The following is a 57,671-nucleotide window of genomic DNA, read 5'->3' as shown; positions in this document are numbered from 1 at the left end:
CGGGGCGGTCCAGGAGGGCGTGGGGCCGGAGGGCGCCGGACGGGGCGCTTTCGGTACCCGGCCGGTCCGCGCGCGTCAGTCGGCGAACAGCCCGCGCGCCGCGGCCTTGGTGTCGAACTCCTCCAGCCGGGCCTGGGCGTCCGGGAGCGCGTCGCACATCGCCTCCAGCAGCACCCGGCCGAGCAGCATGGGCGCGCAGGCGGTGTCGAAGGCCAGGCCGGTGCCGACCGCGGCCGGCAGCAGCAGGTCGCTGTGCCGGGCCACCGGGGCGAAGGCGCTGTCGGCCACGGTGACCACCGTCAGCCCCGCTCCCCGCGCGTACTCCAGGGCCTCGACGACCTCGCGCGGGTGGCGCGGCAGCGCGAAGCACAGCAGCGCGGTGGCGCCCGCGCGGACCGCGGCGTCGATGCGGTCCGCGAGCATGGTGCCGCCCTCGTCGAGCAGCCGGACGTCCGGGTGGACCTTGCGGGCGAAGTAAGCGAAGCCGCGGGCCTGGGCGGACGCCGCGCGCAGCCCGAGCACCGGCAGCGGGCGGGAGGCGGCGAGCAGCCGGCCGGCCCGGTCCACCGGCGTGGGGTCGGCCAGCAGCGAGGCCAGGTGGCGCAGGTTGTCGATCTCCGACTGCACCGCCTGCTGGTACTCGTTGTACGAGTCCGAGCCGCCCGGCTCCACCCCGGCGGGGGCGACCTCACGCAAGTACTTGCGCAGCGCCGGGTAGCCGTCGAAGCCCAGCGCGACCGCGAACCGGGTCACCGAGGGCTGGCTCACCCCGGCCAGCTCGGCCAGCTCCACGCTGGAGAGGAAGGGCGCGTCGGCCGCCCGGCGCACCATGCAGTGCGCGATGCGGCGCTGCGTCGGCGTCAGCCGGTGCCCCTCGAACAACTTCTGCAGCCGGGCCGCCCCCGCCTCCGGGCCCCCGTCCAGCTCACTGCCCATCCGGTCCTCCCGACCCCACCTATTCACGCCCCTTACGCCTTGCATAACTATATGCGGGCGGCGCCCCCGGCCCGGGCGGAGCCGCTTCAGTCCGAGCGGCCGTACGCCTCCCCCACCAGCAGGACCGCCGTGGACAGGCCCAGCTGGGGCTCGGCCTTGCGCAGCGCGCGGACGGCGGTGACCTGGTCGGTGTGGTCGTCCACGCCGGAGCCCGCCAGCGCGCGGCGGACCCAACGGACCCTCAGCTCCGCGTCGCTCAGGGCCCTCTGCTCGGCGATCAGCGCGACGGCGCGCTCCAGACCGGGCCGTTCGGCATCGTCCGCGGTCGCCAGCGCCTGCCGCAAGGTGGCGTCCAGTTCCTCCCCGTCACGCAGCACCAGCACGTTGAGGCCCGCGTTGCTGAAGCCGAACATGCCACTCCTTCACACCTTCACACGTCCCACACCATCCCGTGATACGCACCGTATGCCGCCGCAAGCGGCCGGACATCAGTCGCCAGACCGTTTTCGATACCCCACCCATCGGCGGGGTACCGGCCCGACGGAGCCCCCACGCGACGCGAGGCATACCGGATCGCTACGCAGCGTGGCCGCACCGAGCCGCACACCGGGGTCCCGGCGCGGTCCTCGCCAGGGAGGCGCTACGCAGGGTCGCCCCCGGTGTGCCGCGCGGGGACGCGCGGGCCGGGTGCCGCGCGGGGCGTTACAGCGGGGGCAGCAGCTTCTTCTGCGGCTTGCCCATCGCGTTGCGCGGCAGCGCCTCCAGGAAGCGCACCTTGCGGGGCCGCTTGTGAACCGAGAGCCGCTCGGCCACGAAGTCGATGAGCTCCCGCTCCCCCACCCCGTCGGCGACCACGTACGCGACGATCTCCTGCCCCAGGTCCTCGTGCGGGGCGCCGACGACCGCTGCCTCCCGCACCGCCGGGTGGTCCAGCAGCGCGTTCTCCACCTCGCCCGCCCCGATCCGGTAGCCACCGGACTTGATCATGTCCGTCGAGGCCCGCCCGACGATCCGGTGCGCCCCGTCCTCCTCGATGGCCGCGATGTCGCCGGTGCGGAACCAGCCGTCCTCGGTGAACGATCCCGAGGTCGCCTCGGGGCGGTTCAGATAGCCGTCGAAGAGCGTCGGTCCGGAGATCTGGAGCTCGCCGATGTCGGCGCCCGGCTCGGCCACCACCCGGGTGGCGATGCCCGCCAGCGGGGTCCCCACATAACCGGGGCGCCGCTCGCCGTCCGCCCGCGCGGAGACCGTGATGAGGGTCTCCGTCATGCCGTAGCGCTCGACGGGGCGCTGCCCGGTGAGCCGCTCCATGGCGTGGAAGACCGGCGCGGGCAGCGGGGCGCTGCCGGAGACCAGCAGCCTGGCCCCGCTCAGCGCGCGGGCGGCGGACTCCTCCCGCACCACTCGGCCCCACACCGTCGGCACGCCGAAGTACAGGCTGCCGCCGGCCGCCGCGTACGCCTCCGGGGTGGGCCGCCCGGTGTGCACCAGCCGGCTGCCCACCCGCAGCGCGCCCAGCACGCCCAGCACCAGCCCGTGCACGTGGAACAGCGGCAGCCCGTGCACCAGCGTGTCCTCCGGCGTCCACGCCCACGCCTCCGCGAGCGCGTCCAGGTCGGCGGCGACCGCGCGGCGCGAGATGAGCGCGCCCTTGGGGGCGCCGGTGGTACCCGAGGTGTAGAGGATGAACGCCGTGGAGTCCGGCTCGGCCTCCGGCTCGGACCACGCCACGCGCTCCCGCACGTCCACCGGGACCGTCTCCACGCCCGACCCGCCCGGCCCCTCACCAGCGGCCTCGTCCTCGCCTGCGCCGGTGAGCAGCAGCGCGGCGCCCGAGTCGCGCAGGATGTGGTCCCGTTCGGCCGGCCCGGAGTCCGGCGGCACCGGCACCACCGGCACCCCGGCGAGCAGCGCGCCCGTCACCGCCGTGACCGTCTCCAGCGAGGCGGTGGCGCGGACCGCGACCACCGGCGCCCCGGCGATCCGGGCGGCCACCGCGCCGGCGGCGCCCAGCAGGTCCTCGCGCGAACAGGGCCGGCCCGCGACCGCGAGCGCGTCCGGACGGTCGCCGCCGGGCTCGGTGAGGGACGACAGCAGAGGTGCGGCCACGGGCTGCTCCTTCGGCAGGGGGGCTGCCCCCCGGACGATTTCGGGGGGCTAGCCCTACTTACAACGGCACTCCCTGACCGTACCGTCGACAGCATGGACGCCCGCGACCCCGAGCTGACGCGAGAACTCGACGCCACCTTGCAGACCCGCAAGGAACTGGGCGCCGAATACGAGAAAGAGCTGGTGGACTCCTTCATGGAGAAGGTCGAGCAGCGCTTCGACGCCGCCGCCGACCGACATGTGCGACGGCACATGGCCGAGCAGCAGATGGCCGCCGCGCGCGGCCCCCGCCCGCAGTTGATCGGCGGTCAGTCGGGCCAGCCGCCCGCGCCGGGCGAGGGCCTCGGCATCGGCGAGCGCTTCGGCTTCGTCGCCGTCTCGCTGGTGCTCGCGATCCCGCTGTCCGCGATCGCCGTGGTCAACGCCGGGCTGTCGGGCCTGCTCATCTGCTGGGGCGGCATCGTCGGTGTCAACGCGGTCCACGCTGCCGGCGCCCTCGACCTCTTCCGCCGCCGGCGCGGCGACCACGGCCCCGACCGCCGCGACTGACCCCTGAGGGCTCCGGTAGCCCGCTGGGGGCCTCCCCACGCCCGCTGGGTGTCCCCAAGCCCGCTGGGGGTGGGAGCGCCCGGAGGCCGGCGACCGCGGAGAGAGACTGAGCGGGGGCCGCCGCACCCCGGTGTGAGCACCGAGGGCGGGACGACGGCGGTCCCCCGCGGGGACGCGCGACTCCGGTTCAGGTCCGTGCCGTCGCGTCCGGGCGACCTGGGAGGTCCGGGAGCCGCTCCGGAGGTCCGTGTCGCCGCACTTCGGGTGTCGGCGCGTCCTTGCCGACGTCCTCCAATGTGCCCGACGCGTGTTAAATGCGTGCTGCGCCCGCGTGACGCATACGTACCGTTTACGCGAAGTCGCGTTCAGCGGACCTATCCTGACGGCTCCTTGACGGCGGCGACGGGCGGGTGCCACCCCGAACGGCGGGCGAGTGCCGCCCCCGAACGGCGGGCGGGTGTCACCCGCGAACGGCCGTGGGTGCCACCCCCGAACGGCCGGTGGGGCGTCGCGGGACCGTACGGTCCCGCGACGCCCCACCTCTCGGGTCGGCGGCCGCGGACTCAGTGCGCCTTGGCCGCGGTCTTCGCCAGGTAGGCGAGCAGGTCCTGCCGGCTCACCACACCCTTGGGCTTGCCCTCCACCAGCACTATGGCGGCGTCGGCCGTGCCCAGGGCGGCCATCAGGTCCTCGACCGGCTCGCCCGAGCCGACCTGCGGCAGCGGCGGGCTCATGTGCTTCTCCAGCGGGTCGGTGAGCGAGGCCCGCTGCGCGAAGAGCGCGTCCAGCAGCTCGCGCTCCACCACCGAGCCGACGACCTCGGCGGCCATCACGTCGGGGTGGCCGGCGCCCGGCTTGACGATCGGCATCTGCGAGACGCCGTACTCCCGCAGCACCTCGATGGCCTCGCCGACCGTCTCCTCCGGGTGCATGTGGACCAGCGAGGGCAGACCGCCCTCCTTGCCCTCCAGCACGTCGCCGACGCGGACGGCCGGGCCGGCCTCCTCCAGGAAGCCGTAGTCGGCCATCCAGTCGTCGTTGAAGATCTTCGAGAGGTAGCCGCGGCCGCTGTCCGGCAGCAGCACGACCACGACGTCGTCCGGGCCGAGCCCCTCGGCGACGCGCAGCGCGGCGACGACCGCCATGCCGCAGGAGCCGCCCACCAGCAGCCCCTCCTCCTTGGCGAGGCGGCGGGTCATCTGGAAGGCGTCCTTGTCGGAGACCGCGACGATCTCGTCCGCGACGGTGCGGTCGTAGGCGGTCGGCCAGAAGTCCTCGCCGACGCCCTCGATCAGGTACGGGCGGCCGGAGCCGCCGCTGTAGACGGAGCCCTCCGGGTCGGCGCCGATGACCTTGACCTTGCCGTCACTGGCGTCCTTCAGGTAGCGGCCGGTGCCGCTGATGGTGCCGCCGGTGCCGACGCCCGCGACGAAGTGGGTGATCTTCCCCTCCGTCTGCTCCCACAGCTCCGGGCCGGTGCTCTCGTAGTGGGACCGCGGGTTGTTCGGGTTGCTGTACTGGTCGGGCTTCCAGGCGCCGGGGGTCTCGCGCACCAGGCGGTCCGAGACGTTGTAGTACGAATCGGGGTGCTCGGGGTCGACGGCGGTGGGGCAGACGACGACCTCGGCGCCGTAGGCCCGCAGCACGTTGATCTTGTCGGTGGACACCTTGTCCGGGCAGACGAAGATGCACTTGTAGCCCTTGCGCTGGGCGACCATGGCCAGGCCCACACCGGTGTTGCCGGAGGTCGGCTCCACGATGGTGCCGCCCGGCTTGAGCTCTCCGGAGCGCTCCGCGGCCTCGATCATCCGTACGGCGATGCGGTCCTTCACCGAGCCGCCGGGGTTGAAGTACTCAACCTTGGCCAGGACCGTCGCCTGGATGCCTTCCGTGACGTTGTTGAGCTTGACCAGCGGCGTATTGCCTACCAGCTCAATCATCGATTCGTAGTACTGCACGCCCTACTCCTGGTTAAGCGGGATCGTTGAGCGGGATCTCCGCGGGTCGAGGGGGTGGCCGCCGTCGCGGTCCCGTGATGTCAGCTTATTGCGCGATCGGTGGAGTGCTCACGCGTTGCGTGAGAGCCCTGGCAGGGCACCTAGGTGTTAGCAAGGAGTACCGAGCAGTACGAAGCGGGTGTCTGGCTGGAAACACGACCGGGAGGTGGACGGTCCCATGTCGATGTCGAGGGCGAGGGTCGCCCGGCGGATCGCCGCCGCGGCGGCCTACGGCGGTGGTGGGATCGGGGTCCTGGGCGGGGTCGTCGTCGGCCTGGTGCTGACCGAGGTCTCGCTGGCCAGGAAGGTGGTCGGCGGGTCGGACGCGGTGAAGCCGGCCGCGGACGGGCGGTACGGCTTCGCCTTCGCGCTGCGCAACGGGCAGCAGCCGCTGCGGCTGGCCTTCCTCGGCGACTCCACCGCCGCCGGCCAGGGCGTCCACCGGCCGAGCCAGACTCCGGGCGCGCTGCTGGCCTCCGGGCTCGCCGCGGTGGCCGAGCGCCCGGTGGACCTGCGGAACGTGGCCAGCTGCGGGGCACAGTCCACCGACCTGGAGCGGCAGGTCTCGCTGCTGCTGGCGGATCCGCGGATGCGGCCCGACGTGTGCGTGATCATGATCGGCGCGAACGATGTGACGCATCGCATGCCGCCCGCGGAGTCGGTGCGGCTGTTGTCGGACGCGGTGCGGCGGCTGCGCGAGAGCGGCTGCGCGGTGGTCGTCGGCACCTGCCCGGACCTGGGCACCATCGAGCCCGTCTACCAGCCGCTGCGCTGGATCGCGCGCCGGCTGAGCCGACAGCTGGCGGCGGCGCAGACCATCGCGGTGGTCGAGCAGGGCGGGCGCACGGTCTCGCTGGGCGATCTGCTGGGGCCGGAGTTCGAGGCCCGGCCGCGGGAGCTGTTCGGCCCGGACAACTACCACCCCTCGGCGGAGGGGTACGCGACGGCCGCCATGGCCGTCCTGCCGACGCTGTGCGCGGCGCTGGGGCTGTGGCCGGAGGAGGACCGCCCGGAGGCGGCCCGCCAGGAGGGGTACCTGCCGGTGGCGCGGGCGGCCGCCGAGGCCGCGGCGGAAGGCGGTACGGAGGTCACGGCCGCCCGAGGCCCCTGGGCCCTGCTGCTCCGCCGCCGCCGTCGCCTCCCGGAATCCCAGCCCCCCACCCCCATCCCGACCCCGGAGACCTGATGCCGCGGTGCGCGGTGACGGTGCGGGTGTGGGTGCGCGGGGGTGGGTGCGGGTGCGTGGTGGTGGCGCGGGTGCGGGTGCGTGGTGGATGGTGCGGGTGCGCGGGTGCGGGTGCTGGTGCGGGTTTCGCGTGGCGGGGGGGGGGGGGGGGGGGGGCCGGGGGGTCGGGGTCTCCGGGGCCGGGGACCTGGACCGCATATTTACGGCGAGAACCCACCCCCGCCCGGCCACCCCCGCCTCACGCCACAAATATGCGACAGCGTCCAGCCCCCCACCCCTGCGACCCCGCCCCCTCCCCCGCACCTCAAACACCCGCCGCCCCAGCCCCCGCAGGCATCCGACCACGCGTTGGGATACCGGGGATGGGCGGGGAAACGACCCCGGCCCGGCAGCGCCGGTCGAGAGGCACGCCGAGCACGGCCACGTGGCGGGACCACCCCGAGACACCCGGATGGCCGGGGTAACGGCCCCCACGCGCGGCAGCGCCGGTGAAGGAGCAACGCGGAGCACGACCGCGCGACGGGCCCACCCCGGCCGCCCCCAAGCACCAAGCCCCACCCCCGTGGAACGGAAGCCGCGTGGGCCCCGCCTCAACCCGCGCGTTGGGGTGCCGGGCGGGTGGGCGGGGAAACGACCCCGGCGCGGTAGCGCCGGTCAAGGGGCACGCGGAGCACAGCGCGTGGCGGGGCCACCCCGGCAGGCCCGCAATGACCAAGCCCCCGTGGAACGGAAGCCGCGCAGCCCCCGGCCCACCCCACGGGTTGGGGTGCCGGGCGGGTGGGCGGGGAAAAGAGCCCGGCGCCGGAGGCGTCGGGAGGGGGCGAGGGGGCAACCCCTCCTCGACGGGCCCTCCCCGGGAGGGGGTGACGCGCGGCACAGCAAGCAACCCGTGACCCCCGCCGTACGTGCGGGTAACTTCCCAGAGAGTCCAGCCCTCTCCCCCTCAGGAGCCGTGATGCCCGAAGCCGTGATCGTCTCTGCCGCCCGTTCCCCGATCGGGCGCGCCTTCAAGGGCTCGCTGAAGGACGTGCGGCCGGACGACCTGACCGCCGAGATCATCAAGACCGCGCTGGCGAAGGTCCCCGAGCTCGACCCGCGCGACATCGACGACCTGATGCTGGGCTGCGGTCTCCCCGGCGGCGAGCAGGGCCACAACCTGGGGCGGATCGTCGCCGTACAGCTGGGCATGGACCACCTGCCGGGCTGCACCATCACCCGGTACTGCGCCTCCTCGCTGCAGACCTCCCGGATGGCCCTGCACGCGATCAAGGCGGGCGAGGGCGACGTGTTCATCTCGGCGGGCGTCGAGACGGTCTCGCGCAGCGTCAACGGCTCCTCGGACGGCATGCCGGGCACCCACAACCCGCTCTTCGCGGAGGCGGAGGCCCGCTCCGCGCACCGCGCCGAGCACGGCGGCGAGGGCTGGCAGGACCCGCGCGAGGACGGCCTGCTGCCGGACGCGTACATCGCCATGGGACAGACCGCGGAGAACCTGGCCCGACTCAAGGGCATCACCCGCGAGGAGATGGACGAGTTCGGCGTCCGGTCCCAGAACCTGGCCGAGGAGGCCCTCAAGAAGGGCTTCTGGCAGCGCGAGATCACCCCGATCACCACGCCCGACGGCACCGTGGTCTCCCAGGACGACGGCCCGCGCGCGGGCACCACGCTGGAGGGCGTCCAGGGCCTCAAGCCCGTCTTCCGCCCCGACGGCCTGGTGACGGCGGGCAACTGCTGCCCGCTCAACGACGGCGCCGCCGCCCTGGTGATCATGTCCGACACCAAGGCGCGTGAGCTCGGCCTGACCCCGCTGGCCCGGATCGTCTCCACCGGCGTCTCCGGCCTCTCCCCGGAGATCATGGGCTACGGCCCGGTGGAGGCCAGCCGGCAGGCGCTCGCCCGCGCGGGGCTGACCATCGACGACATCGACCTGGTCGAGATCAACGAGGCGTTCGCCGCCCAGGTGATCCCGTCCTACCGGGACCTCGGCATCGACATCGACAAGCTGAACGTCAACGGCGGCGCGATCGCCGTCGGCCACCCGTTCGGCATGACCGGCGCCCGCATCACCACCACGCTGATCAACTCGCTCCAGTTCCACGACAAGCAGTTCGGTCTGGAGACCATGTGCGTCGGCGGCGGCCAGGGTATGGCTATGGTGATCGAGCGGCTCAGCTAGTCGCCCCATCTCAGCTGTGACCGAATCTCCCCCAGGATGTGACCTATGTCCTGGGGGAGCGGCGTCTGCGCAGGTCAGTGTGGTGCGCGCGGGACGTCTGGGACTAAATACCTGTCCGTTTACTGACGTTATGCACTAACAGGGACCTGCGCCGCGGGCCAAGCTGAGGTAGGAATTCGGGGGATCCACAGCAATCGGGAGTATGTCAGTGAGCGCCATGACTCTTGTCGTCCTGTTGGCCGCGGCCGCCGCCACGGGCGTGGGCGTCGCCGCCCTGTACACCACTCGCGACCTGCGCCGGCAGATCGTCGCCCTGCGCGCCGAGTTGGCGCTGAGCGCCGCAGCGCGCCAGGAGGCCGCCGTGCCCCCCGCCCGTTCCGTTCCCGCCGCCGAGATACGCGCGGCCGTCGCGGACGCGCTGGCCGAGGAGCGCGAGCGCGAGCTGGCCGAGGCCCGCGCGTTCTGGGCCGCGCAGGAGGCCCGCGATGTGACCGGCAGCTCCCCCGCCGGCGAGGCGTCCACGCTCCTGGGCGAGCTGGCCGGGCTCGCCGACGACCCCGCCCTGGACGCGCAGCTCGACGCCCGACTGGACGCCGCCGTCGACGCCCAGCCCGAGACCCAGCTCTACGTCCCCCGGCAGGCCGACTTCGCCGGTCTTGAGCCCATGTTCGGCCCCGAGGTGCTGGACCCCTCCGGCGAGGTGGAGCTGGAGGCCGACGTGGTGGAGTCCGCCGAGCTGGCCGCCGCGCGCCGCCGCCACCCCTCGCACCCGGACTTCACCCCCGCGCCCGGCGTCACCGACCACGAGCGCACCGTCGCCCGGCTGGCGGAGCTGACCGAGGCCGCCACGCCGTTGGCCGACGTCCGGCCCGGCCCGCTGGGCACCCTGGACGTCTACGTCTTCGCCGACGGCACCACGATGTGCATGACCCCCGGTCACCGGGAGACCGCCGAGCGGCTCGCCGGCGCGCTGCGCGAGGGCACCTCCCCGGTGCTGCTGGGCAGCTCGGGAGTGGCCGGGGCGTACGCCCTGACCTTCCGCTGCGGCGACGAGAACGTCTACGTGCTCGCCGACCGCGTCATCGCCTCGCTGTAGCGAAGCAGCCGGCGCACGGCCCCGCAAGGGCTCCGGCGCGCCCGCCCCACTCCCCCGCGTGCGCCCGGCGCACCGACTCGGCGCGCTCCCCCCGGCACCCCCGGTGCGCCCGCGCGGCCTACCTGGCACGCGCCGCTCGATCCACGGCACGCACCGCTCGGCGAACGGCAGGCGCCGTTCGGCGCGTCCGCTCAGCGCACCCGCTCGGCGGTGGCCGCCACCCGTTCCAGCGCCTCCGCCAGCGGCGCCGCCACGGCCTCGGAGGGCGCCGCCCGAAGCGCCTCCACCAGATCGTGGCCCGCCACCGCCAGTTGGTCGCCGACCGCGAACAGCCCGGTGTCAGGCATCATTCTCGGCTCTTTTCCGGGCTCCTCCATCGCCTGCGCCCGCGCCGCCAACTCCCGCGCGAGCTCCCGCCCTTCCGCCGCGGCGCCCCTGGTCAGGGCGGACTGGGGCAGGGTGCGAAGCCGGTCGGCGAGCCGGTCGACCGCATTCAGTAGGGACGTCACGTCGTTCACATCGCGAGCCTATGCGCCGCCAACGGGCTGTTGCCAACGCGCCCCCGCTCAGGCACCGTGAGCTGAAGACCAACCTGGGCCACGACGTGGAACAGCGATCGGACATGCCGGAGGCGCCGAATGTCCCCAGTCTTCTCCGAAGAGACCCACCGCAACCTGCTCTCCCGAATCCCCGCCTGCACCGGCCGTGAAGTCTCCGACTGGATGCGCACGGTAGACGAAGGACCCGCCCTCCTCCGCTTCGAGGAAAAGGTGAGCTGGCTGCGCGGCGAGCACCAGCTCGCCTACGGGCACGCAAAGGCGATCATCCACGAGCACGACCTGCGCCGGGCGGCGCGCAAGCTGCTGTAGCCGGGTTCGCCACGACGACGCGACCGACATGACAGGCATGGCATGACACGCATGGCAGGCATGGCAGACACGGCGAAGGGCCCGCGGGGGCGTTGCCTCCGCGGGCCCTTCTTCGCCTCGGTGGGATCACCTCGGCCGGGTCACAACTCCCTGATGATGGCGATCAGCCGCAGCATCTCCAGGTAGATCCACACCAGCGAGAGGGTCAGGCCGAACGCGGCCAGCCACGACTCCTCGCGCGGCGCGCCGTACCGCACGCCGTCCTCGATCTGCTTGAAGTCCAGCGCCAGGAACGCCGCACCGAGCAGCACGCCCACGATGCCGAAGACGATGCCGAGGCCGCCGCTGCGGAAGCCGAGGCCGTCACCGCCGCCGAACGCGGCGAACAGCAGGTTCACCGACATCAGCAGCACGAAGCCGATCGCGGCGGCGAGCACGAAGCGCATGAAGCGCTGGTCGACCCGGATCAACCGGGTCTTGTACGCGGCCAGCACACCGACCGAGACGGCCATGGTGCCGAGCACGGCCTGCATCGGGATGCCGGACCAGCGCTCGTTGTAGATCTGGCTGATGACGCCGAGGAAGATGCCCTCGAACGCCGCGTACGCCAGGATCAGCGCCGGGACGGCCTTGCGCTTGAACGACTGGACGAAGCCCAGCACCATCGCGACCAGCGCGGCGCCGAAGCCGGCCGCGGCCGGCAGCTCCGCGATCCAGGCGACCGCGGCGGCCACGATGACCGTGCCGAGCGTCATGCCGGTGCGCATGACGACGTCGTCCATCGTCATCCGGCCGGTCTGCAGCGGGCCCGCCGGCGGCGCGCCGTACATCTGCTGCAGTTGGTCGGGCGTCAGCTGGTGCTGGCCGCCCATCGCGTACGGGTTCGTCGGGGCCTGCGGCTGGGCGTACGGGTTGCCCTGCGCGTACGGGTTGCCCTGAGTTGCGGTGGGGCCCCCGGCCTGCGGCGCAGCGCCGAAGCCCGCAGAGCCGGCGTCGCGGCTGAACCGCGAGAAGACCGGGTTGCTGCTCCTCATCCTCACTCCTCCATGGCCGCCGTGCGCGACCTTGGCTCAAGAGTAATGGGTGAGCAAAAGAGACGCTCTAGTGCTTGGGCAGGATCTTTCGCGGAAGTCTCCGTTCCGAGCGACGCCGCGCGAGGCGACCGGAAGGAATGCTTCCGGACCGTCGGCGACCGAACCCGCACGGAGCGTGTGCGGGTATGGCCATGGCTGTGCCCGGAGCCGGACTTGAACCGGCACGGCCCGAAGGCCAGCGAGGTTTAAGCTCGCCGTGTCTGCATTCCACCATCCGGGCAGGACTCTCCGGCCGTATCGCGGTGCATACGGCGCTTCGAGCAGAGCGAGTCGAGCCTATCCGGGGAGATGCCCCCGAACAGCGGAACGTCGAACCGAGGTTGTCTTATTTTATTGGCAACTTGAGGGTTCATCAGCAGGGGGCCAAGGCCCCTGGCATATGCCATTGGCCTACAGAGCCTGGTCACTGGACGCGCTCCCATCGTGACAGGGAATGACGAAATCTCGCCGCCCGGCGCGGCCCCGGGCCCGGGCGCGACATCGTCCGAAAGCCCTCGAAAAGAGCCCCGGGAGAGAGCCGGGAAGAGAGCCCGGGGAGAGCGCTCGGGGAGAGAGCCCGGTGAGGGTCCTGCGCGGACTCCGTGAGGGTAGGGGGCGGGCCCGGTGAGCGTCCGGCGCGGATGCCGTGCTCCCCGCCTACGCCCTCCTTCTCGGGGCTCGGGGGTCTCCTCCTCCCCAGGGAGGAGAGAGGCCCTCCGACGTACCTCCTGGGTCTGCCCCCGGAACCGGAGCACGGGCTGATCCGCCGGGCCGATCCGGCTTGGACGATGGAGGAACGTTCACGACCCCACACCGACAGGAGCTGTCCACCGTGACCACCTTCCCCTCCGGCGTCCAGACCGCCGCCCGCCCCACCGCGGCGGCGGCCCGCGCCACGGACCTGACCAAGGTCTACGGCCAGGGCGAGACCCAGGTGGTCGCCCTGGACGCGGTCTCCGTCGAGTTCCGGCAGGCCGAGTTCACCGCGATCATGGGCCCCTCGGGCTCCGGCAAGTCGACCCTGATGCACTGCATGGCCGGGCTCGACACGATCTCCAGCGGTTCGGCCCGCATCGGCGACACCGAGCTGACCTCGCTGAAGGACAAGAAGCTCACCCAGCTGCGCCGCGACAAGATCGGCTTCATCTTCCAGGCGTTCAACCTGCTGCCGACGCTGAACGCGCTGGAGAACATCACCCTCCCGATGGACATCGCCGGCCGCAAGCCGGACAAGGCGTGGCTGGACCAGGTGGTCGCCACCGTCGGTCTCTCCGGGCGGCTCAAGCACCGCCCCAACCAGCTCTCCGGCGGTCAGCAGCAGCGCGTCGCCGTGGCCCGCGCGCTGGCCGGCAAGCCCGAGATCATCTTCGCCGACGAGCCCACCGGAAACCTGGACTCCCGCTCCGGCGCCGAGGTCCTCGGCTTCCTGCGCAACTCGGTGCGCGAGCTGGGCCAGACGGTGGTCATGGTGACCCACGACCCGGTCGCCGCCTCCTACGCGGACCGCGTGGTCTTCCTGGCCGACGGCCGCATCGTCGACGAGCTGCACACCCCGAGCGCCGAGGCCGTCCTCGACCGCATGAAGCGCTTCGACGCCAAGGGCCGCGTGAGCTGAGCCCCCGACCCGACCGCCGGCCCCCACCCCAGGACTGACCACTCCCATGTTCCGTACCGCCTTGCGCAACGTGCTCGCGCACAAGGCCAGGCTGCTGATGACCGTGCTCGCCGTGCTCCTCGGCGTGGCCTTCGTCTCCGGCACCCTGGTCTTCACCAACACCATCTCCGACGCCTACCAGAAGAGCTCCGAGAAGGGGTTCGTGGGCGTCGACGTCGCCATCACCCCCGACAACGACAACGACGACGCGAACAAGCCGGGCGACGCCCCCAAGCTCAGCCAGCGACTGCTGGACCGCGCCGGCACCGTGCCGGGCGCCGCCTCCGCGACCGGAATCGTCTCCGGCTACACCGCCATCTCCGACAAGGACGGCGACCTCCTCGGCGGCGGCTTCAACAACGCGGGTGGCAACTACCACCCGGCGAAGGACGGCAAGGACGCCCGCTACCCGATGCGGGACGGCCGCGCCCCGCAGCGCGCGGGCGAGATAGCCCTCGACGCCAAGAGCGCCGACAGCGGTGACTACAAGGTCGGCGACACGGTCCGGGTCTCGGTCGACGGCCCCGTCCTGAAGCAGAAGCTGACCGGCATCTTCACCACCGACGACGGCAACGTCGCGGCGGGCGGCACGCTCACCCTCTTCGACACCGCCACCGCCCAGAAGCACTTCGCCAAGCCCGGCCAGTTCAGCGAGATCGACGTGAAGGCCGCCGCCGGCACCTCGCAGGCCGCGCTGAAGGCCGAGATCGACAAGATCCTGCCGAAGGGCAAGGCCAAGGCCGAGACCGGCCAGGAGGTCGCCGACGACCAGGCCGAGGCGATCAAGAGCAGCATGAGCGGGATGCGCACCGGCATGCTGGTCTTCGCCGGCATCGCGCTCTTCGTCGGCATCTTCCTGATCGCCAACACCTTCACCATGCTGGTCTCCCAGCGCACCAAGGAGCTGGCCCTGATGCGCGCGGTCGGCGCCAGCCGCCGCCAGGTCACCCGCTCGGTGCTGATCGAGGCCACCGTCGTCGGCACCATCGCCGCCGTCACCGGCCTGCTCGCCGGCGTCGGGATCGGCGCCGGGCTGCGCTCGCTGCTGAACTCCACCGGCGCCACCGTGCCGGACGGCCCGCTGATCGTCTCCCCCTCCACCGTCGTCACCGCGCTGGTCACCGGCATCGTGGTGACCGTGCTCGCCGCCTGGCTGCCCGGCCGCCGCGCCGCGAAGATCCCGCCGGTCGCCGCCATGAGCAGCGTCCACGCGGTCGCCACCACCCGCAGCCTGGTCGTCCGCAACACCATCGGCGCGATCTTCGCCGGCGTCGGTGTGGCGATGGTGCTGGCCGCCACCGGCATGTCCGACGGCAAGGCCGTCATGGGCATGGGCGCGGTCGTCCTGCTGATCGGCGTGTTCGTGCTGACCCCGCTGCTGTCCCGGCCGATCATCGCGGCCGCCGGCCCGCTGCTGCGCGTCTTCGGCATCTCGGGCAAGCTCGCCCGGCAGAACGCGGTCCGCAACCCACGCCGCACCGCCGCCACCGCCTCCGCGCTGATGGTCGGCCTCACCCTGATCACCGGCCTGACCGTCATCGCGGGCAGCGTCCAGAAGTCCATCGACAAGATGGCCACCGACGCGCTCAAGGCCGACTACGTGGTCTCCATGGGCAGCTTCGACGGCGGCATCCCGCTCTCCCCGGACGTGGCGAAGAAGCTCGCGTCGCTGCCGGAGACCACCGCTTCCAGCCCGCTGCGGCTCTCCGAGTCCCGGATCAACGGCAACGCGGAGACCCTGGTCGGCGTCGACGGCAAGGCCATGGGCAAGCTGCTCGACCTCGAGTTCCACCAGGGCGCCTTCACCTCGCTGGGCGGCGACAAGGTCATCGTCGACAAGGACACCGCCAAGGACGAGGGCTGGAAGGTCGGCTCGCGGCTCAACGTGGTCTACGAGGACGGCAAGCGCGGCACGCTCTCCGTCAGCGGCGTCTACCAGGGCAACGAGATGATCCGCGGCCTCATGATCGAGAACGCCGCGCTCGCCCCGCACATCGACCAGCCCCGCGACATGCAGGTGATGCTCGCGACCAAGGGCGGCCCGAGCGACGCCGCCAAGAACGCGCTGGAGAAGGCGCTGGGCGACAACCCGGCCATCCACGTCCAGGACAAGGACGACGTCTCCGAGGACATCGCCAAGTTCTTCACCCTGATGCTGAACATGCTCTACGGCCTGCTGGGCATGGCCGTGATCGTCGCCGTGCTCGGCGTCATCAACACCCTGGCCATGTCCGTCTTCGAGCGGTCGCAGGAGATCGGCATGCTGCGGGCGATCGGCCTGGACCGGCGCGGCATCAAGCGCATGGTCCGGCTGGAGTCGCTGGTCATCTCGCTCTTCGGCGGGGTGCTCGGCATCGGCCTCGGCGTCTTCTTCGGCTGGGCCGCCGGTGAGCTGCTCGCCAGCGGGCTGTCCACCTACGAGCTGGTCCTGCCCTGGGGCCGGATGGCCGTCTTCCTGGCGCTCGCCGCGCTGGTCGGCGTGCTGGCCGCGCTGTGGCCGGCCCGCCGGGCCGCCAAGCTCAACATGCTGGCCGCCATCAAGTCCGAGTAGGACCGGCCGCGGGCGGGAGGCCCTCCGCCTCCCGCCCGCCACGCCGCCGGACGGCCGCCACCCCGCGTCGGGAGTGGCGGCCGTCTCGCGTTCCGGAACCCGGAACCCCGAACGGGCCGCCGACGCGCGGCTCCTAGACGCCCCCTCAGCCGCGCCAGTCCCTGGCCCGCAGCGGCATCCCGGCGGCACCGGAGAGCGGGGTGCGCACGGCGAGGACCTGGTTGACCCCGATGCGGTTGCGCTCGAAGGACACGGCGCACGCCGCCATGTAGAGCCGCCAGACACGCGCCCGGCCCGGCGAGGTGACCGCCGCCGCGCGCGCCCAGTTCGCCTCCAGGTTGACCACCCAGCGACGCAGGGTCAGCGCGTAGTGCTCGCGGATGGCCTCCACGTCGCGCACCTCGAAGCCGGCCTCCTCCAACTGGCCGACGGTGCGGCCCACCGGGGCGAGCTCGCCGTCGGGGAAGACATAGCGGTCGATGAACTCGTCCACGCGATACGAGGTCTCGTCCGGGTCCGGCCGCCGGGCGATCTGGTGGTTGAGCAGCCGCCCGCCCGGGACCAGCAGCCCGTGCAGGCTCTCCGCGTACGCGGCGTACCGCACGGAGCCCACGTGTTCGGCCATGCCGATGGAGGAGATCGCGTCGTACGGACCGTCCGTCACCTCGCGGTAGTCCTGCACCCGGATCTCCACCCGGTCGGTGAGCCCGGCGTCGGCGATGCGCTTGCGGGCATACGTGGCCTGCTCCTCGGAGAGCGTGATGCCGACCGCGCGCACCCCGTACTCACGTGCCGCGTGCAGCACCATCGAGCCCCAGCCGCAGCCCACGTCCAGCAGCCGCTGACCGGACCTGAGCGCCAACTTGCGGCAGACGAGGTCGAGCTTGGCGCGCTGGGCGTCCTCCAGGGACTGGCCGGCCCCCTCCCAGTAGGCGCACGAGTAGACCATCGAGGGGCCCAGCACCAGCTCGTAGAAGTCGTTGCCGACGTCGTAGTGGTGGCTGATGGCCGCCCTGTCGCTGCGCAGCGTGTGCAGCGGGCCGCGCCGCACGGGGGCCTCCTCGGGGGGCGGGGCGGGCGGCAGCCCCGGGCCCACGAGGGCGACCACCGCACGGAGGGCGGCGCGCAGCTCCGGGTCGCGCAGCGCGCGGAGCGCGGCGAGGGCGGGCGGCCGTCGCCGGTCGGAGGAGCGCTCCCAGACCAGCCCGGCGAGGCGGTCCAGGGCGTCGTAGAGGTCGCCCTCGATATCGAGGTCGCCGGCCACCCAGCCGCGGGCCAGGCCCAGTTCACCCGGCTTCCACAGCAACCGGCGCAGGGCTCGGCGGCGCCTGATGACGAGGGTCGGGGCGCCCGGGGGGCCGGCTTCACTGCCGTCCCAGGCGCGGATGCGGACGGGGAGCGGGACCCCCAGCGCCTCCTGAGCGAGCGCGGTGAGCCGTCGAGCGGCGTCGGCCATGTCGCACACCTCCGTGATGGGTCGTCAACGAAGAGTCCACCCCTCACGTAAACACCGTCCGGCCCCTCACGCAGTCCCCTGGGGGCGTGTGGAATCAGCAAATAACGGAACGGCCCACCCATCCGCCCGCCGCCCGGTCCCCACGCGCCTCCGGGCTCCCGCCCCGGCACCCGCCACGAGGGGCCCCATCCCGCCGCAACGGCGAGCGACCGGTACGGCGGAGACCGGCGGCCCCCGACGGGGCTCAACCACAGGGACCCCGCGACGACACGGCCGGGACGGCACCGCCGGGCTCCAGCGGGCGGGTTGCGCGCCATCGCGGCGGAATCGATTCCCCGTCCCCGCCTTCCCGCAACCGGAGCTCCGCCCCCGAGACCCGCCCGAGGGGGCGGCCGCCCCCTATCCCGCCGCAACGGCGAGCGACCGGTACGGCGGAGACCGGCGGCCCCCGACGGGGCTCAACCACAGGGACCCGGCGACGGCACGGCAGGGACGGAGGACCGGCGGCGGAATCCGTTCCCCGCCCCCACCCCGGGGGAAGCGATGTCCGACGGGGCTCAGCGATCGGGGCACGACGCCCGCGGCAGGCGGGTACGCAGGCGGGTACGCGAAAGGGCGTCCGCCCCACGGATTGGCGGACGCCCTTCGGCGTGTGTGCGGTTGTCCGGCCGGCGCCGCGGCGCCGGCCGGGAGGCGTCAGGACGCCTTGGCCTTCTCCGCTCCGGAGTCGGCCTTGGCGGCCGGGGCCGGGGCGGGGGCCGGCTTGGCGGCCTCGTAGAACTCCTCGCGGGGGTTCTCGATGGCGCCGAGGGAGACGACCTCGCGCTTGAGGAACATCTGCAGCGTCCAGTCGGCGAGGACGCGGATCTTGCGGTTGAAGGTCGGCATCGCCATGCCGTGGTAGCCACGGTGCATGTACCAGGCCAGCCGGCCCTTCAGCTTGATCTTCGTCTTGCCGAAGACGAGCATCGCGACGCCCTTGTGCAGGCCGAGACCCGCGACGGCGCCCTTGTTGGCGTGGCTGTACTCGCGCTGCGGGAAGCCCCGCATGCCCGAGATCACGTTGTCGCCGAGGACCTTGGCCTGGCGCAGCGCGTGCTGGGCGTTCGGCGGGCACCAGGCGTTCTCGTTGCCGCCCTTGCGGCCGACGAGGTCCGGGACCTGGGCGTTGTCGCCGGCGGCCCAGATGTAGTCGGTGCCCTGCACCTGGAGGGTGGGGGCGGTGTCGACGTGGCCGCGCGGGCCGAGCGGCAGACCGAAGCGGGCCAGGGCCGGGTTCGGCTTGACGCCGGCGGTCCACACGATGGTGTTGGAGTCGACCTCAAGGCCGTTCTTCAGGACGACGTGACCGTCGACGCAGGACTCCATGGAGGTCTGGAGGTAGACCTCGACACCGCGCTTCTGGAGGTGCTCAAGGCCCCACTGGCCGAGCTTCGGGCCGACCTCGGGGAGGATCTTGTCGGCGGCGTCCACCAGCACGAAGCGCATGTCCTCGCGCTTCACGTTCGGGTAGTACTTGGCGGCGTCGCGCGCCATGTCCTCGACCTCGCCGATGGTCTCCGCGCCCGCGAAGCCACCGCCGACGAAGACGAAGGTGAGCGCCTTGCGGCGGATCTCCTCGTCCGTCGTGGAGTCGGCCTTGTCGAGCTGCTCGAGGACGTGGTTGCGCAGGCCGATGGCCTCCTCGATGCCCTTCATGCCGATGCCGTTCTCGGCCAGGCCGGGGATCGGGAAGGTGCGGGAGACCGCGCCGAGCGCGATGACCAGGTAGTCGAAGGGCAGCTCGTACGCCTCGCCGACCAGCGGCTGGACGGTGGCGACCTTGCGGTCCTGATCGATGGTGGTCACGCGACCGGTGAGGACCTCCGCCTTCGGGAGCACGCGTCGCAGCGGGACCACGACGTGCCGCGGGGAGATGCTGCCGGCAGCAGCTTCGGGGAGGAAGGGCTGGTACGTCATGTACGAGCGCGGGTCGACGACCGTGACGGTCGCCTCGCCGTACCGCATCTTCTTGAGGATGCGGCGTGCCGCGTACAAACCTACGTACCCACCGCCTACAACGAGGATCCTGGGACGCTCCGTGGTGCTCATGCTTTGAGTATCCAGCACCCTATGGGGGGGTGCTCGTGAGCCCCTTCACAAGGACCCGGAAGGCGTCTGCTACACTCCGCCGCCACCGTGACCGACGCCATAGTCGCCGAGGGGAACCAGCGCGCCATGGAGCGCGTTGTTCACCCCCTTTGATCAGGGCTTGCCGCCCGCCACCGGGCTAGACCACCGCTCCGGCACACACCCGTGCAACACCCATGCAACACACCGGTTTCCGGCGTCTGACGCTTTCGGGTACGCCAAAACGGGCCCGGCGGGCTCATCCTGCGGCCGCCGGGCCCCTTTTTCATGTGAAGGATTTCACGAAGTTTTTTCAGACGGTCTGCTCGGCGACGCTCCAGGCGATCCCGTCGAGGATGTCGTGCTCGCTGACGACGACCTCCCGGGCCCCGATCCGCTCCATGATCGTGAGCAGTACGAGCGCCCCCGCGGCGATCACATCGACCCGCCCCGGGTGGATGACCGGGATGGCGGCGCGCTCGGCGTGCGTGGCCTCCACCAGCCGTCCGGTGACCTCGCGCGCCTGGTCGAGCGTGATGCGGGAGTGGTGGATGGCCGCGGAGTCGTACGCGGACAGACCCAGCGCGATGGCGGCGACGGTGGTGACCGAGCCGGCCAGTCCGACCAGTGTACGGGCCTCGTCCAGCGGCACCGTCTCGGCGACCTGGTCGAGCGCCGCCGTGATGTCGGCCCGTATGGCCTCGATCTGATCCGGCGTCGGACGGTCCTCCACCCGGCCGTCGACGACCAGATGGCGCTCGGTCATCCGCACACAGCCGATGTCCACGCTGCGCGCGGCCCGCACATGGTCCGCACCGACGACGAACTCCGTGGAGCCGCCGCCGATGTCCACCACCAGGTACGGCTTCTCGAAGCCGTCGGCGCCGGCGAGCTCCCGGGTGGCGCCGGTGAAGGAGAACTCCGCCTCCTGGTCGCCGGTGATCACCTCGGGCTCCACGCCCAGGATCTCCCGCACGCCGCGCACGAAGTCCTCGCGGTTCTCCGCGTCGCGCGAGGCGGAGGTGGCCACGAAACGCCGGTCGGCCGCCCCGTGCTCCTTGATCACGGCGGCGTACTCCCGGCACGCCTCGAAGGTGCGCTCCAGCGCCTCGGGGGCCAGCCGCCCGGTGCGGTCCACGCCCTGGCCCAGGCGCACGATCCGCATCCGCCGGTCGAGCTCGACCAGTTCGCCGGTGGCCGGGTCGAGGTCGGCGACGAGCAGTCGGATGGAGTTGGTGCCGCAGTCGATGGCGGCGACGCGCCTCACTCGGACTCCCCCTCGCTCCCGCAGGGGTTCACGCACGGGCCCTTGCGCCACCACTCCGGCAGCAGCGCGAGGGCCTCGTCGCCCAGCGGGTTGACGCCGGGCCCGGCCGCCAGCGAGTGGCCGACCAGCACATGCAGGCACTTGACCCGGTCCGGCATGCCGCCGGCGCTCGGGAAGCCCTCCAGCACCTCGATCGCGTCGCGGCGGGCGATGTAGTCCTCGTGGGCGGCGCGGTAGGCGGCGGCCAGCTCCGGGTCGGTGCCGAGCTGGGCCTGCATCTCCTTCATCACGCCGTTGGCCTCAAGGGTGCCGATGGCGGAGGCGGCGCGCGGGCAGGTCAGGTAGTAGAGCGTCGGGAAGGGCGTGCCGTCCTCAAGCCGCGGGGCCGTCTCGACGACGTCGGGGTTGCCGCAGGGGCAGCGGTGGGCGATGGCGCGCAGACCGCGCGGCACGCGGTTCAGCTGTGCCTTGATGGCGGCCACGTCGGCGTCGGTGGGCGCGGTGTGCTCGGTCTGCGGAGGGGGCGTGTCCATGTGTGGAGGGTTCTCTTCGGTCGGTTCGGAGCGGTGGGTGGCCGGGGCGGATTCGGGAGACGGTGGGCGTGGCGGTGGCGGGTCAGCGGGACGTCTGCCGGTCCGCGGCGTCCACACCGTCCCACAGATTGCGGTACCAGGGCTGGTCGGCGGCGCCCCGGCTGTCGACGCGGTCGCCCGGACCGCCGCCGCCCGGCACGCTGTAGCCGGTCTCGCCCGGGCGGACGTAGTGCAGGTGTTCGCGGGCCAGCCGCTCGATGTACGCCGGGTCCTGCAGCCGTGCCTTCTCCTCGCGCAGCCGCTTGACGTCCTCGCGCGCCTCCTCCGCCTGGCGCCGCTGGTCGGCGATGTCCGAGCGCTGCGAGACGAACTGTCGGGTCGGATAGGCGAGGGCGACGACGAGGGAGCAGAGGACCAGCGCGAGCAGGGCGGCGCGTCCGGTGAGGCGGCCGCGGCGCGGGGTGCGCGCGCGGTAGACCCGGGCGGTGGCCTGGCCGCCGAGCGCCTTCAGCCTGGTCGCGGTGGAGAACCGATCCCGGTCCCGAGCCATCTCCCGCCTCCCCGTCAGCCGTCACACATACGCACGTACGTCCCCGGACACGGTACGGGACCGCGGCCGGGGACGTACGGAAGCTGGACGCATCGCCGTGACCGGCGGTGTTCGTCAGCGCTTGAAGCGCGGGACGCCGAGCTTCAGGGCGTCAGCCCTTGAAGCGGGGAAACGCGCTGCGACCCGCGTACACCGCGGCGTCGTCGAGGATCTCCTCGATGCGCAGCAGCTGGTTGTACTTGGCGACACGCTCGGAGCGGGCCGGGGCGCCGGTCTTGATCTGGCCGCAGTTGGTGGCGACGGCCAGGTCGGCGATGGTGACGTCCTCGGTCTCGCCGGAGCGGTGGGACATCATGCACTTGAAGCCGCTGCGCTGGGCCAGCTCGACGGCGTCCAGGGTCTCGGTCAGCGAGCCGATCTGGTTGACCTTGACCAGCAGGGCGTTGGCGGCGGCCTCCTCGATGCCACGGCCGAGGCGCTCCGGGTTGGTGACGAACAGGTCGTCGCCGACGAGCTGGACCTTGTCACCGAGCTTGGCGGTGATGGTCTTCCAGCCGTCCCAGTCGTCCTCGAACAGCGGGTCCTCGATGGAGACCAGCGGGTACGCCTCGACGAGCTCGGCGTAGTAGTCGGTCATCTGGGCGGCGGTGCGCTCCTGGCCCTCGAAGACGTAGGAGCCGTCCTTGTAGAACTCGGAGGCGGCGACGTCCAGCGCCAGCGCGATGTCCTGGCCCGGGGTGTAGCCGGCCTTCTGGATCGCCTCCAGGATCAGGTCCAGCGCCTCGCGGTTGGAGTCGAGGTTCGGGGCGAAGCCGCCCTCGTCGCCGAGGCCGGTGGAGAGGCCGCGCTCCTTCAGTACCGACTTGAGGGTGTGGTAGACCTCGGTGCCCCAGCGCAGCGCCTCGGAGAAGGACTCCGCGCCGATCGGCGCGATCATGAACTCCTGGATGTCCACGTTGGAGTCGGCGTGCGAGCCGCCGTTCAGGATGTTCATCATCGGGACCGGCAGCAGGTGGGCGTTGGGGCCGCCCAGGTACCGGAAGAGCGGGAGGTCGGACGCCTCGGAGGCGGCGTGCGCGACGGCCAGGGAGACGCCCAGGATGGCGTTGGCGCCGAGCGAGGACTTGTCCGGGGTGGCGTCCAGGTCGAACATCGCCTGGTCGATCAGGCGCTGCTCGGTGGCGTCGTAGCCGACGAGCTCCGGGCCGATCTGCTCGATGACGGCGAGGACGGCCTTCTCGACGCCCTTGCCGTTGTAGCGGTTCTTGTCCCCGTCACGCAGTTCGAGGGCCTCGAAGGCGCCGGTCGAGGCACCGGACGGCACGGCAGCACGACCCGTGCTGCCGTCGTCGAGGCCGACCTCGACCTCGACCGTGGGGTTGCCTCGCGAGTCGAGGATCTCGCGAGCTACGACGACGTCGATGGACGGCACGAGGGTCTCCTTCGTATGTGTCTGGGTTCTGCGACACGAGCCTAACGGGCTCGGAGCGCTGTGCCCGCCCTTCGCCCGCCGGGCGAGACGGCGCACACCCCAAAAGCCCAGATCGTGGGGTGAATCGGCGGCTGTTCGCTGAGCGGAGAAGGCGCGCGGCCCCGGCGGGGCGCCCGTTACGGGGGATGGGGCGCACCCGGCCGGGGCCGGCATGGGGGCTCAGCTGGGAGCGGGGCGGCTCAGCTGAGACGGGGACTGTGGGGAATGAGGGGACGAGGGGGACGATCCCCTGACGCGCGACCGAGCACGCGCCCCGGCCCCGCACGCACCCCGGCGAGTGAGCCGAAGGGCGCGCGGCTGCCGAAAGCGGAGAGCACGCGGAGCCTGCGAGGAACGAGCAGGCGAGCACGGTCGACCGTCGGCAGCCGCTCACAGCGCCCGGAGGCGAACCGAGCCCTCAGAAAGCGGGGCGCGTCAGCGCAGGTCGAGCATCTGACCCGGGTAGATGAGATCCGCGTCGCCGACGATGTCGTCGTTCAGCTCGTAGAGCTTCTGCCAGCCGCCGTCGACGTGCTGCGCGGCGGCGATGGTGGACAGCGTGTCGCCCGCCCTGACCTGGTACTCGCCGTCGCCCTTCTGGATGGTCTTGGGGGCGGCGTGGCGCGGCGCGGACTGCTGCGGCTGGGCCTGGCGCTCCTGGGAGCGGTTGGCCTTCGGCGCCTGGGTGGTGCGCTCGGGCTGCGGCTGGGCGGTGGGCCGGGCCTGCGGCTGGGACTGCTGGTGCGTCTGCGGCCGGGACTGAGACTGCGACTGCGACTGGGTGTGGGTCTGGTTCTGCGAGGGGGTGTGCGCCTGGGAGCCGCCCGAGCCGGAGCCCTGGCCGCCGCTGGTCAGGTTGACGCCGCACTTGGGCCAGGCGCCCTTGCCCTGCCCGGCCAGCACCTTCTGGGCGATCTCGATCTGCTGGGACTTGCTGGCCTTGTCGGCGGTGGGCGCGTACTGCGTGCCGCCGTAGGCGGCCCAGGTGGAGGCCGAGAACTGGAGGCCGCCGTAGTAGCCGTTGCCGGTGTTGATGGACCAGTTGCCCCCGGACTCGCACTGCGCGACCTGGTCCCACTGCTCGGTGGTGGCCGCGTTGGCGGCGCTGGCGCCCATCAGCGGGACGGCGACCGCGGCACCGGCGACACCCGCGAGGGTGGCGATGCGGGTGACCTTGGAGGGACGACGATGCTTGCCCTTGCCATGAAGCATGTTGGGTTTCCTCACCGACGCCTACGAGGTGAGCTGTCGGGTTCGGGCACGTGAGTTGCCCGGCCGCGTGCGGTGACCGCGTGCGGCTTCACCCCTAGCCGGAGGGCCCGGCACATACGTTGGGTCCCCCGCTCCTGCCTTCGGCGCTTGCGCGTCGACAATCCCTCCGACCGCTGGCAGGACTCGGCGTGACGGTCGGTGGCACTCGCGGTGCGAGCGATGACGACGGTAAGCACATCCCCCCGGAGAGCTCAAACCCCAACATCCGTGGAATCTCAGCCCCGTTTGGACCAGGGAACCCACATCACCGCAGGTCAGAAGTGGCGTACGAAGGCGGGACACGGGCGATACACCCGATAAGGCGAAGAGATCCATATCTCACTTTCACCAAACTCGGGCATACCGCAGTGAACCGCCTTCGTCAGCCCTACTTCTGAGCCTTCGACGCCTCGGGGGCGTCCTGGTCGGCGCCGCTCTCCGGAGCCTTCTCGGCGTCAAGTACCAGCTGCTGTCCGGGTTGGATCACGTCCGGGTCCTCGCCGACGACGCGCTCGTTGGCGTCGTAGAGCGCCGGCCAGCCGCCGGGAACCTTGTTCTCCTCGGCGATGGCTGACAGGTTGTCACCGGGACGCACGGTGTAGTCGCCGGGGCCGGTGGAGCCGTCCCGGCCCTCCAGGCCGTCGCGGGAGGCGTGCCGTCCGCTGCGCTGCTCGCCGTCCTCCGGCCCGCGGGTGTCCGGCTGGCCGCGGTGGCGGCCGGTGCCCTCGCGGGAGTCGGTGGCGGGGTCCCCGTCCACGCCGGTGCCGGTTTCGCCGTCCCGGCCCCCGGGGGTGCCCCGGTCCGCCTCGTCGGACTCCCCCGGCCGGCCGGTGTCCGACGACCCGTCGGAGCCGTCGGAGCCGCGCGGGTCCCGGGAGTCGCCCCGGGAGTCGTCGGAGTCCCCGTCAGGCGCCTGGGGGTCCACGGGATCCGCGGGCCCCTCGCGGTCGTCGTCACCCCGCGGGTCCTCGCCCCGGTCCGAGCCCTGGTCGGTGCCCCGGTCCGCGTCCTCGCCCCGATCCGCGCCCTCGCCCCGGTCCTCGCCCTTGTCCGCGTCCCGGTCCGCGTCCTTGCCCGCGTCCTTGTCCGCGTCCCGGTCGGCCTCCTCACCCCGGTCCTTCTCCTTGTCCGTCTCCCCGGAGGGGCGGTCGGGAGTCTCGGACGGGATGGGGTCGGGCTCCAGGGGCAGGGTGCGGCCCGGGTCCACCTCCGGGGCGCCGCCGCCCTGGGTGAGGCCGGCGTTGACCGCGCAGCCCGGCCAGGCGCTCGGCCCCTGGGCCTTCAGGATGTTCTGAGCCACCGCGATCTGCTGCGAGCGGCTGGCCAGATCCGGCCGCGGGGCGTAGTCGATGCCGCCGTGGCTCTTCCACATGTCGAGCGTCAGCTGGAGCCCACCGTAGAAGCCGTTGCCCTCGTTGGCGCTCCACATCCCGCCGCTCTCGCACTCGGCGACGCGGTCCCAGGTGGCGGTGTCGGCTGCGTTCGCACTGGTCGCACCCATCAGCGGCAGCGCGATGCTCGCGCCGGTCACGCCGGCTGCGACGACGATGGCCGGAGCCTGACGGGGACGGCGATGTCTACCAGTGCCGGAGCGCATACGTACGGGCCTCTCGTGTGGCGGCTGAGTCGAGGGTTGAAGATAATGCGGCCACCTGACAGTCACAAGCCGATGTAGCGGAGGTCACGCAGAGATCACATAGTTGATTCCGCGTCATTTTTCAGACGCGGAGAACTCCACCGGGAGGGTGCGCAGCCCTCGCATGATGAGCCCGCCACGCCACCTCAGATCGCTCTCATCGACCGCCAGTCGCAGGTCGGGCAGGCGGCGCAGCAGGGTCGTGAGGGCGGTCTGCGCCTCCAGCCGGGCCAGTGGCGCGCCCAGGCAGTAGTGGATGCCATGACCGTATCCGAGATGCTGGTTGTCCCCGCGGGAGAGGTCCAGGGTGTCCGGATGGCGGAAGCGCTCGGGGTCGCGGTCGGCCGCGGCCAACACCACCAACACCGGGTCGCCCTCGGCGATGCGCTGCCCGCCGAGCGTCAGCGGCTCGGTGGCGAACCGCCAGGTCGCGATCTCCACCGGTCCGTCGTAGCGGAGCAGTTCCTCCACCGCCGTCGCGAGCAGCTCCTCGTCCCCCTCGGCCACCGCCCGCTCGAAGCGCGCCCGCTGCTCGGGGTGGCGCAGCAGCGCGTAGGTGCCGTTGCCGATCAGGTTGACGGTGGTCTCGAAGCCGGCGAACAACAGGATGAACGCCATCGCCGCGGCCTCGTTCTCGGTGAGGTGCTCGCCGTGGTCGGACGCGCGGATGAGACCGGAGATGAGGTCGTCGCCCAGGGCGTTGCGCTTGCGGTGGATGAGCTCGGCGAGGTAGCCGCGCATCTTCTTCACGGACCGGGCGACGCCGCCACGCGGCCCCTTCCCGTGCCGGATCATCATGCCGGCCCAGTCGCGGAAGTCCTCCTGGTCCTCGCGCGGTACGCCGAGCAGGTCGCAGATCGCGTAGATGGGCAGCGGGAAGGCGAACTCGTGGATGAGGTCCGCCTCGCCGCGCTCGGCGAAGCCGTCGATGAGCCCGTCGGTCAGCTCCCGCACCCGCGGAGCGAACTCCGCGACCCGGCGCGGGGTGAACGCCTTGGACACCAGCCGCCGCAGCCGGGTGTGGTCCGGCGGGTCGATGTTGAGCAGATGCGTCATCAGCTCGGCCTTGCGCTCGCCGGGGATCCCCGTCTTCCCCTTGGCGTGCGCGGGCTCCGCGTGGTGCACCGGGTTCTTGCTCAGCCGCTGGTCCGCCAGCGCCTGCCGCGCGTCCGCGTAGCGCGTCACCAGCCACGCCTCCACCCCGCTCGGCAGCTCCGTCCGGTGCACCGGCGCGTGCTCGCGCAGCCAGGCGTACGCGGGGTACGGATCGGTGGCGAACTCCCAGGTGAAGAGCTCGGGCGCGGCGACGGAACGGGCACACGGCGACTGATCGGACATGTCGTCGACGGTATCCCCTGAGCCGAGGACGAGAGAGGACGGCCCTCTTTCCCTCCCGCCGCGGACGGCGACCGCCCCGCCGAAGGCGGGCCGCTGCGCCGACGACGGGGCCGACCCCTCAGTCGGAGGCGCCCTCCGCCAGGAGGATGGCGTCACGGTAGGCCCGCGCGGCGGCCCGTAGCGCCGACTCGGGCTCGACGCCCTCGCCTTCCGCCCGTACGGCCAGCGCCAGCAGCTCATAGCCGACGCCCTCGCCCCGCGGCAGGGCCACGTCCAGGCCGGCCGTCCGGGCGCGGGAGGCGAGCTTGGCGGCGAGGGCGAGGGCGGGCTGGCCCAAAGGAACGCCCTCGGTGACGGAGTCGCGCCGCTTCTCGGCCGCCTTGGTGCGCAGCCAGTGTTCCCGGACCTCGTCGGCGGTGTGCGCGGTCTCCTCGCCGAAGACGTGCGGGTGGCGGTGGATGAGCTTGTCCACGATGCCGGCGGCGACGTCGTCGATGGAGAACGGCTCGTCCGGGTCGTCCTGGGCGATCCGGGCGTGGAAGACGACCTGGAGCAGTACGTCGCCCAGCTCCTCGCGGAGCGCCTGCCGGTCGCCCTCCTCGATGGCCTCGACCAGCTCGTACGCCTCCTCCAGGCCGTACTTCACCAGCTCCGCGCTGGTGCGCTCGCCGCTCCACGGGCACTCGGCCCGGATCTGGTCCATGACCTGCACCAGGTCGAGCAGCCGGGCGCCGGGCAGGTCGTACGAGCCGGGCAGCAGCTCCAGGTCCGGCATCCGCTCGCGGCCCGAGCCGGCCATCCGGGCCAGCCCGTCGGTGAGCGCGGACTCGCCGTCCGCGGAGGTGAGCACGACGGCCATGCGGCCGCCGTCGACGCAGTACTCGACCAGCTCGCGGGCGGCGGGCTCGGCCCGCTCGACGTCCACGCCCGCCTCGCGGAGGTAGGGCAGCTGCGGGTGGTCGAGGTCGGCGCAGAGCACCCGGTCGGCGGCGCGCAGGGCTCGCCAGGCGGGCCAGGACAGCAGGCCGGGGGCGACGCGGTGGCTGGTGGTGAGCAGCACCAGTCGGCCGGGGTCGCCGAGGCCGGTGCCGTTGCGGGAAGCGTTCACCCTTCGAACGTAACCCAGGTCGGAGCGGCCGCCGCGACCGGGGACTGCGGCCGTGCCCCGGGCCCGCGACCCGACCCGGGCACCGGCCCGCCCACGCCCTGAGCAGGTCCGCGCCCGGAGGCTCCGCCCCGGCCGGCGGCCGGGGCGGCGGCCGGTTACGCGGGCTCGGGCGCCGCGACCGTCGGCGGAGTCTCGCGCAGCCAGGGCTCCTGGGCGAGCTTGGCGGTGCCCTCCCGGTCGTCCCAACTGCCGAAGCGCGGATTGACGTCGATGGCGAGGTCCTCGGAGGTGCGGGCGAAGGCGGTGTTGGCGCCCTCGGTGCCCAGCTTCGCCAGCAGCTTGTCGCGGGTCAGGTCGGCCCGGACGGCCTCGTCGATCTGGTCGGGCGCGATGCCCTGCTGGAGGTAGAGCCCGCGCACCGTGGCCGCGCCGCCCTCCCGCGCCTCGGTCCTGGCGCGCTCCTCCTGCACCTCGCGCCGGGTGACGCGGATCCCGTGGTCGGCGCCGGCGCGCTCGATCACCCGGTACTGGATCATCCGGATCAGTGTGTCCTGGCTCAGCCGCCCGGAGCCGGCGATCAGCTGCTCCGCCTGCGGATGGTCACGCTGGGCGTCCCGTACCTCTCTGACCTGGGCCTGGAGCTGGGCCACGGTGATGCGGCGGCCGTCGACGACCGCGGCGGCACCGGGGTGCGCGTCGTTGCCGCAGGCGGTGAGGAGCGGGGTCGCGGCCAGCAGCGCGGCGGCGGAGAGGGTGTACGCGGTGCGGCGGCGGTTCATCGAAGCAGCCTCCCGGCAGAGATCGTGCGTCACAAGGACATCGACCGACCTGGCGTTGATCGATGGTAGGGAGTCATGGCGGCTCTAGCCACTGATTCGACCAACGATTCGGCGGGAATTGAGTAGCGCGGGGTGGATGGGGACCGTGGGACCGGCCCGGCGGGGACCCGACCCGGCGCTCACGGCCTGCTCAGCCGTGCACCTGGCCCAGCCACTGGAGGGTGCGGCGGAGCTCCTCGGGGAACGGGTGGTGCGGGCCGTGCAGCCGCTCGGCGTCGTACAGCAACCGGGCGAGCGTGTCGTGGGCCGCGGCCCGGTCGCCGGTGGAGAGCAGCAGATGGCCGATGCGGCGGCGGATCTCCAACGGCTGGGCGGGGTCGTCGGCGGCGTACTGCTCGAAGTACGGGAGCAGGGTGCGGTACTCCACCAGCGCGGAGGCGGCGTCACCGAGCTGCTCCAGGCACTGGGCGGCCTCGTAGCGGAACTGGAGCGACTGGCGCAGCGCCACCGGCCCTGACTCCGCCCCGTACTCGTCGGCGAGCCGCCGCAGTTCGGGCAGGGCGCGGCGGTACTGCCCGTCGTCCATGAGCGTGGCCGCGTACTGCTTGCGCAGGCTGCGTACGACGCCGGAGTGCTCGCCGTGCCGGGCGGCGGCGGCCGGGAGGACGCCGCCGAGGATGTCCACGGCCTGGGTGATCCGGCCGTGGTCCAGCAGCCGCTTCACCTCGTCGACGGCCGCGGCGATGTCCGGCCCGCCGCCGGTCGGGGCGGGTGCGGGTGCGGCGGGGGCCGGCGCGGGCGGCGGCGTGGCCGCGCGGTCGGGCCAGGGCGCGTGCGGGCGGAGGAAGGGGCGGGTGGGGTCCATCGGGCCCATGGGCCCCACGCCTCCCGACGCCCCCGGCTGCCCCGGGGCGCCGTCGGCGGCGGGCCACGGCCCGCCCGGGGTCGGCAGCAGGGGGGCCAGTGCCTGGTAGACCTCCTGCGCGTCGGCGGGCCGGTGCCGCGGATCCTTGGCCAGCAGGCGCAGCACCAGTGCCTCAAGGGCCTCGGGCACCTCGGGGCGGACCTGCCGGACCGGCACCGGGGGCTCGTAGAGATGGCGGTGGAGCACGCCCAGCGCGGTGGAGCCGGCGAAGGGCACCTGGCCGACGAGGAGTTCGTGGAGCAGCACGCCCAGCGCGTACAGGTCGGTGTACGGGCCGACGGCGCCGCCCATCGCCTGCTCGGGCGCCATGTACGCGGGCGAGCCGATGGGCGAGCCGGTACGGGTGAGGCGGGTGGTGTCGGAGTCCAGGACGGCGGCGACGCCGAGGTCCAGCACGGTGACCGTGCCGTCCAGCCGGACCATCACGTTCCGCGGCTTGAGGTCGCGGTGCACGATCGGCACCGCGTGCACGGCGGAGAGCACCGCGCACAGCTGAGCCGCCACGCACACCGCCCACCGCCACGGGTAGGGGTCGTGTTCGGCGAGGTGGTCCGCCAGGTCCGCGCCCTCGACATGACTCATGACCAGGTAGAGGTCGGCACCGTCGCCGCCCGCGTCGTGCACCGTCACCAGGCCCCGGTGGTCGACCTGGGCGGTGACCCGGCATTCACGCACGAAGCGGCGGCGCAGCTCCTCGGCGGGGTCGTCGACCCCGCCCCCCACGGCGCCGGCCATCCGGTCGGTGCGCAGCAGCTTCACCGCGACCCGACGGTCCAACCGCCGGTCGTAGGCGGTCCACACCTGCCCCATGCCGCCCTGGCCGAGCAGGGTCGCCAGCTCATAGCGGTCCGCTACGAGACGTCCGTTCAACGGTCCTGCTCCCTGCGGAGGTAGTCGCTCAGCTCGTCGAGCTCGGCCCGGACCTGGTCGATGCGCTGAGGCTGCGGGCGCGGCTGCGGCGGCGCGTACGGCTGGGGCTGGGGCTGGGGCGGCGGTCCGGCCTGGGGCGGCGGTCCGGCCTGGGGCGGCGGTCCGGCCTGGGGCTGAGGCTGGGGCTGGAGCTGCGCGTACGGCTGGGGCTGGGCGTAGAGCTGTGGGGTCTGGGGCTGCGGGTACGGCTGGGGCTGCGGGTAGCCGTAGCCGCCCGGCTGCGTCGGTGCCGCCGCGGCGTACGGGGACGGAAGCGGTGTCGGCGCGGCCGCGGCGTACGGGGACGCGGGTGGCACCGGGGTCCGCGGCGGTCCCTGGTGGTGACGGATGTCGGCGAAGAGGTAGTGCACCGGGACGCCGACGGCCATCGAGAGGATCACCGCCAGGAAGACGTAGTCGATCGCCCGCGGGTCGTCCGGGCTGTGGCTGAACGCCACGATCGCCATGATCGCCAGCGTCAGCGCGCCCCAGAACAGCGCCCAGTCCAGGGGGCGGCGCCGGACGATGGCGATCCGCAGCATGGCGGCCCAGGCCAGCAGCCCCAGGCTGAGCACCGAGAGCGCCACGAAGAGCACGCGCAGCACGACCAGCAGGGGGGTCGAGGGGCGCTGCGGCTGCGGGAAGCCGGAGCCGTACATGGCTGCTCCTGGAAACCTGACGGGACGGTACACGGACGGGACGCGGGTCTGAGCGTATACACCGACAGCGCCGCTGGTAGGGGGGTTGTACGGATCGGCTGTCGGGTTGCTCACTCCACCCCGACGGTTCCGTCCGCGAGTCCGTCGTACAGCCCCTGCACCAGCCGCTCGCCCAGCCGCCCGGCCAGCCGCAGAGCCTCCTCGAAGGCGGCGAGGGTGCGGTAGCGCTCGCCGTAGTGCCGCTGCTCGGCCAGGGGCAGTCGGGGCAGGTGCAGCCGGCGCACATCGAGCCGGGTGGCGGTCGAGGCGTAGCTGCTGGCCTGCCGCTGGTTGGCGCTGCCGCGCAGGTAGCCGGCGACGAACCAGGGGTCCAGGGCGGTCGGATCGGGCCGCAGCAGGGCGAGGTTGCGGCCGAGGGCGGCTCCGGCGGTGGCCTCGTCGACGACGCGGGCGACGGATCCGCCGCCGAGGACCGGCACGACGACGTCGCCGGGCGCGGTCAGCACCGGTTCCTCGCCGCCCGATCCGGCCGCGCCGCCGACCCCGGCCGCGCCCGCCGCGCCGCCCGGCAGGGTTCCGGAAGGTCCCGTTCCGGAGAGCACGTCCTGCTCGGTGAGGACGGCGGGCCCCGCGCCGCCCGCCGCCCCGAGCTGTCCCGCGCCGCCGGTGCGCAGCACCAGCGCGCCCGCGCGGGCCAGTTCGCCGACCGTCGTCATGGGCCACCGGCCACCGCCCGCGCCCGAAGCCGTCGCGGCCGCGTCCGGGTCGGCGGCGGGGGCCTGCGGGGTCAGCTCGGCGGTGCGGGCCAGGGTGGCGGCCAAGCGGTCGCGCACGGCGGCCAACTCGGCGCTTCCGGCGCCGGCGGCCGGCGGCGGGAGGTGGCGGGCCGGCGTCAGGTCGACGTCGTCGTCGAGGAGTTCGATGACCGGCACGGCGCGGCACACCCCCGGCGGCCCCTCGCCGCCGTCGCGCCGATCGGGCCCCCCGTCCCGGTCGAAGGCCCGCCAGGCCGCGAGCACGGTGGACTGGAGGGCCGGCCAGTCGAGACGGTCCCGGCCGCCGGCGCCCGCGCCGGCCCCCGCGGCCGAGCCGCCGCCCGGCGCCTCGGCCGCGTCCACCAGCAGCAGGTGCGGGGCGGCGGGCCGGCCCGCGCCGGGGCGGCGCAGCACCCACAGGTGCAGCGGGATGCCGTACGGCGGGGCCGCGCCCGCGGGCAGCGCGATCACGGCCCGCAGCGCCCCGCGGCGCAGCAGGTCGGCGCGGATGCGGCGGCCGGAGCGGCGGGCGGCGGCGGCCGGGGGCATCAGCAGCACCGCGGCCCCGTCGTCGCGCAGATGGGCCAGCGCGTGCTGCACCCAGGCCAGCTCGGACTCGGTGCGGGCCGGGAAGCCGTACTCCCAGCGGGCGTCGTAGGCGAGCTCGTCGTGGCCCCAGTTGCGCTCGTTGAACGGGGGGTGGCAGACCACCGCGTCGGCGGCGAGCCCGGAGAAGGCGTCGGCGCGCAGGCTGTCGGCGTCGCGCACCCGCACCCTGGCGTCGGAGCCGAGGGCCAGCCGCAGCGCGGTGACGGCGGCGAGGTCGGGGGTCGACTCCTGCGCGTAGACGGTCCGCGCGCCGCCGACCGCCGCCAGCAGGCCACCCGTTCCGGAGGCCGGGTCGAGCACGGTGACATCTCCGCGCCCGGAGTCCGCGCCGACGCCGGCCAGCGCGGCCATCAGGGCGGCCGGGCCGGGCGGGGTGAGCGTGTACTGCCGTGGGTTGGCGTCCAGATGGCGGCCGAGCAGGAACTCGAACGCCTCGCGCGGGCCCAGTTCCGCGGCGAGTTCGGCGGCGCCGCGCACCAGGGCGGCGTCGGCGGCGAGTTCGGCGGGGCCGGGGACGCGCACCGGGTGCCGGTCGCCGAGCCGGGCGCTGAGCACGGGGGCGAGCGCGGTGGGCAGCCACCGCGCGAGCTGGGCGTCGTCGGCGGCCTTGAGCTCGTCCCAGGCGGCGGGCCGGTGCCGGACCAGCAGCAGCACCGCCCCGGCGTGGCGGAGCGCGGTGGCGGCGCCGGCGGGGTGGCCGGCGAGCAGCTGCCAGACCCGCTCCCGCAGCGGCACCTCGGCCAGCTTGCCCTGGGCGCGCAGCCAGTGCTCGATGGCGTCGAGGGCGAAGGTGGGGCTGGTCTCGGTGCCGCCGACCGGCTTGGGGAAGTCGGCGTGGCGACGGCGCCAGTTGCTGACGGCGGCGCGGCCCACTCCGGCGAGCCGGGCGATCCCGGCGGCGGTCACCTCGGTCGTGTCGGCCTTGCCCGGCTTCTCGTGCTTCTCCGGCGCGTGGGCCTTCTGCGGCGTGCGTGCCTGCTGCGGCGCGTGGGCCTTCTCTGGCTGCTCTGCCTTGTCTGCGTTGTCCGGCACCGGTCGGCTCCCGTTCCCCTGGCGCGCGTGGGCTGCTGTGACGGCGAGCATACCCGTGTACCCCAAAAGGACTCCCTCGTCGCGTGAACCGGACACCACCTGTGAATCGTGTTGACGCGGTTCACAGCTTCTGTTGTTATTGACCCATCGGTTCACGGAGATCCACTCACCGCCCGAAGGGGGCCGTCATGTCTCAGCGTCAGCAGAAGCAGCGGAACTGGTTCGCCCGGCACAAGGTGCTCACGGCCGCCGGCGCGATCGTCGCCGTCGTGGCCATCGGCGGGGTCGCGGCCGGGGGCGGCGGAGACGACGAGAAGAGCGACAAGAGCAAGGACACCTCCGCCGCCGGCGGGGGCCAGGGCGGGGAGAAGAAGGAAGAGAAGAAGAAGGGGGAGACCGTCGACGGCGACGGCACCCTCCAGGTCGGCACCGACATCAAGCCCGGCACCTACCGCTCCGTCGACAACGGGGAGGACGACGGCTGCTACTGGGAGCGGGCCAAGGACTCCAGCGGCGAGCCCGACTCGATCCTCGCCAACGACAACGTCGTGGGCGCCAGCTATGTGACCGTCAAGGCCACCGACAAGATCTTCAAGTCCACCGGCTGTGCGGACTGGGAGCTGGTCCCCACCAAGGAGACCGGCTCACCCAAGACCGAGGTCCCCGGCAGCGGGATGTACAAGGTGGGCGTCGACATCGCCCCCGGCACCTACAAGTCCACCGGGAACACCGAGGAGCTCGGCTGCTACTGGGAGCGCGACAAGGACGCCCTCCACGACGCCACCACCTCGATCATCGCCAACGAGAACGTCACCGGGAACGGCGTGGTGACCATCGCCCCCGGCGACGTCTACTTCAAGACCAACGGCTGCGCCACCTGGAAGAAGGCGAGCTGACGCCCCTCGCCCCGCACACCCGTCCCCAGACGGGGACGAGGGGCCGGGCCCTCGTCCCCACCCTGCCCCGGCGGCTCACCGCCGGGGCAGCCGCGTCTCCGGGCAGCCGCGCAGCACCCGCACCATCGCGCTCTTCTCCGCGCGGGTGACCCACACTCCGTACTTCCGCTTCACCGCCACCTGCCGCGCCACGTAGTCGCAGCGGTAGGCGCGGCGCGGCGGCAGCCAGGTCGCCGCGTCGCCGTCGCCCTTGCGCCGGTTCGCCGAGGCGTCGACCGCGATCAGGTTGAGCGGGTCGTTGGCGAACGCCACCCGCCGATCCCGGTCCCACGTCCGCGCGCCCTTCTGCCAGGCGTCGGAGAGCGCCACCACATGGTCGATGTCGACCTTGCTGCGGCCGCGCACGAAGCGCACCGTCCTCCCCGTGTACGGGTCATCGCCGAGCGTGCCCGAGGCGACCTCGCAGCGCCCGTCGCGGAAGGTCACCTCCGCCAGGTCCCGTCGGAGGATGTCGTCGCGAGTCCCGCAGCCGTTGTGGTCGGTGTCACTCCAGGAGCTGCCGAACGCCTCGCGCTCATAACCGGCCCTGGGCGCCCGACCCTTGACTGTGAGCGAGGCCACAGCCTCCAGGGCGGGGCCCGACGCCCCGCTCCCCCGGCCCCCGCCGCCCCCGTCTCCACCGCGCTCGGAGCAGCCGCCCGCGGCCAGCAACACGACGAGCACGGCGGCCACGGCCCGCCCCGGCCCAGCGAACCGACCCTGCAACCGCGCCACCCCCTTCACGTATCTTTTCGCACAGACGCCCACACGATAAGGACCCTGGATGGACACGGCCGCCGCAGTCCCGCCCGGCACCACAGGCGACACCGCGGACCAGACGGCCGCCCCCGCGGAACCCTCCCCCCTCCGCTCCCGGGCCGCCGCGCTGCGCAACCCGCGGCTGGACCCGTACTGGCTGGCGGGCGCGCTGTTCCTCGCGTACACGACGCTGTCGGTGTGCCGCTACCGCCGCATGGCGACCATGTCCTGGGACCTGGGCATCTTCGAACAGGCCATAAGGGCCTACGCCCACCTCCAGGCGCCCGTCGCCGACCTCAAGGGCCCCGGCGCCCACATCCTCGGCGACCACTTCAGCCCGGTCACCGCGCTGGTGGCGCCCTTCTACCGGGTCTTCCCCACCCCGGTCACCCTGCTCGTCGTCCAGGCCGCCCTGTTCGCGCTCTCCGCGGTGCCGGTCGCGCGGCTCGCCGCCCATCTGCTGGGTCGCGGCCGCGGGCTGTTGATAGGCGTCGCCTACGGCCTGTCCTGGGGCATACAGCGCGCGGTGGACTTCGACTTCCACGAGGTCGCCTTCGCGATGCCGCTGCTGGCGTTCGCGCTGGAGGCGGTCGTCCGGGAGCGCTGGTACCGGGCGATGCTGTGGACGGCGCCCCTGGTCCTCGTCAAGGAGGACCTCGGCGCCACGGTCGCGGCCATCGGCACCGTCATCCTCCTTCGCAGCTGGGGACGGCGCGACGCGCGGCTGTCCGCGCTGGCCATCGGGCTGGCGGCGTTCGGCGTGATCGCCTCGGCGCTGGCGCTGGGCGTGGTGATACCGGAGTTCAACGGCTCCGGGGACTACGCCTACTGGAAGAAGATGGAGGACGGCGAGGCGACCGCCACCATCCCGCTGGACACCGCGCTGCGCACCCTGGCCTGGGTGTTGCTGCCCACCGCCGGCCTGCTGGCGCTGCGTTCGCCGCTGCTGCTGGCCGCCGTGCCCACCCTCGGCTGGCGCTTCGTCTCCCACGACGACCACTACTGGGGCACCGACTGGCACTACAACGCCGTCCTGATGCCCGTCGTCTTCCTGGCCCTGGTCGACGCCATACACCGCTCCCGCCGCAGCCGGCGCTCCTGGCTCGCCGCCTACGCCCGCCAGCTCCCGATCGCCGTCGCCGCGGCCGGCGTGGCCCTCACCAGCTCGCTGCCGCTGTACGGCCTCACCGAGCCGGACACCTATCGCAAGCCCGCGGCCGTAGCCGACGCCGAGCGGGTGCTGGGCGAGATACCCGACGACGCCACGGTCGAGGCCAACGTCGGCCCCATCAGCCGGCTCACCGACCGCTGCCGGGTCTTCTGGGTCGGGGACACCCGGGGTATAGCGCCCGACTACATAGCGATGAAGGAGGACGAGCCGCGCAGCCCGCAGCACATGACGGACTACGCGCGGCAGCTCCACCCCGACGAGGAGTACCGCCTCGTCGGCGCCGCGGGCGGCGTCTACGTCCTCAAGCGGGTGGGCGGCGACCGGGCCTGAGAAACGCGGGGCCCGCCGGGGCCATCGGCTCCGGCGGGCCTTGGTGCGTGTGTCGCGTCGACAGGCTGGGGCGGGCTACTTGGTCAGGTAGGCCCGGTAGATCGCCTGCGTCACGGTGTTGCCCTTCTTGTCGGCGGCGACGGCCTTGAAGGAGACCGACTTGCCGGCCTTCGGGTTCTTCACCGTCACCTTGCCGCCGCTGACGGCCAGCTTCTTCCAGCTCTTGCCGTCGTCGTAGGAGACGTGGACGGTCAGCGACTTGAGGTTCTCGCCCGCGGCCGCGCCGTGGACGGCGACCGGGACCTTGACCGTGGCGCCCGCCTTGGCGGTGGAGTCGACCGCCAGGGCCGGGGTGAAGCGCACCACCGAGATCGGGAGCCGGGTCTTGGCGGAGACCTTCTTGGAGGAGAAGGTCCAGTCGGCGGTGATCTTCGTGGAGACCTTGGCGACCTTGCTGCGGTGCACCGAGGTGCTCAGCTTGTACGACCCCTGCCCGGCGGGCACGGTGAAGGACTTCTCACCGGTCAGCGGGTCGCCGTTGGTGCCGATCACCTTGCCGTCGCGGCGGAGGGTGGTCCTGGCGATGTCGAACAGCGAACCGCCCGGGTTGCCCTGCCCGTCCGCGAAGAGCGGGATCACGGGGGTCAGGGTGTCGCCCTTGCGGAAGACGCCGAACTCCTTGCCGAGCGCGGGGCCGAAGACACCGACGTTGAAGGTCTTGGTGTACGCCCGGCCCGCCTTGAAGGCGAGGGGCTCGGTGCCGTACGAGGTCTCGAACCGCGTGTCGTCGTCGGACCTGCCGATCTGCTCGAAGTTGAAGGCCCACTTCACGTCGCCCATGGCGGTCAGGTACAGGGTGGCGGTGCTGGGCAGCTTGCGCTCGAAGGCGACGGCCGAGCCGCCACTCTCTCCGCCCAGATACGGGAAGGACGTCAGGTAGCCCTGACGTCCGCTCACCGAGGCGCCGAGCTTCGCGTTCACCTTGGCCAGGTCGCCGGCCTTCACCTTGCGGACGAAGCCGGTGGCCACCTTGGTGGTGGGTCCGCCGAACGCCAGGTGGTACTCCGTGGCGCCCCGGCGCAGGGTGTTGCCGATGCGCTGGCTCAGCTCGCCGCGGCTGAGGGCCGGGCCCTGGTGCGCGGTGCGGAAGCCCTTGTAGTCGATCAGCCACCAGCCGAACCCGGTGGAGAAGCCCTTCCCGGAGACGGTCATGTCGATGGAGGCGAACTCGGACGTGGCCTTCTTGTCCGGCGCGGTGATCTGGATCGGCTTGGCCTTACGGGCGTCGAGCGTCACCGTGGCGTTCCTGGTGACGTCGAGCCGCGGCTGGTTGATCCAGTCCGCGCCCTTGAAGTCCTCGCCGTTGCGGGTGTAGATCGAGCCGCTGAGGACGTAGCGGCCCTTGGGCAGGCGCACCTTGCCGTCACGCGGCGAGGTCTCGTCGAGGTACTGGAAGACCTCGGTGCCCAGGCCGCCGACGCCGTCCAGGTAGCTGCCGAAGACCTTGGCCGGCTTGCCGTCGCGGCCCAGGTGCTTGACGGTCACGTCGTACGACTCGACCTCGCGCTCCACCGCCGCCGCGGTGCGCACGGACTGGCCGCCGCCGGTGGCGGTGACCACCGCGCTGTACGCGCCGTCGACGGTGCCGCCGAGACGGGTGTCGGAGGTGACCGCCACGCTCGCCTCGGCGCCCGGGGCGATGGTGAGCTGCTTCTTGTCCAGGCTGAAGAACCCGTCCGGCGCGGGCTTGCCGTTCGGCGCCGCCGCGGTCACCGCCAGGTCCAGGGTGACGGGCTCGCCGCCCAGGTTGCGGTAGGTGAGCTGCTTGGTGACCGGCTTGTCGTCGGTGTGCGGCCACAGCTGCTTGCCGAAGGAGAGCGAGACCTCCTTGGCGATGACGCTCTGCTTGGTCGCCTTGCGCAGGTCGATCCGGCCGGAGCCCTCCTGGAAGGCGGTGTGGCCCTTGCCCGGCACGGTCGAGCCGGCCAGCGCGGCCTTGATCTGAGCGCCGGTCCAGTCCGGGTGCTGCTGGGCCAGGATCGCGGCGCCGCCCGCCGCGTGCGGGGCGGCCATGGAGGTGCCGGAGATGGCGACGTAGCCCGGCGCGACCGGGTCGCCCTCCTCGGCGATGAGGCTGCCGGGCGCGGCGGCCGCGCCGATGCTCACGCCCGGGGCGGTCACATCGGGCTTGAGCGCGCCGTCGCCGACGCGCGGGCCGATGCTGGAGAAGTCGGCGAGCTTGTCCTTCTTGTCGACGGCGCCGACGGTGAGCGCGGCGTCCGCGCTGCCCGGGGAGCCGACGCTGCCGGCGCCCGGGCCCTCGTTGCCGGCGGAGATGACGAACAGCGTGCCGGTCGACGCCGACAGCTTGTTCACCGCGGCCTCCAGCGGGTCCTCACCGGGCGAGTCGGGCCCGCCGAGGCTGAGGTTGACGACGTCCGCCTTCTCGGCCGCCGCCCACTCCATGCCCGCCAGGATCTCGGAGTCGCCGCCGGAGCCGCCGTCGTCCAGCACCTTGCCGTCGAGGATCTTGGCCCCGGGGGCCACGCCCTTGTACTTGCCCTGGGACTTGGCGCCGGTGCCCGCCGCGATCGAGGCCACGTGGGTGCCGTGCCCGACCCGGTCCTTGGCGTCGGCGGACTGGGAGAAGTTCTTCTCCGCGATCTCCTGCCCGGCCAGGTCCGGATGGGTCTGGTCGACCCCGGTGTCCAGCACGGCGATCTTGGTGCCCTTGCCGTCGAACCCGGCCTTCCACGCCTCCGGCGCGCCGATCTGCGACACGCTCTTGTCGAGGTCGGCCTTGCGGATGCCGTCCAGCCACACCGCCGCGACGCCCGAGGCCGCGTCGCGGAACGGCGCCCCCTTCGCCTCGCTGGTCAGCGCCTCCCACACGGCGCCGGCGCCCTGGTGCGACGCGCTGACCGCGTCCGCGTTCAGCCGCGGGAAGGTGCGCCGCACCTCGGTGTCCGCGGCCTCCCGCAGCGCCGCCCGCGCGGCCGGCCGCTCGCCCCTGTACATGACGACAAGCCGGAGCCCGGAGCTCATCCGCTCCCGGTACTCCGGCTTGCTGAGGGTGGTGAGGTCGAACAGGCGCTGGTCGACGCGCCCGGACCCGATGAGCCGCTGGGCGTCCAGCGGCACCGCGTACACATGCCCGTTCACCCGCTGGATCTGCACGGGTATGTGCTCGCGCCCCTCCCCGCGCTTCAGCGCCACCGGCTGCCCGGTGGCGTCCACCGCCACCCGGTCACCCGTGATCAGAGTGATCCACGTCTTCTCCGCGCCGCGCGATCCCTGCTCGGAACCGTCCCGCGCGGCCGCCCCCCGTTCCTGGGCCGACGCCGGCGCGGAGGTCATCCCGGCCGCCAGCGCCACCGCCGCGGCACTCGCCACGGAGGCAGCCCAGACCGTATGTAATTTTCTACGCAACTTTCCCCCAGGTGAGGATAGTTCACCGAAACGGGGGGTTTGACCACCCCCCGCATACTCAGTATGCAGGGGGCGAACTGATCGTCAATAGTGAGGCACAGACGGTCAGTTGGGGCTCATGACCCGGTTCTCCGGCTAAGACGGTGAACTCGCCCTTCAGGTTCGGTCGACAACGCGCGGGCGTTCCCGGAAACGCCGCAGGCGGCGGACCGGCGCTGGCCGGTCCGCCGCCTGGCGGTGCTGCGTGCGTGTTTCGGGGGGAGGGGGCCCGTCCGCGGGGGACGCGGGATCAGGCGCCGGTCGCGCTGCCCGCGACCCACTCGCTCCAGTCCATGTTCCAGCCGTTCAGGCCGTTGTCCGGCTTGATGGTGGCGTCCGGGGAGTTCTTGACCTCGACGACGTCACCGACCTGCGAGTTCTCGAAGAACCAGGCGCCGTCCTGGTTCGGGTCGCCCGCGCCCTTGACGTCGTTCAGGCCGATGCAGCCGTGGCTGGTGTTGACCGAGCCGAAGATCGAGTCGGAACCCCAGTAGTTGCCGTGGATGAAGGTGCCCGAGGTGGACAACCGCATCGCGTGCGGCACGTCGTCGATGTCGTACTCACCCTTGAAGCCGACCGTGTCGCCGTTCATCCGGGTCTCCTTGAACTTCTCGGAGATCACCATCTGACCGTTGTAGGTCGGGTTCTCCGCGCTGCCCGCGGAGATCGGGATGGTCTTCAGGGTCTTGCCGTCGCGCACCACCGTCATCGTGTGCGCCTTGGCGTCGACCGTGCTGACCTGCGAGTGACCGATCTTGAAGGTCACGGTCTTGTCCTGGACACCGGTGACGCCGTTCGACGCCTCGACGCCGTCCAGCTTCAGCTTCATGGTGACCGTCGAGCCGGCCTTCCAGTACTCCTGCGGACGGAAGTCCAGCCGCTGGCCGTCGAACCAGTGGCCGACGACCTTCTGGCCGCTGGAGGAGGTGACGGTGATGTGCGACTGCACGTCCTTCTTGTTGGTCACCGCCTTGTCGAACCTGATCGACACCGGCATGCCCACGCCGACCGTGGTGCCGTCCTCCGGCGTGAAGGTGCCGATGAAGCTGTTGGTCGGGGCGACGGTGGTGAAGGACGAGTTGCCGGTGGCCTTGCGGCCATCGGCGTCCTTCGCCTCGGCGACGATCTTGTACTGGGTGGCCCGCTCCAGCTGGGCGTCCGGCTTCCAGCTGGCGCCGTCGGCGGAGATGGTGCCCTTGACCGGGGTGCCGGCCGCGTCGGTCATCGTGACGCTGGTCAGCTTGCCGTCGCTGACGGTGACCTTGGCGTCCTTGTTGATGCCGGCGTTGGGCGTGCCGGTCTTGGGCGTGATCGTTATTCGGGCGTCCGAGGCGTTCTTGGCCGCCGCCTCGTCCACCTGGGACTGCGACTTGCCGTGGCCGTCCTTGCCCTTGTCGCCGTCGTCGTCCCCGCCGCACGCGGCCAGGGTCAGGACGCCGCCGAGCACGGCGGCCACGGCGACCATGCTCTTGCGGCGCTTGCCGTCCGTCATCACACGCATCTCCATCACTGCTGTTCCCCAAAACCCCGAACCGGCACGTTTGCCTCACAAGCGCCCCGGCACTCACACAAGAACGCGTTCAGCCAGTGTGCGGTTCCACTCGGGGTGAAAACTGTGCGCAACACCACTCGGGGCCGGATCGGGGCTGAGACATGAATCTCCTACCCCCGGCGACGACCGCCCTCGCCCCCCACGCCGCCGGCTTCGTCGTCGGCGTCGCCAACCTCGCCCTCGGCCTGGTCCTCGGCCTCGTCGTCAGCCTCGTCGTCCAGATCGTGGTCGAGCTCGTCGTCCAGTTCCCACCCCATGGCCCGCTCCCAGTCCGCGGCGTCCGGGTCGTACGGGATCTCCTCGCACGTCCATGATGCCTGGGCCAACTCCGCCCCCGGCACCGAGGCCACCAGTTCGACCGGATCGATCAGGTACGCCAGCGCCTCCGCGGAGTCCCGCTGGGCGTCCTCGCGGGCCCGGCCTCGCTCCTCGTCCGCCATGGCGGCGTCCTCCTCGATGTGGTCGAGGGCCGCTCGGGTCAGAGCGGTGGGATCGCCGATCTCCAGCACGAGCTCCACTCGAAGTCTCACAAAACGCGACATTTCTTGAGCAGTCATGCACGGAGCGTAAGGTGCCGCCGCCCGCGGTCCCGGGCTCGCTTCCGTGCGACCCGCTGTTGTCACTACGATCGGACGCACGGGGCCAATTCGCCACCGTCTCAAGGGGGATGCATTCCGTTGTCCGCACGCTCCGCCCGCCGACCGCTGCTGACCGCGGCCGCCGCCGGCTCGCTGCTGTGCGCCCTGTGGTTCGTACCGTCCGCCAACGCGAACACGCACCCGAGCGCGGACCGTGACGACCGGCCCGCCGTCTCCGCCGGCCGCACCCAGGTGGGGGCCCAGGCGCCCGCCGCCTCCGAGGACGAGGACCTCGACCTCGCCGACTCCGGCAGCGTGGACGTCACGCCCTATGTGATCGGCGGTACGGCGTTCCTGGGGCTGGGCGTGGCGATGGTGACCGCCTCCATGCGCAGGCCGCGCACGGAGGCGTACTGAGGCGCGGCGCGCCGCCGCGACGTGCTGCGATCTGCTGCGATGTGCTGCGAGCGCGAACGCGCTGAGAACGCGCTGAGAACGCGCTGAACCCATGGCTCGCCGGCAGCCCGGCGGCCTCACGCGCCGTTCCGGGAGACGTGCGGCCGCCCGCGGATGCGGGCGGCCGTACGCGGTGAGGCCGGGACCGACACCTGTGGGGCCGGGCCCGGACGCCCTGGTCAGGCCAGCGGGCCGGTGACCGACTCGGCCGCCTCGACCAGCTTCCCGGACCGCACGAACGCCTCGGCGGCCGCCAGGTCGGGGGCGAGGAAGCGGTCCTCGCCGGGGCCCTGGACGCCGGCGGCGCGCGCCGCCGCCACGATCGCCCGGGAGGCCGGGGCGGGCTCCAGCCCTTCCCGCAGCTCGATGGCGCGGGTGGCCGCCATCAGCTCCACGGCGATGACACGGCCGAGGTTGTCCACGGCGGTGCGCAGCTTGCGCGCGGCCGACCAGCCCATGGAGACGTGGTCCTCCTGCATGGCGGAGGAGGGGATCGAGTCCGCCGAGGCCGGCACCGCCAGCCGCTTCAGCTCGCTCACCAGCGCCGCCTGCGTGTACTGCGCGATCATCAGACCCGAGTCGACACCCGCGTCCCCGGCCAGGAACGGCGGCAGCCCGTGCGAGCGGTTCTTGTCCAGCAGCCGGTCGGTGCGCCGCTCCGCGATGGAGGCCAGGTCGGCGGCGGCGATGGCGAGGAAGTCCAGCACGTAGCCGACGGGCGCGCCGTGGAAGTTGCCGTTGGACTCCACCCGGCCGTCGGCCAGCACCACCGGGTTGTCGACGGCGGAGGCCAGCTCGCGGTCGGCGACCAGCCGGGCGTGCGCGAGGGTGTCCCGGCCGGCGCCGGCCACCTGCGGGGCGCAGCGGATGGAGTACGCGTCCTGGACGCGGGGCGCGTCGTCCTGGTGGTGTCCGGTCAGCCCGGACCCGGCCAGCACCCGCAGCATGTTGTCGGCGCTGGCCGCCTGGCCGGGGTGCGGCCGGATGGCGTGCAGCTCGGGGGCGAGCACCCGGTCGGTGCCGAGCAGGGCCTCCAGCGAGAGGGCCGCGGTGATGTCGGCGGAGGTGTAGAGCCGGGCCAGGTCGGCACCGGCCATCACCAGCATGCCGAGCATGCCGTCGGTGCCGTTGAGCAGCGCGAGCCCTTCCTTCTCGCGCAGCTCCACGGGGGCGATGCCGTGCTCCGCCAGCAGTTCGCCGGCCGGCTTGACCTCGCCGTCGGGGCCCTCGGCGTCCCCCTCTCCCATGAGGGTGAGGGCGCAGTGCGACAGCGGCGCCAGGTCGCCGGAGCAGCCGAGCGAGCCGTACTCGTGCACCACGGGGGTGATGCCGGCGTTCAGGATGGCGGCCATGGTCTCGACGACGAGGGGCCGGACGCCGGTGTGGCCGGAGGCGAGTGTCTTCAGACGCAGGAACATCAGCGCCCGGACCACCTCCCGCTCCACCCGCGGGCCCATGCCGGCCGCGTGCGACCGCACGATGTTGCGCTGCAGCTGTGCGCGCAGCTCGGGACTGATGTGCCGTACGGCGAGCGCGCCGAACCCCGTGGAGACGCCGTAGACCGGGTCCGGCTTGGCGGCCAGATCGTCGATCACCCGACGCGCGGCGGCGACCGCGGTCAGCGCCTCCTGCGACAGCTCGACTCGCGCGCCGCCGCGGGCCACGGCGATGACATCCCCGGCGGTCGTTCCGGACGTCCCCACCACCACAGAGTGCATATCCATATTCAGGCACCCTAGAGACTGAATCGCCACCTGTCACCACCCGATTTTTCCGATGGACACCCGAGCCCGGCGATCCAGCCCGCGGAGCGACCCCGCGGACCGGTCCGGGGAGCGGTGTCCGGCGCCCGGACCGACACCGCGGCGCGCTCCGCCACCGAGGAGCGAGGGGGAAGCGCCCCGGCGTGTCCCGCGGCGAGGCTCCGGCCGACCGGCGGCCGGGGGCCCGACACGGCAGCCAGGGGGCTCGGACGCAGCGGCCGGGAAGCTCGGACGGCCGCGCGAAGCTCGCCACCCGTACGAGCCGTCTCGTAGCGCCGTCCCCGCGGGGCGGCCTCGTGGGCTGGGCGGGCGTCGAGGAAACGGCGGCTCGAAGGGGGCGGCGGTCCCGGCCGCGCGGCCGGATGCCGTCCGTCGGGTCGTCAACAGGTCCTCGGCACACCGCCGTACCGCATGCGGACACCCGTACGCGCGGGCCGCTCCGCTCCACGCGTCCGGGGCCGCCGGGGCGGGGTCAGGAACGGCCGCGGAAGTGGCGCCGTTCCGCCGAGGACACGCGCGGGGGCGCGTCCGCGAGCTGGACGACGGGGTCGTCGGGGCCGCCCTCGCGGCCCGCGACCACGGGTTTGCTCGCCCGGGCGGCCTTGGCCCGGTACTGGGCGGCGTCGGCGAGGCGGAACAGCCGCCGGGCCGTGCGTATCGGCCCGATGGGATCGCCGGTGGACGCCACCCCGCAGGCGACGCCCTCCCCCATGTCCAACTGCGAGGCGCGCAGGCACAGTTCGTCGGCGACCCGCACCACCTCGTCGGCCGAGGGCCCGACCTCCAGCAGACAGAACTCGTCGCCGCCGAGCCGCGCCGCCAGCGCGCCCGGCAGCATCGCCCCGCACAGCGAGAGCACCGAGCCGAACCGTTCCAGCAGCCGGTCACCGACCGCGTGCCCCAGCGTGTCGTTGACCTTCTTCAGCCCGTTGAGGTCGCACACCACCAGGCTCACCACGGTGCCCTGACGTCGGTGGTCCTCCAGCGCCTCGTCCAGCCGCATGTCCACCGCCCGCCGGTTGCCGAGCCCGGTCAGCGGATCGGTGAAGGCGAGCTTGCGAGCCTCCTCCAGCCGCTGGCTCTGCGCCAACCCGGCCGCGATCACCGCCGCCAGCACGGTGGCGAAGTCCGCGTCCCCGCGCCCGAACGTCGCGGCACCCACGGGCCGCGCCACGTACAGCTCGCCCCAGGCTCGTCCCTGCAACACGATCGGCGCCACCACACAGCTGCCCCGGCCGCGCCGGCGCAGCGCGGAGACGCGCTGGTGGCAGTAGTAGCCGGAGCCGTCGCGCGGGCCGTCGGCGATCTCCACCCAGGCGTGCGGCTCACCGCCGCGCGCCCACTGCTCGTGCAGGAACTCGGTGATCTCGGGGAACTCGTGCACCGGATAGAACTCGTTCTCCGGAAACTCCCGCTCCCCCTCGGCCAATTCGCCCGCGTTCACCAGGACCCGTAGGCGCCCCAGCTCCCGCTCCCATACGGAGATCGCGGCGAAGTTCCCGCCGAGCGCGGAGCGCGCGCCGATCGCGGCCGAGTGCACCGCCTCGCGCGTGGTGTGCGCGGCGGCCATCGCCTGCGCCAGCCCCACCACGGCCCTCAGCCGCGCCTCACCGTCGACCTCGCTCGTCACCGCGCCTCGCATTCCGTCACTGTGCGCACTCCGCACTTATCGCGGATACCGCACACCGCGCAATCCAGCGTAGGAATGTTCGGCGAATTCTGCCCTATCTCCGCGTTGGCCCGGTCCAGGTCTTCTCGCCCCGTTCCCGCCCGGCAAACCGCCGACACGGCGCGCCCCGACGAGGCCGGGCGACCGGCTCGCGTCAGCCCCGGGGGCCGACCGGCTCGCGTCACCCCGGCCCGGCGGGCTCACGTGGCCCCGGCCCGGCGGGCTCACGTCGCCCTGGCGGGCCGACCCCGCTCGCACCACTCCAGCCCGGCGGGCTCACGTCAGTCCGACCCAGCGGGTTCGCCCCGGCCCGCCCCGGCCCAACCCGCTCGCATCACCCCGAGCGGGCGGGCCCCCATCGCCCCCGCCCGGCTCGGCCGCGTCACCTCGCCGGGGTCGCGCCGGCGTCCTTCGTACCGGCATCGCATCGGCCGTCCGCGCCGCCCCCGCCGGGACCCGGCGTGCGGCGCGGTGCGGGGCTCCCCGCCTGGGGGCGCGGGGCCCCGCCGGCGCCTACGCGGGCCCCGCGCTCACTCGCCCGGCCAGTCGGGCGTCCGCTTCTCGTTGAACGCCGCCACGCCCTCCGCGCGGTCCCCGGAGAAGGCCACCGACCGCCAGGCCGCGTCCTCCACCTCCAGTCCGGTGCGCAGGTCCAGCCCATGGCCGAGCCGCAGCGCCTTCTTGGCCGCGCGCAGCCCGACGGGGGAGTTCGCGGCCATCCGCGCGGCCAGCGCCAGCGCCTCCTCGCGGTCCTTGCCCTCGTCCACCAGCTGGTCCACCAGGCCCAGCCGGTGCGCCTCCGCGGCCTCCACCCGGCGCGCCGTGAAGATCAGCTCGGCGGCGCGGGCGGCGCCCACCCGGCGCGGCAGCAGCTGGGTGCCGCCACCGCCCGGGATCACCCCGACGGAGACCTCGGGCAGCCCCACCACGGCGGTGGTGTCCGCCACGATCACATCGCAGGACAGCGCCAGCTCGAAGCCGCCGCCCAGTGCGAAGCCGTGCACCGCCGCGACCGTGGGCATCGGCAGCTCCAGCACCCCGGTGTACGCGCCCCGGGCCACCGGCCGCTGCCGACCCAGCTCGGCGTCGCTGAACGCGTTGCGCTCCTTGAGGTCGGCGCCGACGCAGAAGGCCCGCTCGTGGGTGGAGGTCAGCACGACCGCCCGTGCGGAGGCGTCGGCGGCGAGCGCCGCGCAGGCCGCCCCGATGGACCGGGCCAGCTCCGTGGACACGGCGTTCATCGCCTTGGGCCGGTCCAGCACGAGCTCGGCCACGTGCCCGTGCCGGCGTACGACGACCCACTCACCGAACCGCTCTTCCGACATGCGCCCTCCCAGTTGACGGACCCTGTTAACGATCGTTGACCGGATCATCGCAGGCACCGGGGAGACGCGTCACCCCCTTCGGCTCAGCAGCCAGGGTTCGACCACGCCGAGGCCGCGCACCGGGCGCTGCCACATCGGGCGCAGCGCGAAGCGGTACGAGGGCGGCTCCTCGCCCTGCTTCTCCGCCTCGGCCGCCGCCTCCGCCGCCTCGGCCTCGGACACCGGCGCCTCTCCGGTCCGGGTCAGCTCCTCCGCCAGCGCGGGGTCCACCAGCACGGCGTCCTTGGGCGCTATCGAGGTGAGCCGGCTGGCGAGGTTGACGGTGGTGCCGAAGACGTCTCCCATCCGGGTGGTCACCGTGCCGAAGGCCATCCCGACCCGCAGCTCCGGCATCATCTCGTCGTGCGCCATCGTCTCGATGAGCCGCAGGCCGATCTCCGCCGCCGTGCCCGCGTCGTCGGCGGAGTAGAGGACCTCGTCGCCGAGCGTCTTGATGAGCCGGCCGCCGTGCGCGGCCACCAGATCGGCTGCGGTGGTCTCGAACGCCTCGACCAGCTCGCCGAGCTCCTCCTCCTCCAGCCGCCGGGTCAGCCGGGTGAAGCCCACCAGGTCCGCGAAGCCGACGGCCAGCCGACGGTCGACCATCTCCGCGTCGTCGGCCGCCTGGATCACCCGTCCGGTCGCCGCCGCGAGCTGCCGGCGGTAGACGTAGACGAGGAACTCCTCCAGCTCCGGGAGGAGCAGCTCCACCAGCGGGTAGGCGATCTCGGTACGGGTCATCCCCGGCTCCTGGGGCTCCGTCAGCCCCTCCAGGAACGAGTCGATCTGCCAGTCGGCCAGCCGCGCGGTGGTCTGTCCGGTGGACCGGGCGACCTGGACGGCCATCGGCTCGCTGAGCAGCCCCGCCTCCACCAGGCCGGACAGCCGGCGCAGGGCCAGCACGTCGGCCTCCGTCAGCGCCCTGGCCTGGCCGATGTCGGCGAAGCCCATCGCGTGCCAGAAGCGCGTGGCCAGTTCGACCGAGACGCCGGCGCTGCGCGCGGCCTGGAAGGGGGTGTAGCGCCGCTCGGCGCCGAGGATCAGCTGTTCGAGGCGGAGCGCGATCGAGTCGCCCTCGTCCTCCTCGGCCTCGTCCTCATCCGTCAGGGCCCCTCGTTCCACGAGCCCTCGCTCCACGTCTCCTCGCTCCACGGGCCCTCGCTCCACCGGGCCGCCGCGGTTCGCCGCGGCCCCGGGGCCGCCGCCGCGGTCGCCGTGCCCGCCGGCGTCATCGTCCGCGCCCACCGGGTCCGCCGGGCCCGCCGTTCCGGCCGCGGCCCGTTCGTCTCGCTCGCCGCCGTCCTCGGCGTCGCCCCGCGCGCCGCCCGGTTCGGCGGCGCGGCCAAGGTCATCTCCGCCGTCGCGTCCGTCACCGCCACCGCCGTCGCCGGCCGTCGCGCCGGCGTCGACGTCGGGGCGGTCGTCGCCGCCGGACGTGGCGTCAGCTTCCGACCTGGCGTCACCGGCCGTCCCGCCCACGGCGGGATCCGCTGCGGCCCCGGATGCGCGGGCGGCCGCGCCGGAACCCGTGTCGTCGACGGTCACCGCCCGCCCCCTGTCCGATCCCTGCGCACTGCCCTGCCGCTTCTCTTTCTGTCCTGCTCCGGCCCGGTCCCGCGCCGGAGGCGTTCCACAGCCTCGTCCACCGCGGTTCCGAGCTGGACGGACCGCCTCAACGATACGTCAGGTGTGCCCTAGCTCACTCTTACGTCGCGTGACGCCGCGGTGTCATCCCGCGTTAGGTTGCAGGACGCCGGTGCGACCATGGCCCCACGCCGGCTCGGAGAACGCCGGTGCACGCGCCACCCCCGCGCATCGGGTCTCGGGGCGCGGGCGCACGCGTCGGGCACCACCGGGCGTGGCCGCGGGCGTATGCGTCGGCGCGCGTCAGCTCGCGGGCCGCAGGTGCACGATGTCGCCGGCCGCCACCGGTTCCTGCACGCCGTCGCCGGTCGCCAGCACCAGCCGCCCCTCGCCGTCCACCGCGACCGCCTCGCCGACCAGGTCCCGTCCGCCCGGCAGCTCCGCGCGCACGGTCCGGCCGAGCGTGGCGCAGCCGGACGCGTACGCCTCCTGGAGCCCGCTGGCCGCCGGGTCGCCGCCGGCCGCGCGCCAGCGCCCGTACCACTCCTCGAAGGAGCGCAGCACCGCCCGCAGCAGCGTCTCGCGGTCCAGCACCGAGGCGCCGGCCAGCGCCAGCGAGCCGGCGGTGGGCACCGGCAGCTCGTCCTCGCGCAGTGAGACGTTGAGCCCGACGCCGACCACGACCGCGTCCCCGTACCGCTCGGCCAGGATCCCGGCGGCCTTGCGCTCCTCGCCGGCCACGGTCACCAGCAGGTCGTTGGGCCACTTCAGTGCCGTGTCCACGTTCGCCGTGGCGGACAGCGCGGCCGCCGTCGCCACCCCGGTCAGCAGCGGCAGCCAGCTCCAGTGCTCGCTGGGCACCCCGTCCCCCGGCCGCACCAGGACCGAGAAGAACAGGCCGGACCTGGCGGGCGCCGTCCAGCTGCGCTCCAGCCGTCCCCGGCCGGCGGTCTGCCGCTCGGCGACCAGCACGGTGCCGTCCGTGGCGCCCCGCGCCGCCCGCTCCACCAGGTCGGTGTTGGTGGAGCCGGTCGACTCCACCACATCGATCTCGCTCCACAGCCCGTCGGGCCGGACCAGCGCCCGGCGCAGCGCGGCGGCGTTCAGCGGTGGCCGGTCAAGGTCATTCCATCGACTGCCAGAGGTGTCAGAAGGGCTCATACGGGCCAGCCTAGGCTCAGAGGGTGTGGCCAACGACGCAGTGCCACACCGCAGTCCCGCCGATACGCTACGAGCCGGTAGCCCACCTACCACCTCTCGAATACCCCTAAGACCCCCTCAAAGGCCGCAGACACTCCGAGTCAGTAGATCCCTCTTCAGCCACTTGACTCCCTTGAGTCCCTTGAGTCCCAGTACGCCCCGAGGACGAGCAGGAGCCGCACACCGATGTCTGAGATGTCCGAGTCGGAAGTCGACATCCACACCACCGCGGGCAAGCTCGCGGATCTGCAGCGTCGCATCGATGAAGCCACTCACGCCGGGTCCGCGCGGGCGGTGGAGAAGCAGCACGCGAAGGGCAAGCTGACCGCGCGCGAACGCATCGACCTGCTCCTCGACGAGGGCTCCTTCACGGAGCTCGACGAGTTCGCCCGGCACCGCTCGACCGCCTTCGGCATCGAGAAGAACCGGCCGTACGGCGACGGCGTCGTCACCGGCTACGGCACGGTCGACGGCCGCCCGGTCTGCGTGTACTCCCAGGACTTCACCATCTTCGGCGGCTCGCTCGGCGAGGTGTACGGCGAGAAGATCGTCAAGGTGATGGACTTCGCCCTGAAGACGGGCTGCCCCATCATCGGCATCAACGACGGCGGCGGCGCCCGGATCCAGGAGGGCGTGGTCGCGCTCGGGCTGTTCGCCGAGATCTTCCGCCGCAATGTGCACGCCTCCGGCGTGATCCCGCAGATCAGCCTGATCGTCGGCCCCTGCGCGGGCGGCGCGGTCTACTCCCCGGCGATCACCGACTTCACCGTGATGGTCGACCAGACCTCGCACATGTTCATCACCGGGCCGGACGTGATCAAGACCGTCACCGGTGAGGACGTGGGCTTCGAGGCGCTCGGCGGCGCCCGCACCCACAACACCACCTCCGGCGTCGCCCACTACATGGGCGGTGACGAGAAGGACGCCATCGAGTACGTCAAGGCGCTGCTGTCGTACCTCCCGTCCAACAACCTCTCCGAGCCGCCGGCCTTCCCCGACCAGGCCGACCTGGACGTCACCGACGAGGACAGCGAGCTCGACACCCTCATCCCGGACTCGGCGAACCAGCCGTACGACATGCACAAGGCCATCGAGCACGTGCTGGACGACGCGGAGTTCCTGGAGACCCAGCCGCTGTTCGCGCCGAACATCATCACCGGCTTCGGGCGGGTCGAGGGCCACCCGGTCGGCATCGTCGCCAACCAGCCCATGCAGTTCGCCGGCTGTCTGGACATCGACGCCTCGGAGAAGGCCGCCCGCTTCGTGCGGACCTGCGACGCCTTCAACGTCCCGGTCATCACCTTCGTGGACGTGCCCGGCTTCCTGCCCGGCACCGACCAGGAGTACGGCGGCATCATCCGGCGCGGCGCCAAGCTGATCTACGCCTACGCCGAGGCCACCGTCCCGCTGATCACCGTCATCACCCGCAAGGCGTTCGGCGGCGCCTACGACGTCATGGGCTCCAAGCACCTGGGCGCCGACCTCAACCTGGCCTGGCCGACCGCCCAGATCGCGGTCATGGGCGCCCAGGGCGCCGTGAACATCCTGCACCGGCGGGCCATCGCCGAGGCCGAGGACCCCGAGGCCACCCGCGCCCAGCTGATCACCGAGTACGAGGACGCGCTGCTCAACCCGTACATCGCGGCCGAGCGCGGGTACGTGGACGCCGTGATCATGCCGTCGGACACCCGGCGCCACATCGTCCGCGGACTGCGCACCCTGCGGAACAAGCGCGAGTCCCTGCCCCCGAAGAAGCACGGCAACATCCCGCTCTAGGCGTCAGGAAGGGGCTGTTTCCATGATCAAGGTAATCCGGGGCAACCCGACCCCCGAGGAGTTGGCAGCCGCACTCGCGGTGGTCCAGGCCCGCGCGGCGGCCGCGGCGGCCGCCGCGCCGGGCCAGGGTCTGCCGCAGGAGTGGGCCGACCCCGCCCGCACCATTCCGGGACGGCGCCGGCCGCACCCCGGCCCGAATGCCTGGCGCACCACCTACTGGCCGGCCTGAGCTGCGTGAACCGCTGGAGCGGCGACCCTCGCGCGGTGTCTACCGCGGGGCTCTCGCCGCTCCTCCGGTTCCGGTGCCTCCGGTTTTGGGGCCTCCGCTTCATGGCGCCTGAGTACGCGTACTCAGGCGCCATGGCCGTTCCGCGCGCAGGATCGTTCCATGCTGTGGTCCGATCCGCTGAATGAGCCGCCCGAGGAGCTGCGCCAGGCGCAGGCGATGCTCCGCCGCGCGCGCACCGTCCTGGCGATCGCCATGGCCGTCACCCTGATCTTCCTCTGCCTCGCCTGAGACGATCCCCCGCCGAGTCGACCGTGCCTCGCCCGAGGCGACCGGTGTATCGCCCGAGGCAACCGGCGCGGCCGCTTTCGCATCTTCATAAGAAGATCAACAGCCACAGCCGGGCACCAGGGGGAGCCACCAACCGATGAACAGGCCCATCCGCCATATCGCCATCTTCAGCGGCCTGCTGATCCTCGCGCTCCTCCTCCAGGCCAACAACCTGGGCTTCAAGCGCGCCGAGGAGCTCCAGACCCACGAGGAGAACGATCGCGTGAAGATCGAGGCGTTCGCCCATCCACGCGGCAACATCATCGTCGGCGGCAACCCGATCACCGGCTCGGTCGCGGTGGAGAACTCCGACTTCAAGTACAAGCGCGTCTTCAAGAACGGCCCGATGTACGCCCCGGTCACCGGCTACTCCTCCCAGACCTACGGCTACACCCACCTGGAAGCGCTCAACAACAAGCTGCTCAGCGGCACCGACGACCGGCTGTTCCTGCAGAACACCGTCGACATGTTCACCGGGAAGAAGCGGCAGGGCGGCGACGTCGTCACCACCATCAACCCCGAGGCGCAGAAGGCCGCCTACAAGGGCCTGGGCGACAAGGTCGGCGCCGTCGTCGCCATCGAGCCGAGCACCGGCAAGATCCTGGCGCTGGCCAGCACCCCCTCGTACGACCCCTCGGTCTTCGCGGGCAGCTCCAACAAGGACGCCGAGGCCTGGAACAAGCTCCAGAAGGACAAGCGCAAGCCGATGGTCAACCGGGCGCTGAAGGAGACCTACGCCCCCGGCTCCACCTTCAAGGTCATCACCGCGGCCGCCGCCCTGGAGCACGGGAAGTACTCCGACGTCAACGCCCCCACGGACTCCCCCGACCCGTGGACCATGCCGGACACCAACCGGGTCCTGCCCAACCACAGCCCGACCGCGCCCTGCAAGAACGCCTCGCTCAACGTGGCCATGCAGCACTCCTGCAACAACGTCTACGGCAAGGTCAGCGCCGATCTCGGCAAGGACAAGATGCGCGAGACGGCGGAGAAGTTCGGCTTCAACAACCCCAAGGTCGACACCCCGACCCGCGCCGTGGAGAGCGTCTTCCCCAAGGAGATGGACCGCCCGCAGACCGCGATGTCCGGCATCGGCCAGTCCAGCGTCCGCGCCACCCCGCTGCAGATCGTGATGATGACCGCCGCGATCGCCAACGACGGCACGCTGATGAAGCCGTACATGGTCGAGCAGGTGCGCGGCGCCGACCTCGACCCCATCGAGGAGCACGAGCCGGAGGTCATGTCCGAGGCCGTCTCCGAGGACACCGCCAAGAAGATCCAGGAGATGATGGAGGACACCGCGGAGAAGGGCACCGGCAAGCCCGGCCGCATCGCCGGGGTGACCGTCGGCGCCAAGACCGGCACCGCCCAGCGCGGCATCGACAACGAGATCCCGCCGCTGGCCTGGTTCATCTCCTACGCCAAGCAGGGCGACGGCTCCCCGGTCGCCGTCGCGGTGATGATCGACCCGGAGAACAGCATCCCCCGCGACCAGATCTCCGGCGGCGGCCTCGCCGGCCCGATCGCCAAGAAGGTCATGGAGGCCGTCCTCAAGTCGAAGAAGTGACCCCGTCGGCACGGGGATGACGACCGGAGCCTGAGCGACACGGGCCCGGACGCCGGTATGCGGCGTCCGGGCCCGTTCGCGTCTCCCCCGCGGCGCACGGCGCGTCGACGGCCCGAGGGAGCCGCACGGGCCTGCCCGTAAGGCTCCCTGCCCCGGCCCTCAGATCGCGCCCCCGTGACGGTCGACAGCGGCTCGACGGCCGGCGGGCGGCCCCTCCCCCGGCATCCGTCGCTCGGGGCGCGGTCGAGTCCGGGAGCGGCGCGCGACGGACGGGCCCGGCGCCGCTCAAGCCGGATCCGAGGGCGGGCCGGGGTGGGCCGAGGGCCGGTCGTACGGCCCCCGAGCGCCGCTCAGGCCGCGCTCCGGGCGGCCGCCGTCCCCGGAGGGCGCGCGGGTTCTCTACGCTGGAGCGCATGACTGAGCCACGCCGCCGCCTCGTCCTCGCCTCCGCCTCCCCCGCCCGGCTGGGGCTGTTGCGCCAGGCGGGGCTGGCCCCCGAGGTGATCGTCAGCGGGGTGGACGAGGACGCCGTCACCGCCGGCTCGCCCGCCGAGCTGGCCCGGCTGCTGGCCGAGGCCAAGGCGGACGCGGTGGCGGCCCGCCCGGAGGCCACCGACGCCCTCGTCATCGGCTGCGACTCCGTGCTGGAGCTGGACGGCGAGGCGCTCGGGAAGCCCGCCGACGCTGAGGAGGCCACCGCCCGCTGGAAGGCGATGCGCGGCCGCGCCGGGGTGCTGCGCACCGGGCACTGCGTGATCGACACCGCGAACGGCCGGCGCACCTCGGCCACGGCCTCCACCACGGTCCGCTTCGGCGAGCCCAGCGACGCCGAGGTCGCGGCGTACGTGGCCAGCGGCGAACCGCTGTACGTCGCCGGCGCCTTCACCCTCGACGGCCGGTCGGCGCCGTTCATCGACGGCATCGACGGCGATCCGGGCAATGTGATCGGCCTGTCCCTGCCGCTGCTGCGCCGACTGCTCGCCGAGGTGGACGTGGCCATCACCGAGCTGTGGACCGCCGCCGGCGGCGACGGCGATGCCTGACGCGGACGGCCATCCGGCCCCGGGCGAGATGGAGCTGCGCGCGGTCCTCGGCGCGCTGGCCGACCCGCTGCGGTACGAGATCGTCTCGGCGCTGCTCGCCGAGCCGCCGGAGACCGCCCGGCACTGCTCCTCGTTCGGGTTGCCCATCTCCAAGTCCACCCGCACCCACCACTTCCGGGTGCTGCGCGAGGCGGGCCTGATCCGCCAGGTCGACCGGGGCAACAGCCGGATGGCGACGCTGCGCCGGGCGGAGCTGGACGCGCGCTTCCCCGGGCTGCTGGACCTGGTGGCACAGAACCTCGCCGAGCCTCCCGCGGACCCGCCGGCCGACCGGTAGCCCCCGGCTACACGGGCTCGGGGCCCGGATCGCCGGGGGGTGCCGGGACGTCCTGGGCGGCGGTCCCGGGCTCGCGCCGCTCGTCGTAGGCCAGCAGGGTGAGCACGATCAGGCCGAGCACCACCATCAGGTACGCGAAGGCCGTCCAGCCGACCAGGCCCACGGTCAGCGCGCCCAACACGCCGTGCACCACCGCGCAGCTGATGAGCGCGATCCGGGCGAGGCGCCCCGGACCGCGGTCGCGCAGGGCGGTGCGCAGCAGGGCCACCCCGCAGAAGAGCAGATAGAGCCCGAAGAGCCCGCCCATCACCCAGGTGCCGGTCGACATGGCGTCAGGATCCATGCCACCCATGGACATCTTCTGCCGGTCCACCATCAGACCGAGGATCCAGTTGAGCAGCGCTATGCCGAGCGCCTCGGCCATCAGCACCACCGCCGCCACCGCGGCCACCGGCCTGCGTGCCACCCCGCCCACCTCTTCCGCTCCCCGCCGTCGCCGCCCCGGCGCCCGGGCCGTTACCCCCGGTACGAGCGACATCCGGAACGCTACTAACGGGTAAGCCCAGGGACAAGGGGTCTGCAAGGGGTCAATAGGGGGGTCCGCGACGCGCTGGGGCGACGCGCCCGGCACGGCAAAGTTTCCGGCCGCCGTTCGTAGGAATTCAACAAAGAAACGCCGATTGCCCACGACGCCCCGATCGGAGACTTAGGCCACACCGCAAGGCGTACGGGGGCCTGAAAAACCCGGCGTACCGTGGAGCGATAGAGGATTTCGCCAGCTTCGGGGGGCCGCCTTCACACTCTGTGTGGTCAAGCTCACCCCCGGACTCGCCTCGGCGGGCAGTGTCGCCAGTACCTAAACTCAGCTTGTTTCAAGGAGGGAGCCATCGTGCGCAAGGTGCTCATCGCCAACCGTGGCGAAATCGCTGTCCGCGTTGCCCGTGCCTGTCGGGATGCCGGGATCGCGAGCGTAGCTGTGT

47 protein-coding genes, 1 tRNA gene and 1 riboswitch are annotated in these 57,671 nt (G+C 72.8%); of the genes, 17 read left to right on the top strand and 31 right to left on the bottom strand.

Annotation, left to right across the window (positions count from 1 at the left end):
* Positions 1 to 75: 75 nt before the first annotated feature.
* From CD790_RS31680 to CD790_RS31670, 3 genes are all read right to left on the bottom strand, one after another.
* Positions 76 to 936 carry a MurR/RpiR family transcriptional regulator gene (locus tag CD790_RS31680; protein WP_144386829.1) on the bottom strand — a complete coding sequence of 287 codons (861 nt, stop codon included), beginning with the start codon at positions 934 to 936 and terminating at the stop codon, positions 76 to 78.
* Between the two features lie 86 nt (positions 937 to 1,022).
* On the bottom strand, positions 1,023 to 1,349 hold the full coding sequence (locus CD790_RS31675; RefSeq protein WP_144386828.1) for a hypothetical protein: 327 nt from the start codon (positions 1,347 to 1,349) through the stop codon (positions 1,023 to 1,025).
* 289 nt (positions 1,350 to 1,638) lie between these two features.
* Positions 1,639 to 3,045: an acyl-CoA synthetase gene (locus CD790_RS31670; protein WP_144386827.1), complete on the bottom strand. Its 1,407-nt coding sequence runs from the start codon at positions 3,043 to 3,045 to the stop codon at positions 1,639 to 1,641.
* 93 nt (positions 3,046 to 3,138) lie between these two features.
* Between CD790_RS31670 and CD790_RS31665 the strand changes: the two genes are divergently transcribed.
* On the top strand, positions 3,139 to 3,594 hold the full coding sequence (locus CD790_RS31665) for a hypothetical protein (protein WP_144386826.1): 456 nt from the start codon (positions 3,139 to 3,141) through the stop codon (positions 3,592 to 3,594).
* Positions 3,595 to 4,157: 563 nt separating this feature from the next.
* On the opposite strand, the gene CD790_RS31660 is transcribed toward CD790_RS31665, so the two are convergent.
* Entirely contained in the window at positions 4,158 to 5,552 is a 1,395-nt protein-coding gene (locus tag CD790_RS31660; RefSeq protein WP_144386825.1) for a cystathionine beta-synthase, read from the bottom strand.
* A gap of 217 nt (positions 5,553 to 5,769) precedes the next feature.
* Between CD790_RS31660 and CD790_RS31655 the strand changes: the two genes are divergently transcribed.
* From CD790_RS31655 to CD790_RS31645, 3 genes are all read left to right on the top strand, one after another.
* Complete coding sequence (locus tag CD790_RS31655; protein WP_144386824.1) at positions 5,770 to 6,777, top strand: SGNH/GDSL hydrolase family protein; 1,008 nt, start codon at positions 5,770 to 5,772, stop codon at positions 6,775 to 6,777.
* A gap of 955 nt (positions 6,778 to 7,732) precedes the next feature.
* A complete protein-coding gene (locus CD790_RS31650; RefSeq protein WP_144386823.1) occupies positions 7,733 to 8,953 on the top strand; it encodes an acetyl-CoA C-acetyltransferase in 1,221 nt (406 codons plus the stop codon).
* A gap of 208 nt (positions 8,954 to 9,161) precedes the next feature.
* Positions 9,162 to 10,049 carry a hypothetical protein gene (locus tag CD790_RS31645; RefSeq protein WP_144386822.1) on the top strand — a complete coding sequence of 296 codons (888 nt, stop codon included), beginning with the start codon at positions 9,162 to 9,164 and terminating at the stop codon, positions 10,047 to 10,049.
* Between the two features lie 191 nt (positions 10,050 to 10,240).
* Here CD790_RS31645 and CD790_RS31640 read toward each other — a convergent pair whose 3' ends face one another.
* On the bottom strand, positions 10,241 to 10,567 hold the full coding sequence (locus CD790_RS31640; protein WP_144386821.1) for a hypothetical protein: 327 nt from the start codon (positions 10,565 to 10,567) through the stop codon (positions 10,241 to 10,243).
* Between the two features lie 120 nt (positions 10,568 to 10,687).
* On the opposite strand from CD790_RS31640, the gene CD790_RS31635 reads away from it, so the two are divergent.
* On the top strand, positions 10,688 to 10,918 hold the full coding sequence (locus CD790_RS31635) for a DUF4287 domain-containing protein (protein WP_144386820.1): 231 nt from the start codon (positions 10,688 to 10,690) through the stop codon (positions 10,916 to 10,918).
* 140 nt (positions 10,919 to 11,058) lie between these two features.
* On the opposite strand, the gene CD790_RS31630 is transcribed toward CD790_RS31635, so the two are convergent.
* A complete protein-coding gene (locus CD790_RS31630; protein WP_144386819.1) occupies positions 11,059 to 11,952 on the bottom strand; it encodes a Bax inhibitor-1/YccA family protein in 894 nt (297 codons plus the stop codon).
* 198 nt (positions 11,953 to 12,150) lie between these two features.
* A tRNA-Leu gene (locus CD790_RS31625) sits at positions 12,151 to 12,232 on the bottom strand.
* A 591-nt stretch (positions 12,233 to 12,823) separates the two neighbouring features.
* Between CD790_RS31625 and CD790_RS31620 the strand changes: the two genes are divergently transcribed.
* Together CD790_RS31620 and CD790_RS31615 are read left to right on the top strand one after the other, a co-directional pair.
* Positions 12,824 to 13,606, top strand: coding sequence for an ABC transporter ATP-binding protein (locus CD790_RS31620; RefSeq protein WP_144386818.1), 783 nt, complete (start codon positions 12,824 to 12,826; stop codon positions 13,604 to 13,606).
* A gap of 46 nt (positions 13,607 to 13,652) precedes the next feature.
* A complete protein-coding gene (locus CD790_RS31615) occupies positions 13,653 to 16,196 on the top strand; it encodes an ABC transporter permease (RefSeq protein WP_144386817.1) in 2,544 nt (847 codons plus the stop codon).
* Positions 16,197 to 16,341: 145 nt separating this feature from the next.
* Here CD790_RS31615 and CD790_RS31610 read toward each other — a convergent pair whose 3' ends face one another.
* From CD790_RS31610 to CD790_RS31540, 14 genes are all read right to left on the bottom strand, one after another.
* Positions 16,342 to 17,652, bottom strand: coding sequence for a cyclopropane-fatty-acyl-phospholipid synthase family protein (locus CD790_RS31610; RefSeq protein ID WP_144386816.1), 1,311 nt, complete (start codon positions 17,650 to 17,652; stop codon positions 16,342 to 16,344).
* Between the two features lie 696 nt (positions 17,653 to 18,348).
* The gene (locus tag CD790_RS31605) at positions 18,349 to 19,743 is read right to left on the bottom strand and encodes an NAD(P)/FAD-dependent oxidoreductase (RefSeq protein WP_144386815.1); all 1,395 of its coding nucleotides are present in this window, start codon (positions 19,741 to 19,743) and stop codon (positions 18,349 to 18,351) included.
* Positions 19,744 to 20,074: 331 nt separating this feature from the next.
* Positions 20,075 to 21,028 carry a Ppx/GppA phosphatase family protein gene (locus CD790_RS31600; protein ID WP_144386814.1) on the bottom strand — a complete coding sequence of 318 codons (954 nt, stop codon included), beginning with the start codon at positions 21,026 to 21,028 and terminating at the stop codon, positions 20,075 to 20,077.
* A complete protein-coding gene (locus CD790_RS31595) occupies positions 21,025 to 21,561 on the bottom strand; it encodes a DUF501 domain-containing protein (protein WP_144386813.1) in 537 nt (178 codons plus the stop codon). The genes CD790_RS31600 and CD790_RS31595 overlap by 4 nt, the downstream gene beginning before the upstream one ends.
* 82 nt (positions 21,562 to 21,643) lie before the next feature.
* Entirely contained in the window at positions 21,644 to 22,111 is a 468-nt protein-coding gene (locus CD790_RS31585) for a septum formation initiator family protein (RefSeq protein ID WP_144386812.1), read from the bottom strand.
* A gap of 151 nt (positions 22,112 to 22,262) precedes the next feature.
* Positions 22,263 to 23,543: a phosphopyruvate hydratase gene (gene eno, locus CD790_RS31580; RefSeq protein WP_144386811.1), complete on the bottom strand. Its 1,281-nt coding sequence runs from the start codon at positions 23,541 to 23,543 to the stop codon at positions 22,263 to 22,265.
* Between the two features lie 474 nt (positions 23,544 to 24,017).
* On the bottom strand, positions 24,018 to 24,794 hold the full coding sequence (locus tag CD790_RS31575) for a transglycosylase family protein (RefSeq protein ID WP_144386810.1): 777 nt from the start codon (positions 24,792 to 24,794) through the stop codon (positions 24,018 to 24,020).
* A 3-nt stretch (positions 24,795 to 24,797) separates the two neighbouring features.
* A riboswitch (cyclic di-AMP (ydaO/yuaA leader) is annotated at positions 24,798 to 24,950 on the bottom strand.
* Positions 24,951 to 25,221: 271 nt separating this feature from the next.
* Positions 25,222 to 26,364, bottom strand: coding sequence for a transglycosylase family protein (locus CD790_RS31570; protein ID WP_313956559.1), 1,143 nt, complete (start codon positions 26,362 to 26,364; stop codon positions 25,222 to 25,224).
* 180 nt (positions 26,365 to 26,544) lie between these two features.
* Positions 26,545 to 27,807: a cytochrome P450 gene (locus CD790_RS31565; protein ID WP_144386808.1), complete on the bottom strand. Its 1,263-nt coding sequence runs from the start codon at positions 27,805 to 27,807 to the stop codon at positions 26,545 to 26,547.
* Positions 27,808 to 27,925: 118 nt separating this feature from the next.
* Positions 27,926 to 28,915 carry a nucleoside triphosphate pyrophosphohydrolase gene (locus CD790_RS31560; RefSeq protein WP_260868041.1) on the bottom strand — a complete coding sequence of 330 codons (990 nt, stop codon included), beginning with the start codon at positions 28,913 to 28,915 and terminating at the stop codon, positions 27,926 to 27,928.
* Between the two features lie 155 nt (positions 28,916 to 29,070).
* Positions 29,071 to 29,694: a SurA N-terminal domain-containing protein gene (locus tag CD790_RS31555; protein WP_144386807.1), complete on the bottom strand. Its 624-nt coding sequence runs from the start codon at positions 29,692 to 29,694 to the stop codon at positions 29,071 to 29,073.
* A 190-nt stretch (positions 29,695 to 29,884) separates the two neighbouring features.
* Positions 29,885 to 31,429: a protein kinase domain-containing protein gene (locus tag CD790_RS31550; RefSeq protein WP_399218586.1), complete on the bottom strand. Its 1,545-nt coding sequence runs from the start codon at positions 31,427 to 31,429 to the stop codon at positions 29,885 to 29,887.
* 56 nt (positions 31,430 to 31,485) lie between these two features.
* Positions 31,486 to 32,187 carry a hypothetical protein gene (locus CD790_RS35030; protein ID WP_186319345.1) on the bottom strand — a complete coding sequence of 234 codons (702 nt, stop codon included), beginning with the start codon at positions 32,185 to 32,187 and terminating at the stop codon, positions 31,486 to 31,488.
* A gap of 110 nt (positions 32,188 to 32,297) precedes the next feature.
* Positions 32,298 to 34,457 carry an N-6 DNA methylase gene (locus tag CD790_RS31540; RefSeq protein WP_144386899.1) on the bottom strand — a complete coding sequence of 720 codons (2,160 nt, stop codon included), beginning with the start codon at positions 34,455 to 34,457 and terminating at the stop codon, positions 32,298 to 32,300.
* Positions 34,458 to 34,771: 314 nt separating this feature from the next.
* Here CD790_RS31540 and CD790_RS31535 point away from each other — a divergent pair, with 314 nt between their 5' ends.
* Positions 34,772 to 35,479, top strand: coding sequence for a hypothetical protein (locus tag CD790_RS31535; RefSeq protein WP_144386805.1), 708 nt, complete (start codon positions 34,772 to 34,774; stop codon positions 35,477 to 35,479).
* Between the two features lie 75 nt (positions 35,480 to 35,554).
* Here CD790_RS31535 and CD790_RS31530 read toward each other — a convergent pair whose 3' ends face one another.
* The gene (locus CD790_RS31530; RefSeq protein WP_144386898.1) at positions 35,555 to 36,202 is read right to left on the bottom strand and encodes an HNH endonuclease family protein; all 648 of its coding nucleotides are present in this window, start codon (positions 36,200 to 36,202) and stop codon (positions 35,555 to 35,557) included.
* Positions 36,203 to 36,302: 100 nt separating this feature from the next.
* Here CD790_RS31530 and CD790_RS31525 point away from each other — a divergent pair, with 100 nt between their 5' ends.
* Positions 36,303 to 37,778: a DUF2079 domain-containing protein gene (locus tag CD790_RS31525; protein ID WP_144386804.1), complete on the top strand. Its 1,476-nt coding sequence runs from the start codon at positions 36,303 to 36,305 to the stop codon at positions 37,776 to 37,778.
* 75 nt (positions 37,779 to 37,853) lie between these two features.
* Here the strand turns inward: CD790_RS31525 and CD790_RS31520 are convergent, their stop codons facing one another.
* The 3 genes from CD790_RS31520 to CD790_RS31510 all read right to left on the bottom strand — a co-directional run bounded on the left by CD790_RS31520 (position 37,854) and on the right by CD790_RS31510 (position 43,355).
* Positions 37,854 to 41,135 carry a S8 family serine peptidase gene (locus CD790_RS31520; RefSeq protein ID WP_186319359.1) on the bottom strand — a complete coding sequence of 1,094 codons (3,282 nt, stop codon included), beginning with the start codon at positions 41,133 to 41,135 and terminating at the stop codon, positions 37,854 to 37,856.
* A 361-nt stretch (positions 41,136 to 41,496) separates the two neighbouring features.
* A complete protein-coding gene (locus CD790_RS31515) occupies positions 41,497 to 42,753 on the bottom strand; it encodes an Ig-like domain-containing protein (RefSeq protein ID WP_144386803.1) in 1,257 nt (418 codons plus the stop codon).
* Positions 42,754 to 42,908: 155 nt separating this feature from the next.
* On the bottom strand, positions 42,909 to 43,355 hold the full coding sequence (locus tag CD790_RS31510; protein ID WP_144386802.1) for a hypothetical protein: 447 nt from the start codon (positions 43,353 to 43,355) through the stop codon (positions 42,909 to 42,911).
* A gap of 120 nt (positions 43,356 to 43,475) precedes the next feature.
* Between CD790_RS31510 and CD790_RS31505 the strand changes: the two genes are divergently transcribed.
* Positions 43,476 to 43,793, top strand: a complete 318-nt coding sequence (locus tag CD790_RS31505; protein ID WP_399218560.1) for a hypothetical protein — start codon at positions 43,476 to 43,478, stop codon at positions 43,791 to 43,793.
* Between the two features lie 218 nt (positions 43,794 to 44,011).
* Here CD790_RS31505 and hutH read toward each other — a convergent pair whose 3' ends face one another.
* The 5 genes from hutH to CD790_RS31480 form a co-directional block, all read right to left on the bottom strand.
* On the bottom strand, positions 44,012 to 45,556 hold the full coding sequence (gene hutH, locus CD790_RS31500) for a histidine ammonia-lyase (RefSeq protein WP_144386801.1): 1,545 nt from the start codon (positions 45,554 to 45,556) through the stop codon (positions 44,012 to 44,014).
* Between the two features lie 511 nt (positions 45,557 to 46,067).
* Positions 46,068 to 47,237 (bottom strand): sensor domain-containing diguanylate cyclase, encoded by a 1,170-nt coding sequence (locus CD790_RS31495; protein WP_144386800.1) that lies wholly within the window; start codon positions 47,235 to 47,237, stop codon positions 46,068 to 46,070.
* 557 nt (positions 47,238 to 47,794) lie between these two features.
* Entirely contained in the window at positions 47,795 to 48,589 is a 795-nt protein-coding gene (locus CD790_RS31490; RefSeq protein ID WP_144386799.1) for an enoyl-CoA hydratase/isomerase family protein, read from the bottom strand.
* A gap of 69 nt (positions 48,590 to 48,658) precedes the next feature.
* Positions 48,659 to 49,750, bottom strand: a complete 1,092-nt coding sequence (locus CD790_RS31485) for an adenylate/guanylate cyclase domain-containing protein (protein WP_222108332.1) — start codon at positions 49,748 to 49,750, stop codon at positions 48,659 to 48,661.
* A gap of 765 nt (positions 49,751 to 50,515) precedes the next feature.
* The gene (locus CD790_RS31480) at positions 50,516 to 51,373 is read right to left on the bottom strand and encodes a biotin--[acetyl-CoA-carboxylase] ligase (protein ID WP_144386798.1); all 858 of its coding nucleotides are present in this window, start codon (positions 51,371 to 51,373) and stop codon (positions 50,516 to 50,518) included.
* A 234-nt stretch (positions 51,374 to 51,607) separates the two neighbouring features.
* On the opposite strand from CD790_RS31480, the gene CD790_RS31475 reads away from it, so the two are divergent.
* From CD790_RS31475 to CD790_RS31455, 6 genes are all read left to right on the top strand, one after another.
* A complete protein-coding gene (locus tag CD790_RS31475; RefSeq protein ID WP_186319357.1) occupies positions 51,608 to 53,188 on the top strand; it encodes an acyl-CoA carboxylase subunit beta in 1,581 nt (526 codons plus the stop codon).
* 22 nt (positions 53,189 to 53,210) lie between these two features.
* Entirely contained in the window at positions 53,211 to 53,417 is a 207-nt protein-coding gene (locus tag CD790_RS31470) for an acyl-CoA carboxylase epsilon subunit (RefSeq protein WP_144386796.1), read from the top strand.
* 159 nt (positions 53,418 to 53,576) lie between these two features.
* On the top strand, positions 53,577 to 53,705 hold the full coding sequence (mmpB, locus tag CD790_RS36420) for a morphogenic membrane protein MmpB (protein ID WP_260868040.1): 129 nt from the start codon (positions 53,577 to 53,579) through the stop codon (positions 53,703 to 53,705).
* Between the two features lie 136 nt (positions 53,706 to 53,841).
* On the top strand, positions 53,842 to 55,311 hold the full coding sequence (locus tag CD790_RS31465; protein ID WP_144386795.1) for a penicillin-binding protein 2: 1,470 nt from the start codon (positions 53,842 to 53,844) through the stop codon (positions 55,309 to 55,311).
* A gap of 413 nt (positions 55,312 to 55,724) precedes the next feature.
* Entirely contained in the window at positions 55,725 to 56,354 is a 630-nt protein-coding gene (locus tag CD790_RS31460; RefSeq protein ID WP_144386794.1) for a nucleoside triphosphate pyrophosphatase, read from the top strand.
* Positions 56,347 to 56,691 (top strand): helix-turn-helix transcriptional regulator, encoded by a 345-nt coding sequence (locus CD790_RS31455; RefSeq protein WP_144386793.1) that lies wholly within the window; start codon positions 56,347 to 56,349, stop codon positions 56,689 to 56,691. The genes CD790_RS31460 and CD790_RS31455 overlap by 8 nt, the downstream gene beginning before the upstream one ends.
* A 7-nt stretch (positions 56,692 to 56,698) precedes the next feature.
* Here the strand turns inward: CD790_RS31455 and CD790_RS31450 are convergent, their stop codons facing one another.
* Positions 56,699 to 57,166: a hypothetical protein gene (locus CD790_RS31450; protein ID WP_186319344.1), complete on the bottom strand. Its 468-nt coding sequence runs from the start codon at positions 57,164 to 57,166 to the stop codon at positions 56,699 to 56,701.
* 414 nt (positions 57,167 to 57,580) lie between these two features.
* Here CD790_RS31450 and CD790_RS31440 point away from each other — a divergent pair.
* The coding region (locus CD790_RS31440; protein WP_308427085.1) for a biotin carboxylase N-terminal domain-containing protein at positions 57,581 to 57,671 on the top strand (91 nt) is incomplete at its 3' end.

The organism is Streptomyces sp. SAJ15, assembly GCF_007595705.1.
In the GTDB taxonomy this organism is placed as follows: Bacteria; Actinomycetota; Actinomycetes; order Streptomycetales; family Streptomycetaceae; genus Streptomyces.
Note: the sequence above shows the minus strand (reverse complement) of the source record. Positions and strands in the feature narration are given on the sequence as shown.

Bases quoted from the DNA above. Each gene is read 5' to 3' on its own strand.
- CD790_RS31680 (WP_144386829.1), bottom strand. From the start codon at position 936: ATGGGCAGTGAGCTGGACGGGGGCCCGGAGGCGGGGGCGGCCCGGCTG.
- CD790_RS31675 (WP_144386828.1), bottom strand. From the start codon at position 1,349: ATGTTCGGCTTCAGCAACGCGGGCCTCAACGTGCTGGTGCTGCGTGAC.
- CD790_RS31665 (WP_144386826.1), top strand. From the start codon at position 3,139: ATGGACGCCCGCGACCCCGAGCTGACGCGAGAACTCGACGCCACCTTG.
- CD790_RS31655 (WP_144386824.1), top strand. From the start codon at position 5,770: ATGTCGATGTCGAGGGCGAGGGTCGCCCGGCGGATCGCCGCCGCGGCG.
- CD790_RS31650 (WP_144386823.1), top strand. From the start codon at position 7,733: ATGCCCGAAGCCGTGATCGTCTCTGCCGCCCGTTCCCCGATCGGGCGC.
- CD790_RS31635 (WP_144386820.1), top strand. From the start codon at position 10,688: ATGTCCCCAGTCTTCTCCGAAGAGACCCACCGCAACCTGCTCTCCCGA.
- CD790_RS31630 (WP_144386819.1), bottom strand. From the start codon at position 11,952: ATGAGGAGCAGCAACCCGGTCTTCTCGCGGTTCAGCCGCGACGCCGGC.
- CD790_RS31615 (WP_144386817.1), top strand. From the start codon at position 13,653: ATGTTCCGTACCGCCTTGCGCAACGTGCTCGCGCACAAGGCCAGGCTG.
- CD790_RS31610 (WP_144386816.1), bottom strand. From the start codon at position 17,652: ATGGCCGACGCCGCTCGACGGCTCACCGCGCTCGCTCAGGAGGCGCTG.
- CD790_RS31605 (WP_144386815.1), bottom strand. From the start codon at position 19,743: ATGAGCACCACGGAGCGTCCCAGGATCCTCGTTGTAGGCGGTGGGTAC.
- CD790_RS31595 (WP_144386813.1), bottom strand. From the start codon at position 21,561: ATGGACACGCCCCCTCCGCAGACCGAGCACACCGCGCCCACCGACGCC.
- CD790_RS31585 (WP_144386812.1), bottom strand. From the start codon at position 22,111: ATGGCTCGGGACCGGGATCGGTTCTCCACCGCGACCAGGCTGAAGGCG.
- CD790_RS31575 (WP_144386810.1), bottom strand. From the start codon at position 24,794: ATGCTTCATGGCAAGGGCAAGCATCGTCGTCCCTCCAAGGTCACCCGC.
- CD790_RS31565 (WP_144386808.1), bottom strand. From the start codon at position 27,807: ATGTCCGATCAGTCGCCGTGTGCCCGTTCCGTCGCCGCGCCCGAGCTC.
- CD790_RS31555 (WP_144386807.1), bottom strand. From the start codon at position 29,694: ATGAACCGCCGCCGCACCGCGTACACCCTCTCCGCCGCCGCGCTGCTG.
- CD790_RS31550 (WP_399218586.1), bottom strand. From the start codon at position 31,429: ATGGGGCAGGTGTGGACCGCCTACGACCGGCGGTTGGACCGTCGGGTC.
- CD790_RS35030 (WP_186319345.1), bottom strand. From the start codon at position 32,187: ATGTACGGCTCCGGCTTCCCGCAGCCGCAGCGCCCCTCGACCCCCCTG.
- CD790_RS31535 (WP_144386805.1), top strand. From the start codon at position 34,772: ATGTCTCAGCGTCAGCAGAAGCAGCGGAACTGGTTCGCCCGGCACAAG.
- CD790_RS31525 (WP_144386804.1), top strand. From the start codon at position 36,303: ATGGACACGGCCGCCGCAGTCCCGCCCGGCACCACAGGCGACACCGCG.
- CD790_RS31520 (WP_186319359.1), bottom strand. From the start codon at position 41,135: ATGACCTCCGCGCCGGCGTCGGCCCAGGAACGGGGGGCGGCCGCGCGG.
- CD790_RS31515 (WP_144386803.1), bottom strand. From the start codon at position 42,753: ATGGAGATGCGTGTGATGACGGACGGCAAGCGCCGCAAGAGCATGGTC.
- CD790_RS31510 (WP_144386802.1), bottom strand. From the start codon at position 43,355: ATGACTGCTCAAGAAATGTCGCGTTTTGTGAGACTTCGAGTGGAGCTC.
- hutH (WP_144386801.1), bottom strand. From the start codon at position 45,556: ATGGATATGCACTCTGTGGTGGTGGGGACGTCCGGAACGACCGCCGGG.
- CD790_RS31495 (WP_144386800.1), bottom strand. From the start codon at position 47,237: ATGCGAGGCGCGGTGACGAGCGAGGTCGACGGTGAGGCGCGGCTGAGG.
- CD790_RS31490 (WP_144386799.1), bottom strand. From the start codon at position 48,589: ATGTCGGAAGAGCGGTTCGGTGAGTGGGTCGTCGTACGCCGGCACGGG.
- CD790_RS31480 (WP_144386798.1), bottom strand. From the start codon at position 51,373: ATGAGCCCTTCTGACACCTCTGGCAGTCGATGGAATGACCTTGACCGG.
- CD790_RS31475 (WP_186319357.1), top strand. From the start codon at position 51,608: ATGTCCGAGTCGGAAGTCGACATCCACACCACCGCGGGCAAGCTCGCG.
- CD790_RS31470 (WP_144386796.1), top strand. From the start codon at position 53,211: ATGATCAAGGTAATCCGGGGCAACCCGACCCCCGAGGAGTTGGCAGCC.
- mmpB (WP_260868040.1), top strand. From the start codon at position 53,577: ATGCTGTGGTCCGATCCGCTGAATGAGCCGCCCGAGGAGCTGCGCCAG.
- CD790_RS31465 (WP_144386795.1), top strand. From the start codon at position 53,842: ATGAACAGGCCCATCCGCCATATCGCCATCTTCAGCGGCCTGCTGATC.
- CD790_RS31460 (WP_144386794.1), top strand. From the start codon at position 55,725: ATGACTGAGCCACGCCGCCGCCTCGTCCTCGCCTCCGCCTCCCCCGCC.
- CD790_RS31455 (WP_144386793.1), top strand. From the start codon at position 56,347: ATGCCTGACGCGGACGGCCATCCGGCCCCGGGCGAGATGGAGCTGCGC.